Source organism: Tepidisphaeraceae bacterium (assembly GCA_035998445.1).
Classification (GTDB): Bacteria; Planctomycetota; Phycisphaerae; order Tepidisphaerales; family Tepidisphaeraceae; genus DASYHQ01.
Genome location: DASYHQ010000047.1, coordinates 1 through 57,671, shown reverse-complemented (window position 1 = coordinate 57,671; position 57,671 = coordinate 1). Strand labels below are relative to the sequence as shown.

Genomic DNA, 57,671 nt, shown 5'->3' with positions numbered 1-57,671 from the left:
CGTCGTAACGAGCACGAGCGATACCAGACCCGGATCGGCGCTCAGCACCGAACCGCCGTTGAAGCCGAACCAACCGAGGAACAGCATGAACACGCCGGCGGCCACCAGCGGCATGTTGTGGCCGGGGATCGGATTGGTCGAACCGTCGGCGTTGTACTTACCGAGACGGGGCCCAAGGAGGATGATGCCGACCAGCGCGGCCCAGCCACCCACCGAGTGCACCAGCGTCGAACCGGCAAAGTCATAGAACGGGGTGGCCATGTCATGCAGCCAGCCATAGCCCCACTTCCACGCGCCCATGAGCGGATAGGCGAACGCGGTGAACAATGTCGAGAAGATCAGGAACGGGTAGAGCTTGATGCGCTCGGCGACCGCACCCGAAACGATTGTGCAGGCAGTAGCGCAGAACATCGCCTGGAACAGGAAGTCGGTCCAGTACGTGTAGCCGACGTTGTAGCCGCTGGTGACGCCCGCCGCATCCGTGGCAATGCCCGGCGAGAACGCGCCGATCCAGTTGCTGACCGTCCAGCCCTCATCGCCCGGGTACATCAGGTTGAAGCCGATCGCGTAGTACGTGATCACGCCGATCATCGGGATCGCGGCGTTCTTCGTCAGGATGTTGACGGTGTTCTTCGCCCGGCACAAGCCGGTTTCCAGCGTGGCGAAGCCCAGGTGCATCAGGAAGACCAGCCCGGTACAGACCATCATCCACACGTTGTTGACGCGAAACATCTCGTCCGACGTCGCCGGCGCTTCAACCGCGGCTTCCACCACCGCCGCCACTTCGGCGGCGGCCGGGGGAGGCGTCATGGTGTCCTGCGCCATGCAGACGGCAGGCACCACCACGGCCATTGCGAGAACGGCAGGCAAGGCCCACCGACGGAGTAACTGGTTCGACATAGACGGTTTTCCCTGTTCGCGCATCCTGCGCCCTTAAGTTGATGTGCGTCCGCCGGTCCATCGGCGGTCGCGTGGTCGTTCGTTTCCTACTACTGCCCGGTCCCACCCGCTCGGTCACCGCACGCTGGAACGAACGCTTCCGCCCAGCCACCGGCAACACGAGCTCGATCGTGTGATCTGCGCTCGAAGGCCAGCCGGCTCGCACACGTCCGGAACGTGCGCCTCGATCTGGCTTCGACCGCTCGGGGTACATATCAAAACAAATGCCAAGCATGTTTTGATGCCCGCAGACCCCGCCCCTGCTCCAGAATCCCGGTTTTCTTGGAACCGGTGGGCCTTCAGGTCACCCGCCGGTGTTACGGCAACGCGCGCACTTAGTAAGCAGCGTCATGGGTAGCTTCAGCCGCGTGCGCAGAGAACGCGCAGCTGTGCATCGGCGGCAGATTGGGAGGCATCCGGATTTGTTCAACGGCATGCGGGCGAATAAGATTGACCCCCTTACGTAGTCGTTCGCGCCCACAGGACCTTATGCAGATTCGCAACTTTTCGATTATTGCTCACATTGACCACGGCAAGTCCACGCTGTCCGACCGCCTGCTGATGCGCGCCGGCGCCATCACCGAACGCGAGTTCAAGGAACAGATCCTCGACGACATGGACCTCGAGCGCGAGCGCGGCATCACGATCAAGGCGTCGGCCGTCACGGTGTTCCATGAACACAACGGCGAGAAGTACATGCTGAACTTCATCGACACGCCCGGTCACGTCGACTTCCACTACGAGGTGCAGAAGGCACTTCAGGCGTGCGAGGGCGCGATCCTCGTGGTCGACAGCACCCAAGGCGTGCAGGCGCAAACCGTCGCTAACGCCTATGCCGCCGTCGAGGTGGGGCTGGAAATCATCCCGGTCATCAACAAGATCGACCTGCCCGGCGCCGACGCGACACGCGTCGCTGAGGAAATCGAGCAGGTGCTCGGATTCCCCGCTGAAGACGCGATCCTCGTCTCGGCCAAGACGGGCCAGGGCATCGACGACCTGATCGGCAAGCTCTGTGAGCAATTGCCGCCCCCCACCGGCAACCCCGACGCGCCACTGCGCGCCCTGATCTTCGACAGCATCTACGACGACTACCGCGGCGTGATCGTTTACGTGCGCGTGGTCGACGGCAAGTTGACGAAGGGCCAGAAGATCAAGCTGATGGGGACCGATCGCGAGTACTTCGTGACCGACGTCGGCAAGCTCGTTCCCCGCCCGGCGCGCGTGCCCGGCATCGGCACGGGTGAGGTGGGCTTCATCGTCGCCGCCATCAAGGACCTGCACGACGTTCGCATCGGCGACACCGTTACCGACGCCCTTGCGCCGGCCCCCGAAGCGCTGCCCGGTTACAAGCCGATCCAGCAGATGGTCTACTGCGACTTCTACCCCGGCGGCAAGACGCAATACGATGAACTGCGCGACGCGATGGACCGATTGCAGCTGAACGACTCGTCGTTCACCTTCGAGCCCGAAAGCAGCGATGCGCTCGGCTTCGGTTTCCGCTGTGGCTTCCTGGGTTTGCTGCACATGGAGATCATCCAGGAGCGGCTGGAGCGCGAGTTCAACATTGAGGTCATCCAGACGGCCCCCACGGTTACCTATGAGATCCTGCAGACCGACGGCGCCACGATCAAGATCGACAGCCCCAGCGAGCTGCCCAACCCCACCGTGGTCGCCGAGATTCGCGAGCCGTTCATTCAGATGAACCTGATTCTGCCGGCCGAAAGCGTCGGCCTGATGATGACGCTCTGCGAGGACCGCCGCGGCGTGTACCAGAAGACGGAGTACATCGGCGCATCCCGCGTCATCCTCGTCTACGAGATGCCGCTGGCCGAGGTGATCTTCGACTTCTACGACCGCCTGAAGAGCGGCACCAAGGGCTACGGCACGATGGACTACGACGTCATCGGCTTCCGCCAGGGCGACCTCGTGAAGATGGACATCCTCGTCAACGGCGACCGCGTCGACGCGCTCTCCGTCATCGTCCACCGCAACCAGGCCGAAAAGCGTGGCCGCAACCTGCTGGTGCGCCTGAAGGAGGAAATCGACAAGCATTTGTTCGAGATTCCCCTGCAGGCCGCGATCGGTGGCAAGATCATCGCGCGCGAGACGATCAAGTCCGTCGGCAAAAACGTCACCGCCAAGTGCTACGGCGGCGACGTCAGCCGTAAGCGCAAGCTGCTGGAGAAGCAAAAGGAAGGCAAGAAGCGCATGAAGCGCGTCGGCAGTGTCGACATCCCGCAGGAGGCGTTCATGGCCATTCTGGAGAGTGGGGATTAGCCCTCGACCCAGTCCGACTACGCCGGTGCCAGGCGCAATGGATTCCGGCAGATATTTGGGGATGGTATACTTCCGTCATGCCCTCCATCGCGACCCAGATCGTGACCGCCCGCGAGTTGTGGAAGAATCCGCCGCCGGGACGGTGTGAGCTGATTCGGGGAGAGATCGTCATGATGGCACCGTCGGGGTTCGATCACGGGGCGACGATCATCAACCTGTCGTTCTTGTTGGCGGCGCACGTTAAGAAGCACAAACTTGGGGTAGTGGTTGGGGCCGAGACCGGTTTCATCGTCGCGCGCGATCCGGACACGGTTCGCGGGGCGGACATTGCCTTTGTACGGGCGGATCGGCTGCTAGGACCACGGCCGAAATCGTTTTGGATCGGCGCTCCGGACCTCGCGGTCGAAGTGTTGTCCCCCGATGATCGGCCCGGGGAAGTGGCGCGCAAGGTGGACGATTACCTGGCGGCCGGCGCGTTGTTGGTGTGGGTCGTCAGTCCGAAGCGCAAGAGCATTACTGTTCACCAACCAATGGCCGAGCCGCGCACGCTGCGGTCGACCGACACGCTCGATGGCGGCATCGTGCTGAGCGGGTTCCGCTGCAAGGTGGCGCAGGCGTTCGAGTGATGCGTTGAGACGAAGCGGCCCTCTTGGAATTGTGAGGCGCGACACTCGTCACCCCAGACATTCGCCCATCTGCTTGAAATAGACCATTTTTAATCTGCGCGTCGGCACACAAAATCTCTCTTCGCAACAGTTGCACATTGTTGAATTGGGGTCATAATGATGACTGTGTCGTGAAGCCCCTGGCGGTGGTTTCGCGCACAGGCTCCAGTCTCGAATCTGCATTCGTCGTTCAAACGAGCGACACTACTGCACATCCCGGAGAAGCATCAAATGCGCAAGGCACCGTTGGCAATCGTGTCCCGGCGTCCCCTCGTTCAAAGCACGCCCGCGCTCCAACTGCAAACGGATCGCTTTGCGATCGAAACGCTTGAGCCGCGTACCCTGCTTTCGGCCGAGCCGACATTCAGCGAGTTCATGGGGATCAACACGCACTCGTTCAATGGGTTCGACCCGCAGTTGTACATCCCGGTCGCCAGCCACGTGCGCGATTATCACAACATGAACTGGGACGTCGGCAGCGACACCAGTTACACGACCACGTTCCCCTTCGCCCGCAACGGCGTGAACTGGGACCGCGAGTATTCGCCTTGGGTGGCGGGTGGTTTCCGGATCGACGCCTGCATTCAGCTGAAGGGCTTCACCGACTCCTCCTGGACGAACCTCGCCGCCGATGCGTACAAGTACGGGAAGGCGTTCGCCTCTTACTTCGGGCCGACCAACGGAAACGGGCTCGTGCGCTCCGTCGAGATCGGCAACGAGGAAGGCCAGTTCTCCGACGCCGTCTATCGGCAGATCTTCCAGAACATGGCTCAAGGCATTCGCGATGGCGACGCCGCGCTGCCGATCGCCACCATGAACGTCACCGACGGGCCCAGCGGGCAGTACGCGAAGAACATCAACCTCTTCGACGGCCTCGAACACCTCGTTGACGTCTACAACACGCACTCCTACCCATTCCTCACCGGATATCCGACGTGGGAACGCAGCTATCCCGAAGACGCCCGGCTGAGTTACCTCACCGACGTGCAGAAGATCATCGACTGGAAGGACGCCCACGACCCCACCGCCCAAACCTGGATCACCGAGTTCGGCTACGACTCCAGCACCAAGCCCAATCAGACCACCGGCACGTTCAAGGACTTCAAGGACGTCACCGACACGCAGCAGGCGCAGTACCTCGTGCGGTCGTGGCTCGAGTTCTCGCGGATGGACATCGACCGGGCGTACCAGTTCTGGTTCAACGACAGCGACAGCCCCACGCTCTACGGCGGGTCGGGCCTCACGCGCGATTTCCAGCCGAAGGAATCGTACTGGGCCGTGGCGCACCTGCAGAAGACGCTCGGCGACTACAAGTTCAAGGGCGTCGTGCAATCCACGAACAACGGCGTCCACGCGTACGCCTATGAACGGGCCGGCGACCCGTCGGACGTCATCTGGGCGGTTTGGTCGGCCACCGGCAACAACACGTCGACCACGGCCACGCTCTCTGGCCTGCCAGGGTCGGTCGTGAGTGCCGAGCGTATGCCGCTGGCTAGTGGCGCCGCGCCGTCCGTCTCGTACACGAAGCCCGCGGCGGGTCAGGTGCGGTTGACGGTCAACGAAAGCCCGACGTTCATCCGCGTTGCGGTGGACGGGTCGATCAAGGGCAGCGTCTTCAACGATGCAGATGACAATGGATCGCGCGGCAGCAGTGAGGCGGGCGTGTCCGGTCGAACCGTCTACGTCGACGCCAACAACAATGGTTCGCTCAACGCCGGCGAGCGGTCCACGCTTACCGATGGCGCCGGTGACTACGCCTTCACCAAACTGCTGCCCGGCTCGTACGTGGTGCGCGAGGTGGTCCCCAGCGGCTGGACACAAACATCGCCGGCCAACAACGCGGCGCATAGTGTGACCGTGGCCGCCGGCGCCGCGATGAGTGGCAAGAACTTCGGCACGCGCCAGTCGACCGTTACCCCGCCCACCACGGTCACACTGCAGGCGGAAAGCGCAGCACTGTCGGGCGGCACCGTCTCGGCAAAAAATTGGGTGGGATACAACGGCAACGGCTTCGCCGACTTCGCCGGCAATGGGTCGGCGGTGCAGTGGACGGTCGACCGCGCCGCGGCCGGTAGCGCCAAGCTCGAGTTCCGCTACGCCAATGGTTCGACCGGCAATCGGCCGCTAACGGTGATCGTCAACGGCACAAACGTTGGCACGCTGTCGTTCGGTCCCACCGGCAGTTGGGCGACGTGGTCGACGGTCTCGCTGAACACCGCGTTGCAGGCGGGAAACAATACGGTGCGGCTGGTCGCGGGCAGTGCCGGTGGGCCGAACGTCGACCAGTTGATCGTCAGCCCCGCCAGCATCACGCCGAGCGCCGCTGTGTACGAAGCCGAGTCGGCGGCGCTGTCGGGTGGCACCGTCGCGGCGAGCAACTGGGCGGGCTTTGGTGGCAGTGGCTTTGCCGACTTCGCTGGTAACGGGTCAGCGGTGCAGTGGACCGTGAACCGCCCTGCCAGCGGTGCGGTACGGCTCGACTTCCGCTATGCAAATGGATCGACATCAAACCGGCCACTCACGGTGATCGTCAACGGCACGAATGTCGGTACGGTTCAATTTGGACCAACCGGCAATTGGGGCACGTGGGCGATCGCGTCGATCCCGGCCACGCTCAACAGTGGCAACAACACGATTCGCCTGCTTGCCGGCGCCGCCGGTGGACCGAACGTGGATCGGTTGATCGTCAATCTCACGACCGCGATGTCTTCGCCCTTGGTTTACCAAGCCGAGGCCGCAACGTTCGGCAACTCGGCGATCTCCCGCGAGCACGGCGGTTACACCGGTGGTGGCTACGTCGACTACGGGGGCAACGGTTCCTACGTGCAGTTCACCGTCAACCAGGCCAGTGCGGGCAGCGCGTCGCTAGCATTCCGCTACGCCAGCGGCACGACCGCGGGTCGGCCGTTAACCGTGTCCGTGAACGGTGTGGCGGTCACGACGTTGTCGTTTGGTGGCACCGGTGGTTGGAACCAATGGGGCACGACGACGCTGGTCGCGGCGCTTCGGTCCGGCTCGAATACGATCCGGCTGACCGCCGGCGTTGCGGGTGGACCTAATCTGGATCAGTTGGCGGTCGCGCTGGTCTGAAGGCCCATCGCTGGCTGAATTGATCGAGAATCCCCGACTCTAACCTTTGCTCAGCTTGCGGTAGGCTTCCAGGAACGCCCGCCATTGCTCGGCGGGCAGCGCCACGACCTCATCGTGAAACGCCTTGAAATCGCGATCTGCAGCGGCCTGAAGGTCGTCGGCGATCGCATGACAGGCGCTGGCGAGATCAGCGATCCCGCTCTCCCGCTGGATTGCCAGAACCTGCCGTTTCACATCGGCCGGGCTTGCGCCAGCCCGTTCCAGGTACGGCGCCAGAACGCGAAACAGCCCGGGAAGCACGATTTCGGATGAGTCGCTCATAGATCAGCCTTGGATAGTCCGGCAACTATGTACCATATCGGCCCGGTAACGCAGCAACACGCGAACCGGCATAGATCATCCCGCCCGTACAACCAGCCGAATCAGGGTCCGATAGCGATCGTGGGCAGCATATTCAGCGAATAGAGTTTCGATCAGTCGTAATCTGTCGCGGCTCGCGGGCCGATGACACAGCGCCTCCATTTGTGTTTGAGTCCGCGATTGCGATGCACATCTGGCAGTAGAACTTGAACGACGGTCGCCCCCTTCGGCTCTCCCGAGCCCAACGGCGACCACGGCAGACGCTGATGACGGACATGACGACCGACAACCTCGCGACCCCCATCGACGCTCGACTGATCGAGCGCGCCCGGGCCCTGCGCGTGTCGCTCTGGTCGATCGAGCCGAACGGCTTGCGTTGTGTCGCCTGTATGGCGACCGATAATGCACAGCAGGTCCTGCTGCAGATCGTCGCGGGCGCCCTCACAGTGCGCTCGGGCGCGTCCTCGCCTTCATCGCCAACGACAAACGATATTATCGAACTGGTGCCCGGCGGCCTCGCGATGCAATTAGACGAAGCGGCCGGCAAGGGATCGACCGCCCGCCTGCTGGCCGTCGCGATCACACCGGTCTTGCTCGCCGGCGACGCGTTCGACCGCGCCTGCGGTTCGGCCGACCTGAGCACCAGCGCCGCGGTCGCGGCGCTGCACGCCATCTGCAAGCACGACGCCGACCACGCCCGCGAGGCGCTGACCGCCTTCGGCTGGAGTCACGCCGACCTCGCCGGTTGGCGCGAAGATGAATCGACCATCAACGAGTTCGCCGAGCGGCTCGGGCAGGCGTACGAGGAGACGAACCTGTGGTCGCGCATCGGCCGGACGTTCAACAGTTCGTCCGAGCCCCAGGACGTTATGCGGACCGCCTGCCAGCAATTGCACGAGGCACAGACCTTCGGCTGGATCGCGATGGCGTTCGGCGATCGCCCCGGCGTGCTGCGGTCGCTGCGCGAGCAGCTGATCGTCAGTGGCACGCTGCCATGCGAAAGCGCCGCGCTGGCGACGCTCGCTCAGGACTTCCTGCGACAGTGCACCGACGAAGCGAGCAAGCGCATCCTGACGCCCCGCGCCAAGCATCCGCTGGCGCTGCTGACCGGCGCGGAGGTGCTCGCCGAGCCGATCATTCAGAATGGCGAGGTGGTCGGCGTGCTGCTGGCGGGCAACCGCTACGGGCCCGATCCTGACATCAGCAGCTTCGAGACGCAGTTCGGCACGACGGCGGCGAAGTTCGTCGGTGTCTTCCACCAGAATTTGTTCCAGCTCGTCCAGCAGAAGGAACTGTTCTTCGGCACCGTGCGCGCCCTGTCGGCGTCCATCGACGCGAAGGACCCGTACACCTGCGGTCACTCGGAACGCGTCGGCCTGCTCGCCGGCATGGTCGGCACCGCGCTGGGCTTGCCGCCGAATGAGGTCGAGGACTTGCGCGTCGCCGGTCTGCTGCACGACGTGGGCAAGATCGGCGTGCCCGAGGCGGTGCTGACCAAACCGGGCAAGCTGACGGATGAGGAATTTGCGCAGATCAAACGTCACCCAGTGGTCAGTCACGCAATCCTGAAGGGCATCCCCGGCGTCGAGGCCTTATTGCCGGCCGTGCTGCACCATCACGAAAGCTGGAGCGGCACCGGTTACCCGCACAAGCTGGCGGGCGAGCAGATCCCATTGGCGGCGCGCGTGCTGGCGGTCTGCGACACGTTCGACGCGATGAGCTCGACGCGTTCGTACCGCCGGCGACTGGAGCGCGCCCAGGTGCTGGACGAACTGCGCAACCAGGCGGGCCGGCAGTTCTGGCCCGACGCCGTCCACGCCTTCCTGTCGCTCGACCTTGCAGCGTTCGACGCCCTGCTGGCCGACCACGAGCGCTGCCTGCCCCACGCCGCGTAAGCGTCGCCCGCCGATCACTGCGTGGGATTGTGTCGCACGCCGTTTTGACGATCATGCGTCGCTGCGATGACGAAGGTTCTCCTACTCACCGGCCGGCGAAGTGACTACCAAACCGAGCGCACCACCGACGCGATCGTGCGCGGCATGGGCAAGGACTTCACCGTCACCGCAGGCTTTATCGGCGCCGACCTGCGCGACGGGCTGACGGCGGTGCGGTGGGTGCGAAGGCACGCGAAGCAGGTCGACGCCGTTCACGCCTTCGGCACCGACGCCCTCACCGCGGCCGCCATGGGGTTCGACGGGCCCATCATCTTCACACCGACCGAGTTCCCCACACGCCGAGCGCTGCGTTGGACGCGGGCGGTATCGGCGTACCGGAACGTGCAGGCGGTGGCGACGACGTCCACGCAGCACCGCGCGATGATCGTCGGTGGACTGGCCGACGAACGGTACCACCTGATTCGCCCCGGTGTCGACTTCTCGAAGATCCGCAGGCGGCGTGACGACGCGCTGCGCGCGCAGTTGAACTTCGGCCCTGACGACTTCGTCATCCTGCTCAACGGTGAATCAACGCGGGCCGCCGACCACGAGCGGGCGGTCTGGGCGGGCAGCATCCTGCACGTGCTGGACCCGCACGTGCGCCTGCTGATCTGGGGCCAGGGCCCGCGCGGCCAGCGCGTGGCCCGCTACGCCCGCACCATGCCACGCCCCACGTTTGCTTCAGTGGCGGTTGAACGACTGGGGGCCGAGGTGTCGTACGAAGCCTTGCTGCCCGCAACCGATTGCGTGCTGGTGACCGCCGGCGCGCCTGTGCCGACCCTGCCGATTGCCGTCGCGATGGCGGCGGCGCTGCCGATCGTGTCGACGGTTACCTACACGGTCGCCGAATTGCTGGAAGATCGTCACACCGCGCTGATGGCGACCAATCCCACGCCGCGCGAGATCGCAAGGCGAGTTCGCGACCTGCGCGACGATTCCCGCACCCAATGGCACATCGCCGAGACCGCGCGGGGTGAGGCTTACGCGCACTTCTCGCTCAGCCACATGGTCCAGCAGTACCGCACGCTCTACCGGCAACTGGCCGGTGGCGCCCCGGTCGACTTAACCTCGCCGCCACCCGCACCCGTCGCACGATGACGTGATGATCAAGCCGGCCTTTGAGCGAGCATGCGGTCGAGAATCATGATCTTCTGCCACACCTTGCGGGACAGGCCACTCGACAGGTCTTCCAATTCATTCACCGCGGCCAGCGTCGGCGGGTCGCTGGAGCGCTGGGCGCACAACGCCGCCAGCTTGCCGAGGATCGCCAGCATCTCGCTGCAGTAGTCCAGGTACCGCATGAGCTGCGCCGGCGTCATGTCGGGCTTCGGGGACGACGCGGTCGACTTGTAGTTCGGATCGTAGCGGTCGGGGTCCTTGTCCAACTGGTGCATGTCGATCACGTGGGCCAGCGAGCGCAGCTGCGAGATGAATCGCAGCGCCTTCCCCCGCTTACGTCGCGTTTCGATCGAGAACGCGAACCAGATCGCGATGCCGGCGAAGACAATGTCGTTGATCAGCGCCTCGATCCCCTGAACGAGCTGGATCGCGTCGCCGACGTGCAACGACACGCGCAGGTTCAACGCCACCACGATCACCAGGACTAGCAACGCCACCGTCAGCGTGATCGACAGCGCCCGCCACCCGACCATCGGCTGCGCCAACTGACCCGCGAGTTGGCTCGCGTCGCGCGACACGGCCACCAGATCGGTCGCGACCGCGGCGAGGTTCGACTGTGGGAACCGCTCGTGGATGCGCTTGGCGAGCGTCTCGCCGGTCGCCACGATGCGCGGCGCGTCGAGTTGGCGAAACAGGTTCGTGCCCTTCGCCTCCCGCGCCCGGCGAAGGGATGAGCCGGCCTCTAGTTCTTCTGGTCGCATGTGTGATGTTCCCCAGCGTGGTCACGTACAGTTCGAACGAAAGCGCCCCCATTGTCACGCGGTCGAGCCCGGTGGGCAAGCCAGCTTCTGGCGTTTCATTCTTTGGCATTGCCACCCATATAGCCCCGAGCGTGCCCGGGGGAGCTTCGGTCCTCTGGGCAAGCCCGGGTTTATCTGGGTCTACTATCGCACGAACTCATTGAACGCTCCCACCCTTTCGAAACCGTTGCGCTCCAAGAGCGGACGACGCGCACCATCATCCCCCGCCAGCACATGTTTGAACCCACTACGCGCACAAAAGTCGATTGCCCGCGAGAGCAAAATCGACTCGATCCCACGTTCGCGGTGCGCCGGCGAGACGTACAGGTGCGCAACCAACCCCAAGTCCCCCACCGCCAGCACCCCGATGCGTCCAATCGCCCGGCCATCCACCAACGCCAGCAAAGCGTCGAACCGCGGCACATCCAGATGCTGCACCATCGCCCTTGCGGCAGTGGCCTTGTTGTCAGTCGACTCCATCGCCAGTTCCTGCGCATGTCGAAACGCCGACCTGGCGGGAATGATCATTAGGTCGGGAACGTCAGCCAGTTCGATCGCAGCCCGGCCGGTCAGGTGCAGGATATCGGTCTCACGCCGGACGAACCCTCGCTTGCTCAGTTCGCTAATCACCGGCGCCGTCTGCGACATCGGTGCTGACGAATTCATCACCCAACGCAACGGCCGAACGCCCCGCTCGCGAAAAAATGCTTCCACCTTCTCGATCGCGGCACCCGCAGCAACATCGGGTGACAGCGCGGCGTCAAAGACACCGTTCGCTTCCGTCACGTCAGGCAGTTCCGGATTGCAGAACGCCACACCGATGTCAATCTGCTCCGGCTCAGCGAGCGCGGCGGTGAAGTCGTGCACCAACTTGTGGTAGTGCCGCACGAGGTCGCTTGGCGACACGGGTGGCACGAAGTTCAAAATGGGCAGTTCCATAGGCGCTTTCCACGGCACACCTTAGCAGCCCCACGCCCGCGAAGCACCGCTCAGGCCCTCACCCGCGTGAATGGCGACTGTCGACGATGAACGTCGCTGGACCGTCGTTGATGATGTGAACGAGCATCTCCGCCCCGAATCGGCCCGTTTCCACCCGAACGCCTGCATCGCGCAACGTCGACACGACCGAATCGAACAATCTCTGTCCGGCGTCGCCCTTGGCGGCAGCATCGAGGCTGGGGCGGCGGCCCTGGCGCGTCGCGGCGGCTACCGTGAAGTTGCTGATCAGCAAGATTGACCCGCCGGCCTCGGTTACGTCTAGGTGGTAGTGCTTATCCCCCTCGGGGAAAATGCGAAGCGACGCCAGCTTGCTGGCGGTCCACGTAACGTCCGCTGGCGCGTCGTCGGCGTGCACGCTTAGCAGCACGACCAAGCCACGCTCGATTTGGCCGATGACGTCACCATTTACGGTCACGCGAGCCTCGATTACCCGCTGCACGATGCCTATCATCTGGTTGTCTTTCGGGGCAGCTGAAAAAACATCGTGAATCCAAGAACGATGTTGAACTTCAGGTGCCCTTTCGCGTCCAATAATATAAGGCCGTTGTCGGCGCGCGAAGCGTTAGTTGTACGCGCGCCCAAGAACGGTTACACCATAGACTTTCGCACCGGTGGCGGCCGGTCTCACACCTTTCACCCGGGCCGCCCCACGCAACCGAAGTCGTCAGCGGTCTCCGACGCACGCCGGAACCGAATCCTTTCCTGACGGCTCGCGAGGAGACAGCAGAGGAGCATCGAATGGCCACCGCTCGTTTCGCCTGGGGCATTGATGTCGGCAACCGCGCACTGAAGGCGGTCAAGCTCGTTCCCGACGGCGCCGGTTACCGCATCGACGACTTCGAGGTCGTCGAACACGAGACCGTCCTCTCCAGCGCCGGCGACAACCGCGAGTCGCTCATCCAGACCGCGCTGGCCAACTTCGTCCAGCGCCACCCGCAGAAGGGTGGCATCGCGGCGATCGGCGTCAGCGGGCAGCAGAGCTTCGCCCGCTTCATCAAGCTGCCGCCCGTCGAGGAGAAGAAGATCCCCGAGATCGTCCGCTTCGAGGCGATCCAGCAGATCCCCTTCCCGCTCGACGACGTCGAGTGGTCCTACCAGCTCTTCCGCGAGCCCGAGAGCCCCGACGTCGAGGTCGGCATCTTCGCGATGCGCAAGGAGCTGATCGCGCAGCACATCGGGTACTTCACCGACGTCGACCTGAACGTGCAGGTCGTGCAGATGAACCCGCTGGCCGTCTACAACGCGATGTACCACGACGGGCAGATCGACGGCACCACGATGATCATCGACCTCGGCGCCGAGAACGCCGACCTGATCATCGCCGACGGCGAGCGCATCTGGCTGCGGTCGATCCCGATCGGTGGCAACAACTTCACCGAAGCGCTCGTGAAGGCGTTCAAGCTGAACTTCGCCAAGGCCGAAGAGCTGAAGCGCAACGCCGCCACCAGCAAGTACGCCCGGCAGATCATGCAGGCCATGAAGCCGGTCTTCGCCGACCTCGTGGGTGAGATTCAGCGGTCGATCGGGTTCTACTCCTCGGTCAACCGCGACTCGCGCATCACCAAGGTGTTGGCGCTCGGTGGCACGTTCCGCTTGCCGTCGCTGCAGAAGTATTTGTCGCAGAACCTGCAGCTGGACGTGCAGAAGATCGACCGTCTCGCCGCCGCCCCACCCGCCGACTCGCGCATTGCGACGAACTACAGTGAGAACCTGCTGTCGAGCGTTGGGGCCTACGGCCTGGCGCTGCAGGCGATGGGCGAGGGCAAGATCGTCAGTTCGCTGCTGCCCGCTGCCATCCAGCGCGAGAAGATGTGGCGCGACAAGACGAAGTGGTTCGGCGCCGCAGCCGCGCTGTTCGTGCTGGGCGCGGGCATCAAGATGGGCGCGACGCAGTTGGAGGACCTGAAGCTCAGCAACGCCGCCAGCACGCAGAGCCAGATCGCTGCCATTCAGTCGAAGGCGCAGGCCAATGACGGCGCCTGGAACACGATCGAGCAGGAAGGTGGCCCCGACCGCAATCTCGTGCTGAACGTGCGCTCGCTGGAGAAGTACCGCCACACCTGGGCCAGCCTGCTCAGCGACCTGCACGCGGCCCTGATGACGGCCCAGCCGCAACCGGAGCTGATGGGCGACGACGTCGCCAAGATCAAGGTGATCCCGCGCAACGAGCGTCGGCAGATCTTCGTCGAACAGCTGTCGTCGACCTACATCAGCGACCTGAGCGCGATCCTCGCTGCCAACGATTCGGACTTCAAAGGCATGGTTGCCTCGCAGCCCGGTGGTGGAGGCGCAGGGCGCGGCGCCGCTGCCGGTCGGTTTGCCCCCATGGGTGGACCGCCCGACATGATGGGTATGGATATGGGCATGGGCATGGGTGGTGAGACGGGTGCCCCCGCCGAGGGCACGACCGCCGGCCCGCAACGCGGGCTGTTGATCACGCTGAACCTGCGTACGCCCAACGCCCAAGGCTTCACGTTCGTCAACGACACGTTCATCCGCGCGTTGCGCGCGATTACGGTCGATCAGGCGCTGGCCGGCCGCAATTACTACGTCGCCCGCGCCGGCATCCTGACCACCACGCCCGTCAATGCCCGCGCCGGCGCCAACGATCCCCGCAACAACGTCAACGGCGGTGGTGGCGGTGGCTGGGGCGGCCAGCGCCCACCGATGGGTGGCTTCAACCCGGGCGGTCCGGGGTTCAATCCTGGCGGCGGTTTCAACCCCGGTGGCTTCAACCCGGGCCGCACCGTCGGTCGACCGCCGCAGATGGGTGGCAACTTCAACCCCGAAGGGGGAGAGGGCCAGCAGCAGCCGGTCGTCCAACGGCCGCAGATTCCCAACGAGACGAACCAGGTCGAACTAATCGACCCGTTCACCGACCCGTTGACCGGTGAGAACATTCGGAACGATACCGACGTCACCGTCGTGTTCGTCGTCGTGCTCGACCCACCACCCCCGGCGCCCGCAGCGCCGGCCGAGACGGCCCTGGCGGAGTAGGCCCTCGAACTTCGGGCCCGAGCGTGCCGCGACAGCTGCACGCCCGGGCCCGCGACTGACGATACCATTGCGGAGCATCCCCCATGTGGAAAGACATCGCTAAAAAGAACGCGATCAGCATCGCCTGCGGCGTGGTGATCCTGATCGCCCTCATCGCCTCCATCTGGCCCGCCGACGCGTGGGTCGAGGCGCTGCAGTCGCGCATGAACGCGCGTAAGGCAGTCAACACGTCGCTGGAGGGCTTGGCGCGCAAGACGCGTTACCTGCCCAATCTCGACCCCAACAGCACCGAACAGGTGCCGCTTCGACCGTTCCCGAACCAGACGTTGATCAAGCAGGGCACCGAGGCGACCGAGCAGATGAAGTCGGTCAGCCAGCGCCTGTTCACCGCCGCCATCAACGTCAACCAGCGCCCGCTGCTGGTGCCGGGTTCGGTGCCGCGTTCCGGTGACGTGAAGAAGCTCGACTTCCTAAACGCCTACCGCGCCGCGTTCGCGATGCCGTGGGAACTGAACAACCGCCTGGCACCCGAGTTCAACATCCCCGTCGGCATCCTGAAGTCCGCCCAGCCCCCCAGCCCCGAGCAGATCACGCTGGCGCAGGACCAGATGTGGGCAGACAAGTACATCCCCAAGATCGTTACGATCAACGGCCAGCCCGCCAATGCCGAGCAGGTCAGCAACGATTTTGTCACCGAGGCCTCGAAGCTGCCCGAGCAGATGCGCCGGCAGACCGCAGAGCAGGCCAAGATTTACCTGCTGCCCGGCGCGCTCACGCTGAACCCCGCGCTGCAGCCGAACACCCCGCCGCGCGAGGAGGACATCTGGACCTCGCAGGTGAGCCTCTGGATCCAGCAGGACGTCGCCCGCGCGATTGCCGCAACCAACGCGTCGTCACAGAGCGGCATCATCGATGCGCCGGTGAAGCAGCTGATCCAACTGAACGTCCCGCTCACGCCACTGGGCACCACCGGGGCCGCCAGTGCGGCCGGCGCTGGCCGATTTGGAATGGGTGGCCCTCCGGGCATGATGGGCATGGGCGGCATGGGTGGTGGTGAGGAAGCCGCCGGCACGGGTGCCAAGGTCTCCGACCCCACCGAGGCGCTCACCTTCGACTTCACCCGCTCGCCGACCGGTCGTGTGACCAACGGCCTGTACGACGTGCACGAGTTCGTGTTGGTGGCCGACGTCGATGCCGCCCGCCTGCCCGAACTGCTGGCCGAGCTGACACGTGAGAAGTTCGTCGCGGTGCACTCGATCGACATGGAACCGGTTGACCTGAACCAGCAAAAGGCCGCTGGGTTCATTTACGGGTCGGCGCCCGTCGTGCGCGTGACGATGCACTGCGAGATGCTGTTCCTGCGTAAGTGGACTGAACCGCTGATGCCCGCGGCCGTGAAGCGGTCGCTGGGCATCGCCGACCCACCACCGGCCGGAACGGAAGGATAGGGACGCCCGTCGGGGGCACGGTCGATGGCCGCGCGTTCAGTGATGCGGGTGTCGCAAGGACGAGAAGCTGCGATCGGCAACAAGCGGATCGCGGACGTACAACGGAATCAGGTGTAGCATGCAAAAAGTACTCGACCTGCTCGAAAAGCACGTGCAATGGATCGTGCTCGGCCTTGGGGCCGTCTTCGTGCTCTACATGATCTACGGTTACGTGCTGACGCCACCGGCGACGGTGACGATCGGCACGCGCGAGCTGACGGCGTCGGAGGTCGACGACGAGATCCGCGACAAGGTTGCCGCCAACCTGAACTCGGAGATGGAACGCTCGACCGGCCTGGACATGCGGATCGAACCGTTCGACGACAAGTTCCTGGCGACGATTGGGAATAAGGACGTCGAGGTTCAGCGGTTTGCCGGCGCGTTTGCGCCCACGGTGCCCGAGGGATCGATCACCCCCACGCCGGGCCCCGGTCCTGAGGGCGGGGAAGTCAATCGCGACTCGAACGTGAAGCTCGTCAATCTGCCCCCTGCCAAGCCGCTGGGTGCCCAGTCGGTCTCGAAGGGCCGTTCGATGGTGCAGATGCCTGCCCCACCGAACGCCGACCCGAACGGTCAGATGGCCGGCGACCCGAACATGATGAACCCGATGATGATGGACCCCAACGGGCAGCAGGTGCAGCCCGCGCAGGGGCTGGCCGACCGCGATTGGGCCAGCGCCTTCTTCCGCATCTCGATGAAGGACCTGGCGCAGGAGTGGCGCAACGCCGGTCTGGTGCCCCCGAACGTCCCACAGGCTGCGCAGCTGACGCTATTTTTGGATGTGACGGCCGAGCGTGAGGAGCAGACCGGCACCGGCCCGGACGGCAAGCCGACCTGGGGCAACCGCGTGACGCTCAAGTCCCTGCCGACCGTCGCGACGCTGCCCGTGCCTGCCGCCGCGATGCCACCGGGCGTGCAGTTGGCGTTCCAGCAATGGGCCGAGACGCATCAGGGTGACATCCTCCAGCCACCGTTCTACGTGGTGGGTGGCGGTGAACCGTGGCACGAGCCGGGCATGGTCGTCGCGCCGATCGGTGGGAACGACCCGAATAACCCCAACAACATGTTCGGCGACGGAGAGATGATGCCCCCACCGGGCATGGACGACCCGAACCGCAAGGAGACCCCCGCTGAGATCCGCGCCCGCCTCGCCGCGGAACGCGAGCAGAAGGCTGCGGCCGCCAAGGCACGGCGCGAACAGCAAATGCAGGAACAGCAGATGCGCCGCCAGCAGCGCAACCCGGGTGGCCCGGGTGGTCCCGGTGGTCCGCCGCCCGGCGCACCCCGTTTCCAAGCGTACGATCCGAACCGCCCGGGTGGCTATCGTCCCCCGATCGGTGGTGGCTACGACCCACGATTCGGTGGACCGCCCGGTGGTGCACCGCCGTATCCCATGCCCGGCATGATGGGTCAGCCCGGCGCACCCGGCAACCCGGCCCCGCAGGCGGGTCAGGTGCCGCAGGGGCAGTTCGTCCCGGCGCCGCAGATGCAGGACGTGGTGACCTGGGTGCACGACGACACCGTGGAGCCGGGCAAGTCCTACCGCTACCGCATCCGCTATTCGATGAAGAACCCGGTCTACAACACAAACCTGGCCGGCCCGGACGTTGTGAAGGTCTTCGCGATCAAGCAGGACGAAAAGCAGGCCAGCGCCTGGACCGAACCCGTGATGATCGCGACCCGCACGCAGTTCTTCATTGCCAGCGTGCTGCAGAACCGCGCGACAATGCGCGTCTTCCGCTGGCAGGACGGCCGGTTGAACTCGAAGGACTTCACGGTCTACCCCGGCGACACAATCGGCACCCGCGACGGTGACATCGACTACTCGACCGGTCACACGGTGGTCGACATTCGCGACAACGCGTCAGTGCTGGTCATGAACGACCAGAGCGCGCTGGCCGAGCGCAGCTTCGATGCCGACCGCCGCGATCCGGAGTTCCAGAAGCTGCAGCAGACCCTGACGCCCCCGACCGCGCGGGGTGCGGAAACGCCGATCGGCGCCGCGTTCCCGCGATAGCGTGGCAGATCTGGATTGGTCGGTCGGTTCGACTGGCCGACATCTAAATCGAAGAAGGCCGGGCCGCGTGAAGCGGCCCGGCCTTTTCTTTTGAGAACTGTAAGTGCTTGAAGAACTGGCCGCTAAAGCGGCCAGTACGGGTGTACGAGATTCGATGGAGCCTTAAGCGGGAGTGTTCGCATTACTTTACAGGACTGGCCGTTTTAGCGGCCCGTTGCTTCGTTCCCACGCCACCCTACTCCCCGCTGGCTGACTGCTGCGTCACGGGGCGCGTGGTCGGCAGCGCCGCCAGGCGAACCTTGGCGTCCCGGAAGTTCGGGTCGATCTTCAGCGCCGCGCTGTAAGCGACGCGGGCGGCGTCGATGTCGCCCTGCTGCTCGTGGAACGACGCCAGGTTGTACTGCACGGCCGCCGGTGGCAGCACAGCGGCGAAGTGGCTCGTGGCGGCGTCGATCTGACCCGCCTTGGCGAGCATCAGGCCATAGTTCACGCGCGTCGCCTTGTGCATTGGGTCGATCGCGATCGCCTGTTTGTAGGCCGCCTCAGCGTCGCTGAATCGGTCGGCCAAGTCGTAGGTGAAACCCATGTTCGCATACGCAGCGGCGTCGTTCCCGACGAGCTTCAGGTAGCGCTGCCACGCCGTGATCGACGCGTCGTACTGCCCCATGCGCGCCCGCAGGGCCGCCAGCAGGTACCAGGCGCGCGGCTGTTTGGGGTCGATCGCCAGCGTCTTCTCGTACTGTTCCACCGCAGCGGCCAGGTCACCCTGATTCTCGGACATCTGCCCCGCCGCCAAGTGCGTGGAGGCCGCGATCTCCGGATCCTTCTTCGTACCGAAGTCGTCGACGGGATCGCCGACGATGTTGGTCTTGGCGCGCACCTTGGCGCTGTTGGGGTCCTTCGGCGCGCAGGCGCCAACCCCCACCATCGTCGCGGCTGCCAGGATCGCGGTTATCGTACGCTTTGCCATCGTGTGCGGACTCCAAAGGATGCTGTATCGGGTTTATCGGTCGACGGGTGCTCACGGGGATAGCTTTCGTTCAGCAGTTTTGACATTGGACGTATGTGGCGACGCTACTGCGCATGCCTAAACTTGAGATGGGCATGGATGCGAATGGGTTCTCCAGTAACCTTTGGAATATCGGGCCACGAAAGCGGCCAGTCTAGACGGGTGGAGAAGCGGTCTCTTCCATGAATGGACCTTGCGTCATGTTGCATGCGGCAATGGTTACCGCCACCTGGTGGTTGCCGCCCGACCATTCGCGCAATGGACGTGCGATTGACGACCTTTTTACGCTAATTTTCTGTATTTCGGTCGCAGTTTTGGTTGGCGTTCACGCGGCACTGGCGTTTTTCCTGGTGCGATACCGTCACCGCAAAGGCCAGCGGACGGCCAAGTTCATCCACGGTTACACACGGCTCGAGATCGGCTGGACCCTGTTCACCGCGGGCGTGTTGACCGGATTGGCGGTGCTCAGCACGCGCGTTTGGGACAAGTATCAGCGAACCGACACACCCCGCACCGTGGCGGACGCGCTTCCGCTAGTCCGGGCGATGGTGATCGGACAGCAGTTCAAGTGGAACGTCATCTATCCCGGTCCCGATGGTGTGCTAGGCCGCTACCTGACCTACCCGAAGCCAACCGACACCCGCTGGCCGGACGGCGAGCGCTTCCGTGGCGTCAGTGGGCCGGCGGCGTTGCCGCGCGAGACCGCGGTCGAGGCGATCAACGCATACGTCGAGCAGATCAACCCGCTGGGGAAAGACTTCACCGACCCCGCTGGTGCCGACGATGATTGGGAGAACGCACTAGCGCGCGACCTCGTGCTGCCGGTCGATCGGCCGATCGAGTTGCAGATCGGTAGCCGTGATGTGATCCACAACGTGTCGATCCCGCTGCTGCGCGTGAAGATGGACGCGGTGCCAGGGCTGATCGGCACGATCAACTTCACTGCGACGCAGACGAGCGACGTCAGTCCGACCGGCTACTTCGACCTTGTCTGCCAAGAACTGTGCGGCAGCGGTCACTACAAGATGAACGCCCGGCTCCGCATCGTGTCGGCGGCGGAATGGGCAAACGGGGGAAGAAAATGACCAATGACCAAACCCGAATGACCAATCAAATCCCAATGACGAATGCCCAACCCGAAGCACCTCTTCATTGGACATTGGTGCTTGGACATTCATTGGTCATTCGGATTTGGACATTGGTCATTCAAGAACGCCCTTACCTTGCCTTCGCGACGCAGGCAGGAGCGGGACCGGAATGACCCTCCGCCTTCGCGACATCTTCAGCACCGACCACAAGGTGATCGGCCTGCAGTTCCTGTTCATGGGGCTGGGGTTCTTCGCGCTCGGTGGGCTGCTGGCGATGGCGATGCGGTGGCAACTGGCCTGGCCCGGCGCGACCGACGGCATGCCGATGCCACTGGCCGAGTTGATCTTCGGTTGGCCCAACGGGCAGATGCCGCCGGACGTGTACAACGCGACGTTCAGCCTGCACGCGACGGTGATGATCTTCCTCGTGATCATCCCACTGCTCGTCGGCGCGTTCGGCAACTACCTCATCCCGCTGAAGATCGGCGCGCCGCGCATGGCGTTCCCGGTGCTGGGGGGGCTTTCGGTCTGGACGACGCTGCTCGCGGGCGCGGTGCTGTTCACCGGCCCGTTCCTGCCGGGCGGCGCGGTGGAGACGGGTTGGACGGGTTACCCGCCGCTGAGCGCCATCTGGGGCGCGGGCAGTGCGCCGCAATCGGGTTGGCCGGTGATTCCGCTAGTAATGGTGTCGACAGCGGCGCTATTTCTCTGGGGTTTCGTCGCCACGAATGTGCTTCGATCGAGATGGGCCGCAGTCCCGTTTGCTGTGATCGCCGCGGTCGTGACGGTTCTGGTCATGCAGGGGGTGGCGTTCGACGGGCAGGCCTGCTGGTTCGTCAGCCTGCTGCTGGTGGGCATCGCGACGCTTCTGGGCGCCATCAATTACCTTGCGACGATCGTGCTGTTCCGCTGTCCGGGGATGACGCCGTCGCGCCTGCCGCTGAGCGTCTGGAGCCTGCTGTTCACCGCCGTGCTCGTGTTGCTGGCGACGCCGGTGCTCACGGGAGCGCTGGTGATGAACCTTCTAGATCATCATCGGCTCACGTCGTTCTTCCTGCCGGGCGACTGGTTAGCGGAAAGCCGCGTCCACCCCGCCGTCGCCGGTGGGGGTTCGCCGTTGCTGCATCAGCATTTGTTCTGGTTCTACAGTCACCCGGCCGTCTACATCATGATTCTGCCGGCGTTTGGGATGGTCAGCGACATCCTTAGCGTGTTTGCGCGGAAGCCCGTCTTCGGCTATCGGCCGATGATCTATGCGCTGGCCGCCATCACGTTCCTAGGCTTTTTCGTCTGGGCCCACCACATGTTTCAAAGCGGTATGAACCCGGCGCTGGGAACCGCGTTCGCGCTCAGCACGATGTTCATCGCCGTGCCCAGCGGCATCAAGGTCTTCAACTGGCTCGGCACGCTGTGGGGCGGCAACATCCACTTCACCACCGCCATGTGGAACGCGGTCGCGTTCGTCAGCCTCTTCGTCATCGGTGGCCTCTCGGGCCTCTTCCTGGCGAGCACGGCGGTCAACGTGCATCTGCACGACACCTACTTCGTCGTCGCCCACATTCACTACGTGCTGTTCGGTGGCAGCACGTTTGGGCTGTTCGCGGCGATCTACTACTGGTACCCGAAGTTCTTCGGCCGAATGATGAACGAGACGCTCGGCAAGGTCCACTTCTTCGGCAGTTACGTCGCGTTCAACTGCGTCTTCTTCCCCATGCACATCCTCGGCATTCGCGGTGTGCCGCGGCGGTACTTTGACATCTCGCACCTGGAAAGCTTTAAGGACCTTCAGCCGTTGAACGTCTTCATCACGATCAGCGCCTTCGCGCTCGGCGTCGCCCAACTGCCGTTGGTGGTAAATTTCTTCGGCAGCCTCATCTGGGGCAAAGCGGCGCCGGCGAACCCGTGGAACGCGACGACGCTGGAATGGACGGACGCTGCGAGCCCACCGATTCGCGAAAATTTTGAAAGCCGGCCGAGTGTCTATCATGGAGCGTACGAGTACAACAACCCGTTGTCCGGCGACGACGACTTCCTGCCGCAATCGCGGCCCGTGTCATGAGCCATTCGATCGACCATCGCCTGCCCTTCCGTAGCGAGCCCGAGTTCGTCGAGCCACGCGCCCCGTACAACCCGTGGTTGCACCGCGCGGCGTGGGTGACGGCGCTCTCGACCTTCCCGCTCATCTTCATGGGCGGCCTGGTGACCTCGCACGGCGCCGGCATGAGCGTGCCCGACTGGCCTAACAGCTACGGCTACAACATGTTTGCCTTCCCCTTCAGCCAATGGCTGGGGCCGGACAAGGGCGGCATCTTCTACGAACATTCGCACCGCTTGCTGGCGTCGTTCGTCGGATTCCTGGCGATCGTCGTGACGATCATCGCCTGGCGAACCGAGGGCCGGCGATGGGTGCGATGGCTGGCGACGGGCGTGCTGGCGCTGGTGATCTTTCAGGGCGTGCTGGGGGGCCTGCGGGTGGTATGGGTCGACCTGAAGCTGGCGGTGGTGCATGCCTGCGTGGCGCAGGCGTTCTTCTGCCTGGCGACGCTGCTGGTGATCGTGACCAGTTCCTGGTGGCTACGGCAGACGCCGCCGCTCATCACGCTCAGCCGAGGGCGGTTCCTCATCATCGCTGCGCTGGCGGCGACGGGGATGATTTACCTGCAGCTCATCATCGGCGCCCTGATGCGTCACTACGACGCGGGGCTAGCCATTCCCGACCTGCCGTTCGCATACGGTCGATTGCTACCGCCCGTCTCGGAAGAGGGTTTGCTGGCGGTGAACAAGATTCGCGCCTGGGAACTGCACATCCAGCCGGTCGAATCGCTCACCCAAATCTGGCTGCACTTCGGGCATCGCGTGGGCGCGATCTTCGTGACGTCGGCCATCCTGACGCTGGTGGGCGCGATCTTCGTGCGGCACCGGGCCGACCGCGTGCTGCTTCCCTGGGCAACGGTGTTGCTGTTGCTGCTGGTAACGCAGGTAACGCTCGGCGTTTACACCGTTCTGAAGGGCAAACCCGCCGACATCGCCACGCTGCACGTGGCGTGCGGGGCCCTGGTGCTGGCGACGTCGTTCGTGCTGACAATCATGGCGATTCGGCTATATTGGGCCCGGCCGACCCCGCAGAATCAGGCGTTGGACAAGTTCGTTGATACCGAAGCCCAGTACGCCACCGTTTAGCCGCGAGCTTGCTCGCCCTGGTCGGCGTTCGCGTAAAGACCGAGAAGCGGGCGACACGCGTGTCGCCTCTACGAGCAGATATACATGAAACCAGTTGCCGACATGCCCGACATACTGAACGCATCGCCCCTGCTCGACGACGTGGCCGAGGCGGTCGTCTCGCAGCGCGTGCGATCGCGCGCGGTCGACTTTTACGAACTGACCAAGCCGCGCATGAACCTGCTGGTCGTCATCACGACGATGGTTGGTTTCTACATGGCGTCGTTCGAGGGCGTGAACTGGCTGCTGCTGGTGAACGCGCTGTTCGGCACTACGCTGTGCGCCGCCAGCGCCAGCGTCTTCAACCAGTACATCGAGCGCGAGTACGACGCCCTCATGCCCCGCACGCGCAACCGCCCCCTGGCCGCCGGCCGGTTGGGATTGGGTGAGGCGATGTGGTTCGGCCTGGCGTTGGGCATCGTCGGCGTGCTGCACCTGGCGCTATTCGTGAACGTGCTGACGGCGTTCCTGGGCGCGTTCACGATGCTGTCGTACATCTTCATCTACACCCCGATGAAGCGCTACAGCACCCTTAACACGGTCGTTGGCGCCGTGCCGGGCGCGATTCCCCCAATGATGGGCTGGACGGCCGTCACCAACGACATCTCGATCGAGGCGGCGGCGCTGTTTGGCATCTTGTTCCTGTGGCAGATGCCGCACTTCCTCGCGATCGCGATCATGTACCGCAAGGACTACGAGGCGGGCGGATTCATGATGCTGCCGTCGGTCGACCCGAAACTGTCGATGACCAGCCGGATGATCATCCTGTACACGATTGCGCTGATCGCGGTCAGCGTCTTGCCGGCCGTGCTGAACCCGGTGTTGTTCGGCCGGCTGTACGCGGTGTCGGCGGCGGTGCTGGGGTTCGGTTTCCTGTGGTTTGGCGTCGTATGCGCGGTGCACAAGACGCGGCTCGACGCCCGGCGGTTGTTCTTCGCTTCCATCATCTACCTGCCGTTGATCCTGGGCGCGATGATGCTCGACAAGAGGTGATTTCCGTGATGCCTGCTGCGTGGTGCGTGACTTCCGTTCGCTGTTCGGCTTTGCTGCTGTCCTTTGGCCTCGCGACGCTCATCGGTGGATGCGGCGAGTCGACTTCCAGCCAATCCGAAAGCGCGGCATCCGCCCTGCCGAAGGTAGCCGCCGGTACAGCCACGGTGCGCGGCGCGGTGAAGTTCACCGGCACCCCGCCGGTGATGAAGGAGATCGCCAACCAGCCCTGCCACGGGACGGCCAAGCCGATGAAGGAAGAGTCGGTCGTCCTGAACGACAACGGCACGCTGGCGAACGTCATCGTCTCGCTGAGCGGCGTTAGCGCCGACCCGCTGCCGCGCAGCACGCCACCGGCGCTGGACCAGGTGGGTTGCCAGTACGTGCCGCACGTGGTCGCGGTGCAGGCGGGGCAGCCGTTGACCGTGCGATCGAGCGACCCGACGATTCACAACGTCCACTTCACGCCGTCGAAGAACAAGTCGCGCAACCTGAATATGCCGGGCCCCGACGAGCAGCAGGTGACGTTCGAGCACCCCGAGTTCGTGCGCTTCAAGTGCGACATTCACCCGTGGATGAACGCCTATGTGGGCGTCTTCCCGCACCCGTTCTTCCACGTCACCGGCAACGACGGCAGCTTCGAGCTGACGAACCTGCCGGTCGGCACGTATACGCTGACGGCGTGGCACGAACGCTACGGCGAGTTGCAGGAAACGATCACGATTACCGACGGCACGCCGACTCCTGAGGTTACGTTCACCTACGCTCCATGATCACCCCACTCGCCGATCGCCTTGAGTCGACGACGGTGGCGGCCTCGCCCACGTGGGCCGACCTTCCCTCGCCCACCCGCCTCGGCATGCTGCTGCTGCTGGCCGCCGACCTGATGCTCTTCAGCGGCCTGATCGCGGCGTACCTCGTGCTGCGCGGTGGCAATGGCGAGTTGTTCCGCGACAGCAGTGCAATCTTGAACGGGACGGCCGCGGTGATCGCGGTGGGCGTGATGCTGGTTGGATGTGCCGCGGTGACGTTGGCCGCTCGCCGGTTCCGCACAAGCGCCGGACGACGCACTCCTGCCCCTCTCCCGGTACTCCGGGGGAGGTTGGGAGGGGGCCATTCGAACGACGAGCATCACCAGCAGTCGAAATCACCCCCTCCCAACCTCCCCCGTGAGTACACGAGAGAGGGGCCGGAAAGGCTATCGCTCGTACTGCCAGCGATCGCCAGCACAACGGCGATCACGTTTCTCGCCATTCTGGCTTGGCAGTGGACGACGCTCCTCAACACCCCGGCGGCCGAGACTACGACGACATCCGGCCCATGGGCGAACGTCTACCTCAGCTGCTATTACCTGCTGGCCGGCACGCTCGCGCTGCACGTGCTGGCCCTAGCGCTCCTGAGCATCCTCTTGATCCTGCGAACGATTCGACGGTCGCTATCGACCGACGCGTTCGGCGCGATCGCGTTGTACTGGCAGTTCGTCACCGCGGCCGTCGTCGTCGTCCTCTGGCTGCTTTACTGGACCTGATCTCATGCATGCGATCGCCCCATCCATCCCGGCCGCCCCCACAACCGCCACCGTCGGCACGACGGCCGTCTCCATCGAGGATCTCTCGTACGCGTATGGCGACCGAACCGCGATCGACAACCTGTCGCTCCAGGTGCCGACGGGCGAGATCTTCGGCCTGCTTGGCCCCAACGGCAGTGGCAAGACGACGCTGTTCCGCGTGCTGTCGACCCTCATCCCGCCGCAGTCGGGGAAGGTGACGGTCCTCGGTCACAATCTCGCGACCGACCGCGATTGCGTGCGGCGGGACATCGGTGTCGTCTTCCAATCGCCAGCGCTCGACAAGCAACTCACCGCCTACGAGAACCTCGCCTGCCAGGCCGCGCTGTACGGCTTAAGCGGCCCGGTAATGAAGGAACGCATCGAGACGCTGCTGGCGGCAGTCAATTTGCTGGACCGCGCCCACGAGCGCACGGACCGCTTCAGCGGTGGCATGCGACGGCGCGTCGAGATCGCCAAGGGCCTGCTGCATCGCCCGAAGCTGCTCATCCTCGATGAGCCCAGCACCGGACTCGATCCCGGGGCGCGGCTCGACCTGTGGCAACTCCTGAACGACATCCGCGCGCAGCAGGACGTGACGATCCTGCTCACCACGCATCTGATGGAGGAGGCCGACCTGTGCGACCGCCTGGCGATCCTAATGGACGGCCGCCTGCTGGCGTGCGATAGCCCGGCGGCGCTGAAGGGGCGCATTCGTGGCGAGGTGATTACGCTGACGTCGGCTCAGCCGGATGCGCTGCGCGATCGCCTGCGGGAAAAACTGGGAATCGAAATGGAACGCGTGGGCGACGCGTTGCGCCTTCAGCGGCCGCGCGGGCACGAGTTCGTGCCCGCGCTGATCGAGGCCGCGCCGGGGCTGGTGGATTCGGTGTCGGTCGGCCGCCCGTCACTCGCCGACGTGTTCGTCGAACTGACGGGGCGGAACTATCGGTCTGAAGTCGCGACACCAAACCGCGGCGCCGAACCGCAGCGCGGGCACCGATAACGCGATTGGCGCGCTTCGGCATGTCGCGATGGACCCACCGGCACGTTGGCGGCTATGTGCGGAGAACCGGAACGCGGTTGGGCGCTTCGCTCTACGCAACCTTCTCGATAATCTTCAGATCAAACAACTCGAGCGCGACGAGCAACGTGTTGCCGTCCGACGAGTTGACGGAATTGTTCAACCCGTAGAAGACCTGCTTCCCATCGCGGCGATTGGCGATCAGGTTGTTCATCCGCAAGAGCCCGAGATGATGGCTGACCGTGGGCTGTGGAAGACCAAGCTCGTTACATAGGCTCGTGACGTTCCGCTCCCCGCTGGCCAGCAGCAGGAGGATGTTCAAACGGGTTTTGTCAGACAGCAGGCGAAACAGGCTAGTCAACGGTTCCAATTCAAGTTCCGTCATTCCCGGACCACGCTTACGCATTACAGGAGCTCCATTCATTGCGTCGCGGTTTGGTTATTTCCACTATACGGGCGGCGTGATTTTCCCGTCAAAGATAAACGTAACATTATTATTCGATGTAAGGGTCGGACCGTCCGCGCGAGGTGTTGGATGGCCAATCTCAGACGTGGCGAAGGGTTCGCCGCGCCCGCCAGACGTGCGAAAGCCACCTGCAGGGCGGACGACAGCGGCCCCAGCACCGAGTGACAAAGCCGCTTGACCGTTTTCGTACTCACGTTACAATTGCCCCCCACAGTACCCGGGGCCATGGTCTAACGGGATGACGGCTGAATCGCATTCAGCAAATCGGAGTTCGATTCTCCGTGGCTCCACTTAAGAAACCCCTGCTTTGCAGGGGTTTCTTCATTTCCCAGTGCCCCGCGTTCCGTTGAAGTCGACTCTGCTGCAAGAGGCTGCCAGCCGACTTACCGTGAAGGCGTAGGTTGCGGTTCGACCCACTTCGGGTGGACAATCCCACCATGAACGCCGACGAAGCACGCGCAATTACGTTGGAGGCCCTTCACGCTGCCAACCCTTGGCTGGAGCCCATGATGCGGCCGGCACATGCTGCGATCAAGGCGGCGGCGGCGCGGGCGCAGCAGCGGGCGGTGCGCGATCCGACGCCGGCGGACGTGCCGGATGACCGCCGGATGACCGTTCACATCGCGCTGCGCCTGGAGGGCTACAGCGTGCTGGCCGACGTGCTGGAAGGCGACGAGATCGGCATGGCCGACACGTTCACGATCAGCTGGTGATCCAAGGCATGCGCTCGTGGTGGGCCATGGCCTGGTCCGAAGCAATCAGTCAGCCCGAAACGCCTGCACGCTGGCGACGAAGTCGTCGGGAATGCCGAAGTCGTAGCGCTTGGCGGTCAGCATCTCCAATGCGAGGTACCCTTCGCGCGACCGTTGGATTTCCTGGGCGCGGGTAAGCTGAAATTCACGGTTGTCGCGGACGTCGTTCTTGATCATCTCTTCGAGGATGTCGTAGATCGACGGCGCCAGCAGGTGCATGCCGAACCAGCCGAGAAACTCGTCGTCCGGTACGCCGTCAACGCGCAGCTTCTGGCGGGCGGTTTCCACGTCGGGCTTTTCGATGATGAGTGAAACGTCGATCAGCTTCGGGTCGCCAGCACGCCGTCGGCCGGCGATTGTGCCGAAGCCCTTCAGCTCGGCCGGTCCGATGCGGTTGACCGCAGACACGCTCTTACCACCGGATCGCGCCGCCATCTCCGCCAGTTCGCGATACGGTGACACCGGCTTGCCGCGGAACAGGTGGTCGCCCAGGCAGAGCAGCACCGGTTCGCCGGCGGCAAACGCGCGGCTTTGAAAGACGGCGTGGCCGTAGCCTTCCTGCTGGTGCTGCACGGCGAACGTCACGCGCTGTCCCAGCTGCCGCATGTGCCGGGCCTCGGCCGCCAGCTGCGGGTACTTATCGAGGCGCTTCAGGTAGGTGTCGTCCGGCCCGTTCAGGTAAGCGCGGATCACCGCCTCGTCGCCCGGCTGCACAATGATGCAGATCTCTTCGATGCCGGCCTGCTCCATCTCCAGCAGGTGATAGTGGAACAGCGCCCGGGCGATGCCGTCCTCACCCACGACCGGAAACATCTCCTTCTTCACGGCGTGCGACGCCGGGAAATGCCGAGTCCCCAAGCCTGCCACCGGTACCACTGCCTTGCGAACCTTCGCCATCGTGCTGTTCCTTCAACAATGCGCTCGAGCTACCGCGATCAACATCGTACGGCGGCGCCATCGCGCGCGATGGGACTATATCGCATGGTGGCACCGTCGCCTATCGCGTTGAAATCGCCCTTCTCCAGCCCGCCGACCGGAAGCGAAACCACTCGCGATAGTGGGCGGCGGGCCTTTGGATCGGTTGCGTCTGATAATCCTTCAGTTGGCGATGCTCCCGCACAGGTCGGCAATTTGTGCGCACCGCACCTAAAGGCAGAGCCGTTGCGGTCGATATAGACAGTGTTGGCGACGGTGTCGGTCGCTACGCGAGACGCAAGGGAACTCGGGAGAGAACGCAATGAACGCAACGAAAGTCAAAGACGTGCTGACGACCGGCGAAGTCGCAAAGATCTGTAATGTCGCCCCACGGACCGTTTCCAAATGGTTCGACAGTGGCGCGTTGCACGGCTACCGCATTCCGGGCAGCAAGGACCGCCGGATCCCGCTGAACCAGCTGATCCGCTTCATGAAGCACCACGGCATGCCGCTCAACGGCCTGATGACCGGCAGCAGCCGCATCATGATCGTCGACGACGAGCAGGACATCGTCGAGGTGCTCGAGAAGATCCTCGAAGGTGAAGCCAAGTACGAGGTCGAGGTCGCCAAGGGTGGCTTCGCCGCCGGCATCAGCGCCGAGAAGTACCGCCCACACGTGATCCTGCTGGACATGCACCTGCGCGACTTGGACGGCCGCGAGCTGGCCAAGCACGTGAAGGCCAACCCGGACCTGCAGCTGACCAAGGTGATCGCGATGAGCGGCAAGATGAGCGAGGACGAGCTCAAGGCCCTCACCACCCAAGGCTTCGACGGCTACCTGAAGAAGCCGTTCCACGTACGCCAGGTCATCGAGGCCATCGAGGACGCGATGGCCGTGGTGTACTAAGGCGACGCCAGTACAGACAATCGAAACACGCAAGGATGCGTGGAGGGAGGTCGCTTCGGAGGGAGGCGACCTTCTTCTGTTTTGCTGCCCTCGATCGTACATTTCAAACACGCCTCAATTTTTCGCTCCCGCGCGTCCGGCGTTGCGCGCGTGTCGAACGCGAAGCGACGCGAAGGCGCGAAGTCACGAAGAAAGACGCGGAGCAGTGGATGAGCAGGCGCGTTCGCGGCGGTTTGGGTAAGCGAACACGCGAACTTGTGCACCATTATGCACCAATGCGCACCATCCGAGGTTGGCGACAGGTGTCTCGCTGCCACGGTGTCGGCTATTCGGTTGTCAAAGAACGCACTATCCATTTCTACGCTGGCGCTGCGCATTTAAGGTGGATGCGGCGCAACACCCGTCGCATTTCTTCGTGTCCTGCTTCGTGCCTTTTCACCGTGGCTCTCTGATATTGAAACGTGGCTTGGCCGCGAGACAGGCACGAACGGGTCTATCACTCTAGAAAGCAGCACATTGCCTAGCCGTCATCCTGGGGGACTCCGAAGGATCTCCCCCCGTGTTTGCCATGGGCGGGCAGAGATCCTTCGGAGTACGTCAGGATGAGGAGTTCGTTAAGGGTTGCGTCAAGTCGATACGCACCGACGAGGATGTCCGCCCCACCAAAGACAGAAGGCAGAAGAGACACAGGCAAGAATGCCTGTGCCACAGAAGAGAGGCAGAGAATACGGGGGGAGAGACAGGCAGGAATGCCTGTCCTACAGAAGAGAAAAACTAGAACCGGTGCCGGCTGCCGGTGCGATCAGGGTTGGCCGGGCGGGGGACCGTCGGGACCGGGGGGTGGGCCGCGGAGATCGCCGCGGTCGCCTTTTTCGCCGCGTTCACCTCGTTCGCCACGTTTGCCGTCCTTGTCGTGGTGGCGGTGGGAGGGGCGGTCGGGAAGCAGGCTGCGCACGCCGTCGCGCTCGATCTCGGCCATCTTCTCTTCGGTCAGTTCTTCCTCGCGTCCCTTGTCCTCCAGCAGCTTCAGCCGTTGCGCTTCGAGGAACTCGGCCATACGGTTGATGCGTTCCTCGCGTTCCTCGAGGTTCATCGTGACCAGCAACCGCACGTCTTCCCGCAGCGCCTGCTTCTGATCGGGCGACGCGTCGGCGGCGCCGGCGCCATCCTCCACGGCGCCGAAGACTTTATCCTCCACCTTCAGCCCCTCCAGCCGGCGGGCGTACAGGTCGGGGTCGTGCTGCTTCATCGCCTGCAACGCGCGATAACGGGTGACGAGGAAGTTCTGCACGGCCCGCAACGCCGGGTCCTGCGTCTCGCGCATCTGCTGCAATCGCGTCAGGCGCCGTGGAGAATTCTCGGCGGCGAAGGCCTCGATCTGCTGCCATTCCTCGTCGGTCGGTGGTGAGAACCGCCCTAGGCCCGGTCGCTCACCGCCCGGTCCCCCACCGCCGTCACGCTTAGGGCCGCGCTGCTCGCTCGGCGGTGGCCCGTCGTCGGCTGCCATCGCAAGGTGCGCGTGCGAACAGAGCAAGACCGATGCGACGGCGATGATGAGAAGCTTCCCACGATTCATGTTCGGTCCTTCTTCGTCCACTCGGCGTGCACCACCGCAAAAGCGACTGCCCGGCGCTGCCCCTTCGGCATGTCGTCCTGCATTTCGATCTCGACTTCTACTACAGTCCCTCGGCCAAATCGTGAATGCTGCGCAATTCGAGGTACGCCTGGTCGAGCGGATCGACGGAGACGAACGCATCGCGCTCGTCGGGCCCTTCGACAAAGACCGGCACGGTTTGCGACGTCAACGATGGCATCGGTAGATGCGACATCCGCAGGTCTGGCGCATCGGGGCGAATGCCCCACCATGCCAGCGCCGCCAGCAGCACCATGGCCGCCGCCGAGGTGGGATAGGCCCACCAGGGATACGGCAACCCGGCCTTGACCACCGGTTGCGGTGGCTTCTCCGGGTGGGTCAACCGCCATTGCCGCATCGCGCGCACCGTGTTGCGTACCGCGACGTCCGCGGCGATCGGTAGCCGCGCATTGCCATCGCTCGACGCGATCAACGCGTCACTGTCGGCCAGCGCCGCCCGCAGGCGCGTCAGCTCGGCGGCCATCTGCGCGTCCGTCGACAGCATCTGCTTGACCTCGTCCCGGTCCTCGTCCGGCAGTTCGCCCGACAGGTACATCAGCAGGACGGCCTCGTTGTTCTCAAGTTGTTCGAGAAGGCTTGGCATTTTGTTTTGCAGCGGGTAGTGGCCAGTGGCTAGTTGAAGAAAGTCCAACTGCCCACGAACCACGGCCCACCGTCCACTTTTCCTATTCCATCATCTGCTTCAACTTCTGCATCGCCTTGTGCATGCGCCCAAGGGCGGTGTTCAGCGGACATCCCAGCATCTCGGCGATCTCAACGAACTTCAGTTCGCTGTAGTACCGCAAAAGCAGTACCTGCCGTTGCGGTTCGGGCAGCTGGGCCAGGGCTCGCTTGAGCTTTTGTTCCTGTTCCGACCCGGCCATGCGGTGGCTGGCGTCGGGGAACGATTCATCTGTGACGAGCTTCAGCCCGGCCTTGGCGTTCTTCTCCCGCCCGCGCGACCGCCAGAGATCGTTGGCCTTGTTGGTCGCGATGCGGTACAGCCACGCCCGGAAACCACCCCCCGCCGACGGATTAAACCGGTCGACGTGTTCCAGCACGCTGAGCCACGTCTGCTGGAACAGTTCCTCGGCCGCGTGTTCACTGCCACTGAGGCGATGCAGGTATCGCAACAGAGGCTGGGCGTATCGCCGGACGAGCTCTTCGGACGCCGCGTCGTCCCCGTCCTTCAGACGGAGCGCCAGCGACTCGTCATCGGTCTCCGACAGCGGCACGTCTGCCGGCGCGGCCACTATTCGCATTGAAGTCGCTGTCATAGGCCGTCACCCTTCCAACGCTCGTCGGGCCACATTATTGCGAATCCTGTTGCAAATGGATAGCCAACCCGATGTACCGCCTGGGGTCTGATAAGCCATGCCGATTGCCCAGAATGATGGCTTGAACCCTACCGAACTCGTCAACGCGTTCGCCTAGCTGCCGCCGCGATGCTAAAATTCCGTCATGGTCCATCAGCCCTCCACTCCTTCAGTCGAACCGGGCGGAAAACCGCTAAAAAGCCGAGAAATCAACGTTGCGGTCTGCGGGGGCATTGCGGCTTACAAGATGGCCGACGTGGTCTCGAAGCTGGTGCAGGCGGGGGCGGGCGTGACCGTCATCATGACGGCCGAGGCCCAGAAGTTCATCGCCCCGCTGACGTTCGAGGCGTTATCGGGTCGGCCGGTACGGACGGACACGTTTCACCTGGTCGAAACGAGCGACCCGCAGCACATCGGACTGACGGAACGGGCGAACCTGATGCTAATCGGGCCCGCGACCAACAACATCATCGCGAAGGTCGCCCATGGGCTGTGCGATGATCTGGTCAGCCTGATGATCTGCGCTGCAGCCTGCCCGGTCGTTTTCGCGCCGGCGATGAACAACCGCATGTGGGATCATCCGATCGCGCAGGAAAACGTCGCGAAGCTGCGGTCGGTGGGTTACCAGTTCATCGGTCCTGATAGTGGCTGGCTGGCCTGCCGCAATGTGGGCGCGGGTCGACTGAGCGACCCCGCGGTGATCGTTGAGGAAGTGACTCGAATGCTGACGGTTCCCGGCGCCCTGCCCGCGCCCGTGGGGCCGCAGGTGACGACGCGACAGGAATCATCCGCAACCATATAGCCCCCGGTTTGCCGGTGGTCGTTTTGCATGACGGAAGAGAAGACCACCGGCAAGCCGGCGGCTATGTAAGGAGAACACCCATTCCCGCCCCCCTGCGATTCCTGATCACCGCCGGGCCGACGCGCGAGCCGATCGACCCGGTGCGCTACATCGGCAACCGCAGCAGTGGGAAGATGGGTGCGGCGCTCGCGACCGCGGCGATCGCCCAGGGCCACGCCGTCACGCTCATTTTAGGTCCCGTGTCACTACCCATGCCCGCGGACGTGGAACGGGTGGACGTTGAGACGTCGCAGCAGATGCACGACGCGGTGATGGCGCACCTGCCGAGTTGCGACGTGCTGATCATGGCCGCCGCGGTGGCGGACTATCGGCCGAAGAACGTGTCGCCTTCCAAGCTCGGCCGGCTGGGGAACCTGACGCTGGAACTGGAGCCGACCACCGACATCGTCGCAGCGGCGGCGCAAATTAAGTCGCCGCACCAGCGCATCGTTGGCTTCAGCCTCGAACATCGTGGCGACCTAGACCGGGCGCGCGAGAAGATGCTCCGCAAACGGCTCGACCTGATGGTGTTCAACCCCACCGAGACCATGGACGCCGACGCGATTGAGGCGACGCTGCTCACGCCGGATGGACAGGCGGAAGCACTGGCCGCGAGTTCTAAGACGGCATTTGCGCAACGATTGATCGACCGCGCCGTGGCGCTGGTAGGCCGGCAGTAGGCTCTGCAAAACGACGTGCCACCGGCGGCTCGCCCGCCCGTGGTACGGCGGAGTGAGGCCGCTTACCGCGCAAGTAAGGTTGGCGGGCTCGCGGGCGGTCGTTGCTCGACCACGTAAACCACGCCACAAGCGAACGCGATCCCCATCAGAGCCAGCAGGAGCGCGGCGATCAGCATGGGCTTGCGCGTCGATGACTCCAGTGGCGCAACATCGGCTTCAGCCATGGCGGTGTTCCTCGGCCGTTCTTCGATCAGCCCGGCGAGTTCTCCTCGTGCCCAGCGAAGCGGTTGCGCCTGCCCACGGGCGCTCGATGCCAGATCGGCCAATCGTTCGAACGGTGGCGCCGCGATGCGCTCGAACAGGTCCAGCAGCGCAACGGCGTCGTCGGCCGGATCGGTGTAGAGCAGCGGGCTGACGTGCGTCAGCCGGACCTGCCGCGAGCGTTCGACGATCACGTTGCGCTCTTGGATCGCGCCGTGCACGATGCCCCGCGCATGCAGCGACTCGACCGCCAGAATTAGTTCCCGCGCCACCACCCACACGTCCCGCTGCGACGGCTCGCTCGACATGAGATCGGCCAGCGTCGGCGCATCGGCGTGTTCCCACACCAGCCAGACGGCGCCATCGTCGCGCTCGACGCTATAGAGGTTCGTCACGCCCGCGTGTGCCAACTCGCGCACGCGCGCAAGGCGTTCCTTCACGCTGGGGTGCAACTGGCCCTTGATGATGCAATCCGGGTCCAACCCCTTCAGCACGACATGACGATCGCCAGGCGCAAGGCAGAGGTAGGACGACTCACCCAGCCGGCGCACCACCCGATACCCGGCGATCTCGTCGGGCGTGGTCGCGAGATTGGACGGTAGTGAAGGCATCGCGATGAAATCGATCACTCCGGCTACGGACCAGCACTCGAGAAGCCCTACAACAACCGCTCGCCCTTGCCGCGCGGCACGAGGGTCAGGATTTTCTCGATGATCTGCTCGACGCTGACCCCCTCGGCCTCGGCGTTGAAGTTCGGCACGATGCGGTGCCGCAAGACCGGGGCGGCGACCGCCTCGATGTCCTCGATCGTGACGAACAAACGCCCGCGGATGAGCGCCCGCGCCTTGCCCGCGAGAATCAGGTACTGCCCCGCACGCGGGCCGGCGCCCCACGACAGCCAATGGCGGACGAAATCGCTGGCGGTGGGCTCGTTGGGCCGCGTGGCGCGGACGATGTCGAGCGCGAAGTGATAGACCGGATCGCCCACTGGCACCCGCCGGACGATCGACTGCAGTTGCAGCACGTGGGCGGCGTCGATCACCTTCGCCACGCTCGTGCGCACGTCGCCGGTCGTGCGCTTCAGCACCTCCAGCTCGTCCTCGCGCGTCGGGTAGGTCACGGTGACCATGAACATGAAACGGTCCAGCTGCGCCTCGGGCAGCGGGTACGTACCCTCCTGCTCGATCGGGTTCTGCGTCGCCAGCACGAAGAACGGATCGGGAAGTGAGAACGTGTGACTGCCGGCCGTCACCTGACGCTCCTGCATCGCCTGCAACAGCGCCGCCTGCGTCTTGGGGGGCGTGCGGTTGATCTCGTCGGCCAGCAGCAGGTTCGCGAAGATCGGCCCCTTCTGAAACTCGAACCGCCGGCGGCCGGTGTCGGCATCCTCCTGCAGGATGTCGGTGCCGGTGATGTCCGACGGCATGAGGTCGGGCGTGAACTGAATGCGCTGGAACGACAAATCCATCGTCTGCGACAGCGTCGAGATCAACAGGGTCTTGGCGAGCCCCGGCACGCCCTGCATCAGGCAGTGGCCGCGCGCGAAGATGGCGATCAGCAACTCCTCGATCACGCGCTGCTGGCCCACGATGACCTTCGACAGTTCCGCTTCAACGCGGTGATAGGCTTCACCGAGGTACTTGGCGGCGGCCAGGTCGTTCTCACCGGCTGCGGTGGCGGAATCGACATCGCTGGAGTTGAAGATGGAGGAAGACATCAACGGCAGATGGTACCGCTAGATGGCTGGAAGAACACAGCGAAGACGCGGCACGGGCAGGTTATGGCTTTAACACCCGGGCCGACAGGATCGCGCCGTCATCTTTGCCGGGACCGCCGCGGGTCAGGAAGCGCACGCCGAACCGCCGGTTGGCATCGTCCGACAAGCCGTGCTCGGCGGCGAACAGTTCGCGATCGCCCACCGAGATGATGGCGCTGCGCGGCCCGACGACGAGGCGCACCAGCGTGCCAACGGGCGTCGTGGGGAACGTGCTGGCACCACCGGACAGGCGGCCGCTGGGCAGCGCGACGCGACCGTCGCCACCCTGCAGCACCCAGAGGAGCCCGGGAGGCATTTGCCCGGATTCCGCGGCGCCGGCCGAGTCGGTGACGAAGATCTGCACGATCGTGTTGGGGTCGGTCGGCGGTCGCAGCAGCACCTCGAACGCGGCCGAACCATCGGCGGCGATGACCGGGTCGGCCAGCACCTGCATGCTGAGGTTCGCCGCCGGCCGGGTGGCCGCCGGTCGCAGGCCGGCGCTGGCGTCGAACATCGCGCGGTCCCCGGTCCAGCCAATCGGAATTTCACCATCGAACGACGCCGACGAAATGGTTTGCGTAAACGCGCTGTTGCGCAGCCCCGCCAGTTCCGCCGTCGCGTCCCCTCCACCCCCGCGCAGCATAAGGACGAACAGCCCGACGAAGAACAACGCGAGCGTTGCCGCCCCCACTGCTGCCATCAGCGTGGCCAACGGCAGCGTGCGGCGCTGGCCGACCGGTTCCTCATCCAACCGCTCCATCAACCGTCGCGTGAACCCGGGCCCGGCGCGAACGGTCCGGTAGTCCTTGCCGCTGGCCAGGTGCTCGCGCACCGCGATCAGCATCGCGTGCTCGTTGTTGCCCTCGATGCCGTCGCGACGGAGCTTCGTCGTCGCCTGATGCCATTCCGGACTGCCCGGCCCAGCGCGCAGCGCGTCGGTCAGCAATTGCAGGAACGGGTCGGCGGTGGTGTCGAGGTCTTCGGCCATTTTATTCGGTTCAAGGATCGCTGGAGTTCAAGGACGTTGGAACGGCCGGGACGCCAAGGAGATTGATCCTTTTCCTACTTCGCGTTCGTGGCGTTCTTGGCGTCCTTGGCGGTTCAATCTCGATATCGTAGCAAGCAGACAATCTGGCCAGTCATCGCACGGCCTTGGACGTTGGCACTCGGTCATTTGTTTGGCATTGGGGCTTGGTCATTCCCCTCCCCACCCGCCATCTTCGCCAGCCGTTTCAGGCCGTGGAACATGCGCGAGCGAAGCGTGACGGCCTTGGTGCCGGTGATCTCTTCCATCTCGGCGTAGCTCAGATCCTGGAAGACGCCCATGACGATCACCTCTTTCTGATCGCTGGGCAGATCGTCGAGGGCCGTCAGGACGCGCACGATTTCTTCCTGTTTTTCGACATCATCCGTGGCCCGCGTCGCGACCTGATATGGGTCGCCCGACGCATCGTGACCCTCTAAGTTTAGCTCGGTCACGTTTCGCACCGGGCTGCGCTTGCGCCTGCGGGCGTGGTTAATCGCGAGATTGCGCGTGATGGTGAACAGCCAGGTCGAGAGCTTAGCCGGGTACTTGTACGTGGGGGCAAAGCGGAACGCGCGAAGGAAGACTTCCTGGCCGATCGACTCGACGTCTTCCGCGTTGCCGAGCATGCGGTAAAGGTACGACAGCACGGACGCGTTGTACCGCTCGTAGAGCAGGCTGTAGGCCTGGCGATCGCCCATCTGCGTGCGGCGCATCAGGTCTTCATCACTGGCGCGACCGAGCGCGATCGGCTGGAGGTCGCCCGGCTCGTCGATGGCGGGCAACGGTGGCTTGGCCGGCTTGCCGGGCGTGGGTAAGGCGGACGGCGTGGACCGTGCGCCCGCTTTGGCCTCGTCCGCATGCTGTGTCCGCCGAACCGCCATGAAGCTCCGTTGCGAGACGGACCACGATACCGCCGTTGGGCCACGGTGCAAATCGATTGGTGGTTGGGATGAAGAAGGATGAACCGCCAAGGACGCCGAGAAAGCCAAGGAAGAATGAGGGGTAGATCGTTCTGATTCCCATATAGCCGCCGGCTTGCCGGTGGTCTTCCTCCGGATTTAAAACACCGACTCTCCACTTCAGATCAACTCAACCCGCCGCGCCCCGTCGCCCCCAATCTGATACAATCCGCTCGTTGCGGCTGTGGTGGCGATCGCGCCGGGCCTTGCGCCCGGTGAGGAAAGTCCGAACTGCACAAGGCACGATGCTTGGTAACGCCAAGGCGGAGCAATCCGACGGAAAGTGCAACAGAAAGATACCGCCGATGACGGAAGTTGCGCCTGAGGTTTACGCCTCAGAAGGCTACCGCACAGGCAAGGGTGAAATGGTGCGGTAAGAGCGCACCGCGCCGATGGTGACATCGGTGGCATGGCAAACCCCATCGGCAGCAAGACCAAATATGCGGACAGGCCCCGCCTGGGCCGGCAAGCCCGATGAGCGAAAGTTCATCGGGACGATCCGCGGGTAGGTTGCTTGAGGCGCCCGGTGACGGGCGTCCCAGAGAAATGATGGCCCCCACCTTCACTGGTGGGAACAAAACTCGGCTTACAAGCGGCCGCAACAAATACAATCGGCGGCGGACCCCACCGGGCCCGCCGCCGTTTTTATTGATTCAGACGCAGCATTGTGACCGCTACGCGTCCTGCCCCACCGCTAGACCCATATACCTTCAAGCATAACGTCGTCTAGCCGCAAGCTTGCTCGCGATGACTTTCGTGCCCCACCGCGAGCAAGCTCGCGGCTGAACGTGAGGACGCTATCCAGTGGTTTAACCGTCCTAACCTCTCGGCACGTCGCCTTTACGCGTACGCGTCGATCGTGCCACCGAGTCCCGTCGCCGCCGCCACCAGCGCGTCGCCCGCGGCGGCAGGACCAGTCGTGGCGGCCTGCAGCATTTGGAGCACGTTCGCCCCCGCCTGCTTCTGCACGTCCAGCATCTTCTTCGCCACGGCGATGTTGATCTGGCTGTTGACCTTTGAGGTCTGAATGCCCGACATGACGGCTGTGAGATCCATGTGCTCTATTCATCGGCGAACAGCCCCACCCGACTTTTGTCACCAGGCGTGCCCGATAATCTCACCCGCCAAAGGAAACTTGCTACAGCGAATTCAACATTCGCGCTTGACCCCGCCCCACTGTTAGGGTAGTGTTCAAGCAAACAGCCGCCAAACGGGTTCGCTGAGCCCGGTGGATTGGTCGAAAAGGATATCGAACCATGAATCTCACTCCTCGCCAGCTCGACGTCGTTGTCGCGATCCGGAATTATCGCCACATTCACGGTTACGCCCCCACCATGCAGGAATTGGCCGACCAGTTGGGCACGAGCAAGGTGACCATCTTTGAGCACGTCGGCGCCTTGGAGAAGAAGCGCGTCCTTCGGCGAGACAAGCACAAGGCCCGCTCGCTGGAGCTGGTCTCCGATGAACGCCTGCCCGACGAGAATCGCAGCACGAAGCTGCCCCTTTTGGGCAACATCGCTGCCGGTTCCCCAATCGAAGCCGTGGAAAACCGGGAAGAGCTGGACCTGGAAGAGATGTTCAGCGCCAAGGCGGGCGTGTACGTCCTGCGCGTGCGTGGCGAGAGCATGATCGAAGATCACCTGTGCGACGGCGACTACGTCGTCATCGAACGCCGTGAGTCCGCCCGCAACGGCGAGCAGGTCGTGGCGCTGCTGGATTCCGGTGAGGCCACGCTGAAGCGCTGGTACAAGGAGCCGGGCAACCGCGTGCGCCTGCAACCTGCCAACCACACGATGGAGCCCCGCGTGCTGCCGGCTGACCAGGTCCGCGTGCAGGGCGTGGTCATCGGCGTGCTGCGTAGCTACATGAACTAAAGCACCCGCGTGGTGACGTAGCATTCGTTGGCAGGGTTGCCCAAGCGACTTGGCCGGCTCAAGGAAGCCTACGTCATCACATCACGGAGATTTCGTTGCGTGACCCGTTGTACCGAGGTTCGGTCCACAGGGGGGGCCGGACTTCAATCGTCGTTCGCCTTAAGAGCGTGTGTTCGCACTTTCGGGGTCAGTAACGCAGGCATGAGGGCGCTGGATGCCACGGTTTGGTACTCCAAGCCGTGTCCTGCGTTTTCAGCACGGCTTGGAGTACCAAACGGTAACACCCAATCCAGTTTCTGAACTGGAAAGTGCATAGCACGCTCTAAGAGCACCTTCCGTGATATCTCGAGGCGCTGCTTCACGACACGCTTCAGCATCTACGCCGCTGCACTCGCGGACGGGCGCAGCCCATTCACCGTCAGCTCAACCGGTGCGACAGCGCGCTTGCGGCGTGGCAACAGGTCGCCGAGGTCGGCGTCGGTAATGTAGTTCAACGGGATGCCAAGCGCCTTCTGTTGCTGCACGTATTCGCATGGCCGGCCGGTGCAGTCGTTGAAGACCTTGCCGCTGAACAGCAGCTCCTTCACCTTATTGTACTTCGCGTTCTCCTGCAGCGGCCCATCGTTCACCGAACCCATGTCGGCGACGTCGTGCACCATGCAGCAGGGGCTGATCGACGCGTCACCATTCACGTAAAGCCCCTCGGCCCACGAGCAGCTCTGCAGTTCCTGCGCCGCTGGGTCGGCAACGCTGGTGGCGACCGGCACGGTCGAACCTGCGGTTGCCGCGACCCGCTGCGACGCTTCCATCACCCGGCGAAGGCCTTCGGGCACGAAGATCTTCACCTTCAGTTGCGCCGCCAGTTCCACCGACTCGCGCAGCAGGTCGGCGCAGGCCGGGTTGTCGGTGGCATGGCGGTTGTCGCTCTTGCGATCTTCCCAGCCGATCAGATCCTCGATGTTCACGCGACCCGCCCCCAACTCAGCGGCCATGCGCACGAACGCCGGCAGCTCGTGGATGTTGTCGGCCATCGCGACGATCGACAGCGACAACCACGGCAGCCCCGCGCCGGCGGCGCTCTTCAGTTGCTGCAGGCGCTCGACGTTCTTCAGCACGCGCCCGAGGTCCGCCCCGCGAATCTTTCGATACATCTCGGGCGTGGCGGCGTCCAGCGAGACGTTCAGCATCTGCACCGCGCCGGTCTCGACGAACAGCTTGGCGCGCGCCTCGGTCAGCGGGTGCCCGTTCGTGTAGATGTCCAGCCGGACATCGTGCTCCTTGCTGAACCGCACCACCCGCTCGATGTGCGGGTGCAGCAGCGGGTCGCTGTTGCCGGAACTGAGCGTGATGCCACTGATGGTCGGGGCGGCCAGCAGGATGCTCTCGAACGCCTCAACGGGCATCGCCTCAAACTTGTTCGGGTACTTCTCGTCCTGCACGCCGACGCACATGCGGCAATGCAGGTTGCACTTGCCCGACACGAACTCGAGGTTCAGAAATCGCGGCAGGAACAACAGCGGGCGGTAGTCGGCCGCCCAGGTGGTCTGTGGCAGCAGATCGATCAGCCGATGCTTGAGCGTCGTCAACTCGCCGTCGCGCAGCAGCTTGCCGCCGCTCAAAGTGGCCAGCAGGTTGTGGAAAACCAGCTGCTCGTGCGGCGCCAGGTCGCCCGCCTGACGCAGGATGCGCAGCGCCTCGTCGCGGCGACCCGCCATGATGTGCGTGACGGCCATGTCGCTCAGCGCCAGCCCCAGTTGCCCGCGCGCGCGCCGGTCGGCCGCGTCGCGCTGGCCTGAACAGGCGAGCGATTTGAACGACTCATCGTTGATTCCCACATCGTCCAGCGAAGGCATTGCCATAGTGTGTGCTCGCGCGTTGTACGTTCGCCTTGCACCCTGCGCGCGCAAACGCGCATTGATGCTTGTCCATGTCATCGGCTGAGAGGTCCGATTTACGTTAGTTTGCCCCGCGGGTATTCCCGCGGCGACCGCTACAGAAGGTCTATCGCGAGGCAGATCGAGCCATGACCTTGCCCGTAGGCATCGGGCCCCGTGAGCAGGCTGACGGATCAATAGACGCGGTCGTGGGAATGCTTCTAGTTCGGCTTGCCGCTGAGCATTTCCAGCAGCACGTCGAGGTTGAAGGGCTTGGCGAGAAACGAGACGGGTTGGCCGTGCAGGGCGCCGGCGCCGTACTCGCCGGAGATCGCGATCACGCGCTTGGGGCGGTGGCTTTCGGGGAGTTTCATCGCGTGGTGCAGCAGCTCGAAGCCGTCCATGACGGGCATGCGCAGGTCGGTCAGCAGCACGTCGAACCGCTGGGTGAGCAGGAACCCCAGCGCCTCTTCACCGTCGCGGGCGCTCTGCACGTCGGCGCCGGCCTGCCGGATGAGGCGAGTCATCGCGAGTCGGGTCGGGGCGTGATCTTCAACAACTAAGATCTTCAACTTCTTTACCGTAGAGTTAACGGCGTCCTGTGTCATGCTGATCCGCCGCCGATTGATCCCCGGAATGCGTAGCGGTCGTGACGAATCGCCGAAACGCGGCAACAACTTCGTTCGGACATCCGTAGGGAAAATAAGTAACCGCAACCGCGGTCAGGATCAACCTCAAGCCCGTCCCGGCGCCGCGTCACGCCACCGTCCATCTGCGCCCAGCAACTCCGCCGGCGCGTATGACATTTTGTAGTGCATTGTAGTGCATCCTGCAACCCAGTAGCCGAGGTAATAGTGTTGCACGTTGCGCTCGGCGGCCCACGCCAATTCGTACAGCGCGCCGTACGTGCCGAGCCCGCGGGCCGCGTGGCGCGGGTCGAAGTAGAAGTAGACGCTGCTGAGCGAGGCGTCGCTCACGTCGCAGATGCCGACTGCCATCAGCTGCCCCGCGGCGTCGCGGTAGGTGAACTCGCGCGTCTCGGTGCAGGGTTCGTACAGGAAGCGTTCGAGGTCCTCGCCCGTCGGTTCCTCGGTGGGTTGGCCGTGCCAGTCGAGCACGTACCGGCGGTACAAATCGAACTTCTCGTCGGTCAATTTTGGCACCGCCACCTCAACGCGCAGATCGGCGTTCCGCCGCCCGCAGCGCCGCTGCGACTTGCTGGGTTGGAAGCGCGCCACCGGCACGCGCAGCTGAATGCACAACCGGCACCCACGGCACACCGGCTGGTACAGCACCGTGCCGCTGCGACGGAAATTGGCATCCATGAACCGCCGGTATAGCTCCGGCGGCAACAAGTCGGCCCGGCAGCCGCGGTACTGCGCCATCCGGTCCGGCAGGTACGGACATTGGTGCTCCGGCAACAACGTCAGGCTCACGCGCACCGGCGGTGGAATGGAGGGATAGTCGCAGTACGAGATGGGCACGTCGGCGGACATTTTGTTTACGGTGACGTGGGGTGGGCGCATTGGGAATGACCAATACCCAAATCCGAATGACCAATGAATGCCCAATCACCAATGACCAAAGGGATGCAAGGTCATTGGTCATTGGTCATTCGTCATTGGGATTTGATTGGTCATTCGGGTTTGGGCATTGGTCATTGCGGACACCCGACTAATACGCCGTCGCGAACAGTACCTGCACGTTGGTCTCTTCACCGGTGAAGATGCACTTGCCGGTCTCGCCTGTCTGCTCGAGCGGCACGCAGCGGACGGTCGCCTTCGTTTCTTCCTTGATCTTCTGCTCCGCCTCGCGGCCGGGCTTGAAGAAGCAGCGGACGAAGCCACCCTTGCCCGCGATGATCGACTTCAGCTCGTCGTACGTGGTGGCCGTGTGCGTGTTGGCATCGCGGAACGCCTTGGCGCGGCCGAACAACTTCGTGTGCATGTCGGCCAGCAAACCGCGCAGCCAGTCGGGCGAGACATCGGTGAGATTCGTGATGGCTTTCGAGCGGTCCAGCCGATGCTTCAGCACGAACACGCCCCCCGCCACGTCGCGCGGGCCAACCTCCATGCGGAACGGCACGCCGCGCTGTTCCCAGTGGTACTGCTTGTCGCCGGGCCGTGCATCGCGCCAGTCGACGACGATCTTCTGGCCGGTCACCTTGTCGAAGAAGTAGCTGGCGATGTCCGAACTGGCCCGCTTCTTCGCGGCCTCCACCTCGGTCTGGCCGACGAGTTCGACCAGGATCTTGTCGATAAAGCCGGCCACGGTCTCGCGTTCTTCCGGCGTCTTGAAGATCGGCACGATCGCCGCCACGTTCGGCGCGGCATGCGGCGGGATGATGAGGCCCTCGTCGTCGCTGTGCGCCATGATCATCGCGCCGATCAAACGCGTGCTAACGCCCCAACTGGTCGTGTGGCAGTGCGCCTGCTGCTGATCGCGCCCGAGGTACTTGATGTCGAACGCCTTGGCGAAGTTCTGACCAAGGTTATGGCTGGTGCCGGCCTGCAGGGCCTTGCCGTCCTGCATGAGGGCTTCGATGGCGTACGTCGTGTCGGCGCCGGGGAACTTCTCGCTCTCGGTCTTGTAGCCCTTGATGACCGGGATGGCCAAAAAGTCTTCGGCGAAGCGCTCGTACACGTCGAGCATGCGCAGCGTCTCCTCCTGCGCCTGCTCGCCGGTCTCGTGGGCGGTGTGCCCTTCCTGCCACAAAAACTCGGCCGTGCGCAGGAACAGGCGCGTGCGCAGTTCCCACCGCATCACGTTGCACCACTGGTTGATCAGCACGGGCAGGTCGCGGTAGCTCTGGATCCACTGCGCGTACATGTGGCCGATGATCGTCTCGCTCGTCGGCCGCACGACCAATGGTTCTTCCAACTCGCCGGCCGGGCGCAACGTGCCGGGCTTGTCCGGGTCCTTTTCAAGCTTCGAGTGCGTGACGACCGCGCACTCCATCGCGAACCCCTCGACGTGCTGCGCCTCCTTGGCCAGGAACGACTGCGGTATCAGCAGCGGGAAGTACGCGTTGACGTGGCCGGTCTCCTTGAACCGCCGATCGAGGTCGCGCTGAATGGCCTCCCAGACGGCGAACCCTTCCGGCCGAATGACCATGCACCCACGCACCGGCGAATAATCCGCCAGCTGCGCGGCCTTGATCACGTCGAGGTACCACTGCGCGTAGTCTTCACTGCGAGGCTTGATGTTCTTGGCCATAAGGCGAGGGATGATACACGCAGCGGGCGATTCACGCAGCAGGTCAGCTGTTGGCCTCTCAGTGAGCCGCGCGGCGTGCGGGCACAAGCATGGCCTGCGCAAGCACAATCGGTCATCCTGAGGTACTCCGAAGGATCTCCCCCCGCAATTGCCTTGAGAAGAAAGAGATCCTTCGGAGTACCTCAGGATGAAGGGTGTCGCCTTTGGAAACGCTGGACGACCCGGGGGATCTCGCAAGGCCGAGAATCGCTCGGACGTTCGAGATCCCTCAGGTCGGCAAGCCTCCCATCGGGATGACACGGGTGCGCCGCGCCAGCGTTGCGCATTACGCCGCGTGCTCACCGCAGCACTTCTTGTACTTCTTGCCACTACCGCACGGGCAGGGATCGTTGCGGCCGACCTTGGGCTCGTCGCGGACGATGGTTTTTACCACGGTCGCGCCACCGCTGGCGCTGCCTTCCGCGTACTCGCCACTGCCCTCGGCCAGCACCGCGGGCGCTTCTGCCGTCGCGGTGGCGGCGAGGGATTCGGTCACGCCGTAGTTATCGCCTTCCTGGTGCACGGCGGCGGTCTCGCGGTACGCATTGCGCGGTTGGGCCTGCTCGGCTGGTGAACCACCGACACGGGCGCGGAAGATCAGGTCGGTGACCTTGTCGCGGATGCTCGCCATCATCTCTTCGAAGTAACGGAAGCCTTCCTTCTTGAAGAGCACGCGCGGGTCCTTCTCGGCGAACGCGTGCAGGCCGATGCCGCTCTTGAGCGTGTCCATCGCGTACAGGTGGTCCTTCCACATCTGGTCGAAGATCTGGATGAGGACGAACTGTTCCAGCCGCGTCAGCTCGCCGCGCAGGAAGCCGCGCGCCTTCGACATCAAGATCTCGCGCGGGCTGATCTGCCCGTCGTGGTCCGTGTCCTTCGGCAAATCGCCGCGACGCCCCTTGGCGGTGCTCATGGCCACCTTCGGGTCCAGGTCCTTCTCGGTCAAACCCAGGCCGAAGCGGTCGTTGAACGCGTGGATGAGCGCGGCCTTCTCCGGGTGCACCTTCACCATCGCGTCGATCTCCGCCTCCAGCTTACCGTCATGCAGGTACTGCTCCTGATAGCCGATCAGCTCGTCGCGCAGCTGGCGGATCGGCGCGGTGCGCAGGTACTCCTGGTCCAGCAGTTGGCCGAACTTGGCACGGATCCAGCCGCGCAGGAAGTCGGCGGCGTAGGGATTGTCGATCGTGGCGACGTTCTGGCCCTGCGTGACGTAGGTCAGGATCTCGTCAACCGGATATTCCACCTCGCGGCGGGTGTAGGCGGCGCGGGCGCGTCCCTCGATCAGTTCGACGATCGTGTCTGCGTCCTTCGGGCGGTTATCGCGCGTGTCGGCGATCAGCTCGTCGGCGGTCAGTTCGATCGCGAACTTCTCGCGGGCCCACTCGGCCAGCTCGTTCTCGGCGAACTTCGGTTCCAGGTAGCGCGACAGGCCCTCCATCTCGCGTTTGTCGATCTGCGCGATCGCCGCGTCGCGCACGGTGTCCTCCAGCTCGCGCAGCGTCATCTTGCGGATGTTCGCCTGCGTCATGGTGATGCCGTAGCCGACGTTGATCGCCTGCTGCAGGCCCTTCAGGTCCCAGGTGCCCGCGTCGTTCGCATCTTCACCCGTGTACTCGCCGAGCAGCACGGGGATGTTCGTCTCCGCCTCGCTGCGGGCCTTATCGCGAATGAATTCCTCGATGTCGGCCAGGTTGCGGTTGCCGCGCAGGTCTTCCACGTCGACGACCACGTCGACGTTCACGCGGGCCCACTCAGAGATCTGGCCAGCCACGTAGTCGCGGGTGATGTACTTGTCGACCGCGTCGCGAATGGCGTCACCGATCATGCCCCAGATGACGCCGTCGACGTCGCGCCCTTCCAGCACGCGCTGCCGCATGCCGTAGAAGCTGTTGCGCTGGTGGTCGTTCACCTCGTCGTACTCCAGCAGGTTCTTCCGGCCGAGGTAGTTGCGCTCCTCGACCTTCTTCTGCGCGCGGATGATGCCGTTCGTGATCGACTTGTGCTCGATCGCGACGTTCTCCTCCATGCCGACCCAGCCGAGCATCTTCATGGTCCAGTCGCCCATGAACATCTTCATCAGGTCGTCCTGCAGCGACACGTAGAACCGGCTGGAACCGGGGTCGCCCTGGCGGCCCGACCGGCCGCGCAGCTGGTTGTCGATGCGGCGGCTGGTGTGGCGCTCGGTGCCGATTACATGCAAGCCACCGGCGGTGTGCGACTGCGGTAACAGCTTGATGTCCGTGCCACGACCGGCCATGTTCGTGGCGATCGTCACGCGGCCCACCGTCTCGCCGTGCGCGTTGACGATCTGCTGGCCGGCTTCTGCGATGATCTGCGCCTCGCGCTCGTGGTACTTGGCGTTGAGCACGTTGTGGTCGATGCCGTGCTTGCGCTTCAACATCACCGAGAGCATCTCGCTCTTCTCCACGCTCGTCGTGCCCACCAGCACCGGCCGGCCCTTCTGCGACTCCTCGCGGATTTCGTCGATGATCGCGTTCCACTTCTCCGCCTCGGTGCGGTAGACGCGGTCCTCTTCGTCAAGGCGCACGCGCGGGCGGTTCGTGGGGATGGTGACCACTTCCAGCTTGTAGATCTTCTGGAACTCCTCGGCCTCGGTCTGGGCAGTGCCGGTCATGCCGGCCAGGCTCTTGTAGAGCTTGAAGAAGTTCTGCAGCGTGATCGTCGCCAGCGTCTGCGTCTCCTGCTTGATCGTGACGCGCTCCTTGGCCTCCACCGCCTGGTGCAGCCCGTCCGACCACTGCCGCCCGACCATCTTGCGGCCGGTGTACTCGTCGACGATCACCACTTCCATGTCGCCCGTGCGCGGGTTGCGCTCGACGACGTAATCCTTGTCCTTCTCGTACACCACGTGGGCGCGCAGCGCCTGCTCCATGAGGTGCGGCCACTCCATGTTGTTGCCGACGTAGAACGACCCCACGCCCGCGGCCTCCTGGGCGGCGGCGATGCCGTCGTGGGTGAGGTGGACGCTCTTGCGGTCCAACTCGACCTCGTAGTACTGCGTCAGGCCGACCTTCTTCTCCTCGGCCTCTTCCAATTGCTTCTCGGCGGTAGCCTTTCGCTGGCGCGCGGCCTCCTTGGCGGCCTTGTCCTTGGCCTTCTCCTCGTCACCCTCGGCGGCCTTGATCCCGCGCTTGGCGGCGTCCACCTGACGATCGATCGCGACCCACGGCTTGGCCAGTTCGAGGATCTGCCGCGCCACGGCGTCGGCGGCGCGGTACTTCGGGGCGTCGTCGTGGGCGGCGCCGCTGATGATCAACGGCGTCTTCGCCTCGTCGATCAGCGCGCTGTCGACCTCGTCGACGATCGCGTAGTCCAACGGGCCCTGCACCTGGGCCTGCACGCTCTCCTTCATGTTGTCGCGCAGGTAATCGAAGCCGAACTCGCTGTTCGTGCCGTACGTGACGTCCGCCTCGTACATCTGCCGACGGTTGGGGCCACCCGGTTCCATGTCGCTCTGGATGAAGCCGACCGTAAAGCCGAGGTTCTCAAACGCCGGCCGAACCCAGGTCGCGTCGCGGCGGACGAGGTAATCGTTCACCGTCACCACGTGCGCGTGGTTGCCCTCCATCACCCGCATGAAGCAGGCCAGCGGCGCGACGAACGTCTTACCTTCACCCGTCGCCATTTCGGCGATCTTGCCCTCGTACAGCACGAGCCCACCGATCAACTGCACGTCAAAGCACCGCGCACGGAAAGGCGGGCGGCTGTCGGGGTACATCTTCCGCACGCCCTCGTACACCTCGACCGGAATCGTCACCCGCTGCCACGGTTCGCCGGTGGCAATCATGTGCCGCTGAACGCTGTCGTAGGCCTCGAGCGTCTTGTCGTCGAACTTATCGGGGTCGAAATTCAGGTCGGGGTTGAAGATCTCGCGAATGCCGATGTGGCGGTCCATCGACTCGCGCATGATCGCCAAGCACTCAGGCAGCACGCCGTACGACTCCAGCTTGCCGGCGACCAGGCCGGCGCGAATCTCATGGGCCCGGGCGCGCAGCTGCGCGTCGGTCATCACCTGCATCTGCGGTTCGAGCGCGTTGATCTGGGCGACGATCTTGCGGTAACGCTTCAGCAAACGGTCGTTGCGGCTGCCGAACACTTTGGTCAGGACCTTCTGAACGCTGGACATGGGAACTCCGGGAATGGCGGATGGCGGACTTCAAATCTGCGGAATGGAAAGGCGATGTTGCGCGCAAGCAACTGCGCCCGCGCAACGATCAGATTACGGAGACTGGGATTCAGCAGGTGGGCGGTGGCAGGCGATACTGAAACGGTGAACTTGGCCGGCGAACCGGCTCGACCGCGGTTGGGACGGTCGGCTTAAACGCGGCAACCGCGCTCGTCGGCGCGTCCTGCGTCCGGTAGACGATCGCGACGGGAACCACCCGGCGAACGCGGGCGGTCAACCGATCGATGATCCGCGCGGCCGTCTGCTCCATCACCGCCGGCCTGAGCGACGGCGCAGCAACGGCGGCGCGATCGGCGAACAGCGCCGTCACGAGCACGAGGGCCGCAATCAGGTGGCGTGGATTGGACATCGGACCTTAATCAGTATGACATTCGGGGTGGCAGGGTCAAGCAAAGGCGAGGGATTCCTGGGAACACCCTGACGGGCCACAGACAGACTCCACCAACGCGAATCATGTCATCCCGAGGGGAGCGGTAGCGACCCGAGGGATCTCAAATGTCAGGCAATTTTACGGTAGTGGGAGATCCCTCAGGTCGCTACCGCTCCCATTCGGGATGACAACGGTGTGCGCTGGAACGTCACAAAGAAAAAACACCGTTCGTACGCTCGGCGATGATCTGCGCTTCGCACTTCTACCTGCCCACTTTCCCTAACGCCCGATAACTGGTGTAAACTACCCATATGGATCTATCCGCCGACACCGTAGCTGAGACGTTTGCTTGCGCGACCGAGGAGAACCAGATCGACGCGCTGCGGGTCGAGCAGGTCGTCCACCTTCCGGCCGAGGGGGAGGTCTGGATGACCGGGGACATCCACGATCATCGCCGAAACTGGGAAAAGCTGATCAAGTACGCCGACCTGGCCAACAACCCCCAGCGGCACCTCGTGCTGCACGAGCTGATCCACGGCGACCACTACGACGCCGCCGGCGCCGAGGACAGCTGGCAGATGGTCTACGAGGCCGCCAAGCTCAAGTGTGACTTCCCGTCGCAGATCCACTTCCTGCTCGCCAACCACGACCTGGCGCAGATCTATGGTGAAGGCATCATGAAGTCGGGAATCAGCGTCTGCGAGGCGTTCAACGCCGGCGTCATCCGCGACTTCCCGCAGGGTGGCATGTCGGTCACGGTGGCGATCACCGAATTCCTGCTGTCGCTCCCGCTGGCGATCAAGACGGCCAATGGCCTGCTGTTCACGCACAGCCTGCCGACCGATGAACAGATCGCCAAGTATGACTACACCGTCTTCAACCGCCCCTTGAGCGGCCCGGATTACAAGCGGCGCGTCGGTCCGGTTTATCAACTGATCTGGGGCCGTCACATGACGCCCGCCGGTGTAGATATATTCGCGGAGCAAATGGGGGCGAAGCTGATCGTTACCGGGCACCAACCGCAGGAGATGGGGTACGCGGTGAACGGCGACAAGCACCTGATCATCGCGTCCGACCACAACCACGGCGTCTATTTGCCGTTGAATTTGGCGGCGGAGTACACGATGGATGACTTGGTCGAACGGCTGGTGAAGTTCGTGGGGCTGGAGCTGTGAAGCGGACGCAAGGTCGCGGGAAGCCGCGGAAAGAACGAGCGATCTCCCCCTCTCCCTCCGGGAGAGGGCAGGGGTGAGGGCCCGACGGTGCGGATCGCCCATCCCTCGCAGCAAGCATCATCTTTCGCTTGCGGTTTCGCAGCCGGAGATTCTCCGGACTACAAAAATGCAAGCGATTTCCTTGAATCGATGGGAACCCTTAGCTCGTCCGTGTACCGCGCCCTCACCCGAGCCACTGTCTGACGGATCAACGTGGGTGCCCTTGCGCCTGATTGTCATCCCGAAGGGAGCCTAAGGCGACCTGCGGGATCTCGAAGGACGAGCGATTCACGCCAGTGGGAGATCCCTCAGGTCGCCTTAGGCTCCCTTCGGGATGACATGGGTTCGCCAGCGCGCGATCCGCCAGACGGTGCCTAACCCTCTCCCGGCGAAAGAGGGGAGCGGAGCGTCCTAGCGAATTCGGATTTCGGGAAGCCTAAGTCGTCCCCGCCGCCGCAGCGCGAAGCCTCTTGATCCGCGACTGCACATCGCGGAAGTTGAAGTTCCACTGGGCGACCTGGCTGAACGCCTTGATCGCGCCGGCGGTGTCCTTACGGGCTTCCAGCGCTCGGCCGTACCAGTAGTGCATGTCAATCGAGCGGGCGTCGCCCTTCAGCTGGTACTCGCCGATGACCGACGACAGCGTGTCGACCGCCTCATCGACGAACTGGGCATCCAGGAATGCACGGCCAAGCAGAATGCCGGCTTCCGTGCGGAACTTCGGATCGTTACGCACCTGCTGGAAGACGGGAATCGCCTCGTCGAACTGGCCGAGCAGGAACATGCGTTTGGCGACGTCGAAGCGGATTCCGCTGTCGGTGGGGTAGTTTTCCGCCCACAGCTGGTACTCCTTCAGCTCCTCGATCGTCTTCTCGCGGAAGAACTCCTCGTAGCGCTTGCGGGCGGCGGGGTCGGTTTTGGCCTTCTCGTACTCGGCCCGCTCGCTGCGATCCATGCGCGCCCACTGCGCCAGGCGGATGCGGCCGATGTTCTGGCGGAAGCGGAACTGCCCGGTGCGGGCATGCGCGTCCTCCAGCAATTCGACGGCGCGGTTCTCGTGCTGCGGGTCCTCGGTCTTCACCAGGATGTCGACCAGCTTCATCAGCTTGCCGACCTCTTCCGGCTCGGCGGCGAGCTCGCGCTCGGCACCGGCGATCATGCGGCCGACGGCGTCCAGATCCTGCACGCCCTTGTCGGCGTCCAGGTGCGACTGTTGCGCGTTCATGTCGCGCACGCTGTCGCGGAAGCTGCGCGACGAGCCATACTTGCCCTCGTCCATCGTCAGCATGGCCGCCAGGTGCTTCACCTCGGTGTGCAGGTCCATGTCGTCGGGCTTCATCAGGGCGGCATAATGGGCGGCGTCGACCGCGTGCTTCCACTGGTGCAGGCCCTTGTAGACGTCCTTCAGGATGATGAACTTGTTGAAGTCCGGCTTCTTGCTGTCGGCGTTGGCCTTCTGCAGGATGGGGCCCAGCCACATGACGGTGTCGTAGAACCCGCCCCGCTGCGCGTTCTGCAGCATGAGGATCATGTCGTCGGTGTTGCCGGGGTCGTACGCCAGCAGCTTCTCGGCGTTCAGCATGTTCGCCTTGTCGTCGCTGGTCGGACGAGCCAGCTTCCACCGTTCCGTCATCCCCAAGCCCTTGCCGCCCGAGGCCTTGCGCTTCAGCGAGAAGTCGCGCAGCGTCCCGTGTGCCTCGACCGCGTCGGGGTCGATCGCCAGCCCCTGCAGGTACATCTCAATGGCGTACTCGTAGTTGCCCGTGCCGGCAACGGTGTTGCCGCGGTCGAAGAAGACCTTGGCCTTCTTACGATCCTCTTCGGGAATTTCCTTGTACCCTTCGGGAAGCTGAGCCACCGTTCACATCCTGACTAACAAGCACTTGCGACCACGATATGCCGAACGCCACCAAACGACGGCGTTCGCGTCTTCACCTAAATAGTAGGTTCCCCGTAAGACAGTTTTCTAATCGACGCGACGACGCACTGTCAAATCGTAATGGTATAACTAAAATCATTTCTGACGCCCATACCTAACCTATGTACGACCACCTGACGATCATCAAGTACCCCGACCCCCGCCTGAAGCGCATCGCCAAGCCGGTGCAGCAGTTCGACGACGACTTGCGAGCGCTTGTCGACCGCATGTTCACCTTGATGCGCGCCGCCAAGGGCGTGGGACTGGCCGCCCCGCAGGTGGGCGTGGACCTTCGGTTATTCGTCATGAACGCTACAGGCGAACCGGATGGCGACCGGGTCTACATCAACCCCGTGCTTTCGGAAGCCAGTGGCGCCGAAGAGGACGAGGAGGGCTGCCTGAGCCTGCCGACGATCTACATCCAGGTCGTGCGCGACGTCACGCTGCATATGGCCGCCCAGGATGCCGAAGGCAAACCCTTCGAGGAAGACGCCACCGGCTTCGTCGCCCGCGTCTGGCAACACGAAACCGACCACCTCAACGGCGTCATGCTCACCGACCGTATGGGTCCGGTTGCCAAACTCACATTTCGCAAGAAGCTGAAGGACATGGAGCAGGATTACGCGGAATTGACGAAGCAGACGCGGAAATAAACGGCCATACGGCGGCCGAGAACTCGTCATCCTGAGGTACGCTGAAGGATCTCCCCCGTACTTACGTTGGGAAGTAGGAGATCCTTCGGCGAACCTCAGGATGACGATCTGCAAATTTGTTCCGGCCCCTCTTAAGGACGCATGCCCCCACTGAAACTTATTTTCGCCGGCAGTGGTGAGTTCGGCCTGCCGACGCTGCAGCGGTTGACCGCCGACGGTCACGAGATCGTGCGCGTCTTCACTCAACCCGACCGCCCCGCCGGTCGGGGTCGCAAGCTGACGCCGACGCCCATCGGCGCCTTCGCGGCCGGCGCGGGCCTGCCGGTCGTCGCTACGCCGAACATCAACGCCGAGCAACCGGTTGAGTCCGACGCCATGGTCGTGATCGCGTTCGGCCAAAAGATCGGCGACCCCGTCATCCATCGCCCCCACCTGGGCAGCATGAATTTGCACGCCTCGCTATTGCCGAAGTACCGCGGCGCGGCTCCCATCCATTGGGCAATCCTGCGCGGCGAGACGATCACGGGCAACTCCGTCATCCGCCTGGCCCAGAAGATGGACGCCGGCGCCGTCCTCGGCCAATCGCACGTCACCATCGGCGACCTGGAGACCACCGGTGAACTGCACGACCGCCTGGCGATCGACGGCGCCCCGCTCGTCGCGCAAGTGTTAGCCGACCTTGCCACTGGCCGCACGACCGAGCAGGCCCAAGACGAGTCACTGGCCACGCTGGCGCCAAAGCTGTCTCGAGAATTGGCAAAGGTCGACTTCACCCAGCCCGCGGGTGAAGTCGCCCGCGCGATCCGCGGGCTCTATCCATGGCCAGGCTGTCGCGTGCAGTTGACCACTCGTGACGGCCAGCCCGGCGCCACAGTGACGCTCGTTCGCGCCCTGCCCCACGCCAGTGCGACCACGTCCGCCCCCGGCAACATCGACGGCCGCGGGCACATCACGACTGCCGACGGAACGATTGAGATCGTCGAACTGCAACCGCAAGGCAAGCGCCCGATGAAGCTGGCCGAGTTCCGCAACGGCTACGCTTGGGAAGCCGGCATGACGGTGACGGCCACCATCTAGCGGTCTGCGGTTCCTAACGAAAGTTCTGCAGTACGGGATGATCGCCAATCGCGGCGATCTAAGGCGGGAAAATCAATGTGCCCGACAGGGGTCGAACCTGTAACCTTCGGCTTCGGAGGCCAAAAAATCCGCTTGACAGCATCTCGATTCAGACCGGAAAAACAGCGTAATTCTAGATATGCATGTCACATCGCGGATACAGATAACCGCGATTAGCGGATACAAAAGCGGATACAGCCCGCCCGCCATCATAACGACAGGGTGTAATCTGAGCTGAGCACGCCGCGGATACAATAGCATCCGACTTTGGCTGAGTAATTCCTGCGGTCCTAGAGGTTGTTGTGCACTTTGATTCCAGTTGGCGAGTTGCGCCAGCATAACAATGGTGAAGGCGATCGGGTGTATGCCTTTCAGCGTCGACACCAGCCGCTCGCAGACTCTTGCCGGTCGACGGAACCGAGCGAGCAACGCGAGGCCGCGTTCCGCGACCCACCGACCCAGCAGTAGGATGAACCCAAGCTTGGCCTCCGGTAGTATCACGACCGACAACTCGATCCCCCGCTTGGCCGCCCGTTCCGAGCGGGCGTTGCGGTGCGGGCTCGATCCGCACGACGATCAGGCGCTTCGAGGGAAGCGTGAGCTTCACCTGTTCGCCCGAGCCAAGCTGCACGGTTTGCTCGTCGGAACGCGACCCTTCACCGAAATGGTATAGCTCGGCTTTGAAGGTGGTCGCGGAGTACCCGGCAACGAGGGCGGCGATGTCCTGCATGTCGACGAAGAGCAGCAGGCCGGCGTCATCCCAACCGACGCGCAGCTCTGCAGGACGCCGAACGGCACGAGCCGGGCGCGATTCACCGCGGCGACTCAATCGAGTTGTTTGTCGCGCCGCGCGTCGGCACGACCGAATACCTGCAGGTCCTGATCGCCCCCGGCATCGCCGGTTCCAAGGACGAGAAGCCACGGTCGCTGGTGGTGGGTCATGGCGGGTGGAAGGACAAGAAGGTCCAGCCCGCGATCTCCGGTGGCCCCGTCAAGGGGGGCTACCGCTTGGAGATCCGCATCCCCGTCGCAGAACTCGGCCTGAGGCTGGCGGACGGGACGGACTTGGCCTTCCAGTTCTTCACCAACGACCGTGACGTCCCCTTCACCCAAACCGGCGACTACGCTGAAAAGCGGCAAGTACCGCGTCCGCACGCTCGCCGGCGCCGATGCGGCTGAAACGCTCGGTGTTCGCCGATGGCCGGCCAGCCCGGCTTCGGTGGCACAGCGATGTCCTCTGGCATTGCACGATGGATGTGACCGGCCGGTACGTCGCGGTTGATACGACCCGCCCCTTTCGCGAGGAGCCGTACTCGGATGCGGAGTATCAGCGTCACACCGACCATTTTCGGCGACACGAACTACAAAGGAGCATGTATGGGCCGCGCGACCTGGCACCCAGGTGCGTCACGCCGTGATCTCGGCCTCGCGGGCCGTCCCGCGGCGGGGACAACGCACTCGCTATAGCGACGCGCTCGTGGTCAAGCTTTACCTCTGGTGCGTCTGGCACGACCGGCCGCTCGCCTGGGCTTACGATCCGCTGCACTGCAAACGCCCGGTTCCGCCCGACCACGCGGCAGAGCTACTCCCAGTTCTGCGTTCCGTATCGCGATGATGACGCACATCGGACACGTCGGCATTTCCATGCAACCCTCCGCTGAAGCCTGCGGGGCTCAAAGCGTACGCAACCGCGTAGGCAGAAGCGTCATGGAAAGACGCATGTATGGGCGGGACATCTTGTTGGCGCGAGCAGAATCCGCCGTCGCGCTAAATCCTCCACGGCAAGCTAGGGACACTAACTGCGCATGACGGGGCCGGCGTCACCGGTCTGCTCGCTGTCACGCGTGAGCTGCCCACCGCTGGTCTGCCAGCGTCGATGGGCCAGACGTTTCAGGTCACTTCTTCAGCTGGTCGTTGCGATCGCCCCACCACGAATAGAGAGATCCCGGCGGCCAGCGTAGTCTCGGGGAATAGCTTAGAGCCTGTTTCACAACCCGCTTCGGTAGTGGCGGAGGCGGGTGTAACAGAGCATCGCGGCGGTCAGGTCGTGGAACGCCTGGAAGTGCGCGTGGCACTTCTCGTAGCACAGTTTGATGCGCCGGCTGTGGCCGAAG

48 protein-coding genes, 1 tRNA gene and 1 other RNA gene (1 of these 50 running past the window's edge) are annotated in these 57,671 nt (G+C 63.9%); 27 read left to right on the top strand and 23 right to left on the bottom strand.

Going from position 1 to position 57,671, the window contains the following annotated elements; genetic code table 11:
• Positions 1-900: the 5' portion of an ammonium transporter gene (locus VGN72_17825; protein ID HEV7301229.1), read on the bottom strand. 555 nt of this gene lie to the left of the window's left edge; the window shows 900 of its 1,455 coding nt (coding positions 1-900); its start codon is at positions 898-900; its stop codon lies beyond the left edge, outside the window.
• Between the two features lie 528 nt (positions 901-1,428).
• Here VGN72_17825 and lepA point away from each other — a divergent pair.
• From lepA to VGN72_17810, 3 genes are all read left to right on the top strand, one after another.
• The gene (gene lepA, locus VGN72_17820; protein ID HEV7301228.1) at positions 1,429-3,216 is read left to right on the top strand and encodes a translation elongation factor 4; all 1,788 of its coding nucleotides are present in this window, start codon (positions 1,429-1,431) and stop codon (positions 3,214-3,216) included.
• 77 nt (positions 3,217-3,293) lie between these two features.
• Complete coding sequence (locus tag VGN72_17815) at positions 3,294-3,842, top strand: Uma2 family endonuclease (protein ID HEV7301227.1); 549 nt, start codon at positions 3,294-3,296, stop codon at positions 3,840-3,842.
• A gap of 270 nt (positions 3,843-4,112) precedes the next feature.
• Positions 4,113-6,971 (top strand): carbohydrate-binding protein, encoded by a 2,859-nt coding sequence (locus VGN72_17810; GenBank protein HEV7301226.1) that lies wholly within the window; start codon positions 4,113-4,115, stop codon positions 6,969-6,971.
• Positions 6,972-7,010: 39 nt separating this feature from the next.
• Here VGN72_17810 and VGN72_17805 read toward each other — a convergent pair whose 3' ends face one another.
• Positions 7,011-7,292, bottom strand: a complete 282-nt coding sequence (locus tag VGN72_17805; GenBank protein HEV7301225.1) for a hypothetical protein — start codon at positions 7,290-7,292, stop codon at positions 7,011-7,013.
• Between the two features lie 314 nt (positions 7,293-7,606).
• Here VGN72_17805 and VGN72_17800 point away from each other — a divergent pair, with 314 nt between their 5' ends.
• Both VGN72_17800 and VGN72_17795 read left to right on the top strand, forming a co-directional pair.
• Positions 7,607-9,226, top strand: a complete 1,620-nt coding sequence (locus tag VGN72_17800) for an HD-GYP domain-containing protein (GenBank protein ID HEV7301224.1) — start codon at positions 7,607-7,609, stop codon at positions 9,224-9,226.
• A gap of 66 nt (positions 9,227-9,292) precedes the next feature.
• The gene (locus VGN72_17795) at positions 9,293-10,363 is read left to right on the top strand and encodes a glycosyltransferase (GenBank protein HEV7301223.1); all 1,071 of its coding nucleotides are present in this window, start codon (positions 9,293-9,295) and stop codon (positions 10,361-10,363) included.
• Between the two features lie 8 nt (positions 10,364-10,371).
• Here VGN72_17795 and VGN72_17790 read toward each other — a convergent pair whose 3' ends face one another.
• From VGN72_17790 to dtd, 3 genes are all read right to left on the bottom strand, one after another.
• Positions 10,372-11,145: a hypothetical protein gene (locus VGN72_17790; GenBank protein HEV7301222.1), complete on the bottom strand. Its 774-nt coding sequence runs from the start codon at positions 11,143-11,145 to the stop codon at positions 10,372-10,374.
• Positions 11,146-11,328: 183 nt separating this feature from the next.
• Positions 11,329-12,123, bottom strand: a complete 795-nt coding sequence (locus tag VGN72_17785; GenBank protein ID HEV7301221.1) for a GNAT family N-acetyltransferase — start codon at positions 12,121-12,123, stop codon at positions 11,329-11,331.
• Positions 12,124-12,181: 58 nt separating this feature from the next.
• Complete coding sequence (dtd, locus tag VGN72_17780) at positions 12,182-12,634, bottom strand: D-aminoacyl-tRNA deacylase (protein ID HEV7301220.1); 453 nt, start codon at positions 12,632-12,634, stop codon at positions 12,182-12,184.
• A 287-nt stretch (positions 12,635-12,921) separates the two neighbouring features.
• Here dtd and pilM point away from each other — a divergent pair, with 287 nt between their 5' ends.
• The 3 genes from pilM (at position 12,922) to VGN72_17765 (ending at position 18,684) form a co-directional block, all read left to right on the top strand.
• Positions 12,922-15,180: a type IV pilus assembly protein PilM gene (gene pilM, locus VGN72_17775; protein ID HEV7301219.1), complete on the top strand. Its 2,259-nt coding sequence runs from the start codon at positions 12,922-12,924 to the stop codon at positions 15,178-15,180.
• A gap of 83 nt (positions 15,181-15,263) precedes the next feature.
• Positions 15,264-16,628, top strand: a complete 1,365-nt coding sequence (locus tag VGN72_17770; GenBank protein ID HEV7301218.1) for a hypothetical protein — start codon at positions 15,264-15,266, stop codon at positions 16,626-16,628.
• A 118-nt stretch (positions 16,629-16,746) separates the two neighbouring features.
• A complete protein-coding gene (locus tag VGN72_17765) occupies positions 16,747-18,684 on the top strand; it encodes a hypothetical protein (GenBank protein HEV7301217.1) in 1,938 nt (645 codons plus the stop codon).
• Between the two features lie 235 nt (positions 18,685-18,919).
• Here the strand turns inward: VGN72_17765 and VGN72_17760 are convergent, their stop codons facing one another.
• On the bottom strand, positions 18,920-19,654 hold the full coding sequence (locus VGN72_17760; GenBank protein HEV7301216.1) for a tetratricopeptide repeat protein: 735 nt from the start codon (positions 19,652-19,654) through the stop codon (positions 18,920-18,922).
• Positions 19,655-19,875: 221 nt separating this feature from the next.
• Here VGN72_17760 and VGN72_17755 point away from each other — a divergent pair, with 221 nt between their 5' ends.
• From VGN72_17755 to VGN72_17725, 7 genes are all read left to right on the top strand, one after another.
• Positions 19,876-20,778, top strand: a complete 903-nt coding sequence (locus tag VGN72_17755) for a cytochrome c oxidase subunit II (protein HEV7301215.1) — start codon at positions 19,876-19,878, stop codon at positions 20,776-20,778.
• Positions 20,779-20,950: 172 nt separating this feature from the next.
• Complete coding sequence (locus VGN72_17750; protein ID HEV7301214.1) at positions 20,951-22,840, top strand: cbb3-type cytochrome c oxidase subunit I; 1,890 nt, start codon at positions 20,951-20,953, stop codon at positions 22,838-22,840.
• A complete protein-coding gene (locus VGN72_17745; protein ID HEV7301213.1) occupies positions 22,837-23,961 on the top strand; it encodes a COX15/CtaA family protein in 1,125 nt (374 codons plus the stop codon). The genes VGN72_17750 and VGN72_17745 overlap by 4 nt, the downstream gene beginning before the upstream one ends.
• 84 nt (positions 23,962-24,045) lie before the next feature.
• Complete coding sequence (cyoE, locus tag VGN72_17740) at positions 24,046-24,993, top strand: heme o synthase (protein ID HEV7301212.1); 948 nt, start codon at positions 24,046-24,048, stop codon at positions 24,991-24,993.
• 50 nt (positions 24,994-25,043) lie between these two features.
• Positions 25,044-25,763, top strand: coding sequence for a carboxypeptidase regulatory-like domain-containing protein (locus VGN72_17735; protein HEV7301211.1), 720 nt, complete (start codon positions 25,044-25,046; stop codon positions 25,761-25,763).
• The gene (locus tag VGN72_17730) at positions 25,760-26,518 is read left to right on the top strand and encodes a hypothetical protein (GenBank protein ID HEV7301210.1); all 759 of its coding nucleotides are present in this window, start codon (positions 25,760-25,762) and stop codon (positions 26,516-26,518) included. Before VGN72_17735 ends, VGN72_17730 begins: the two co-directional genes overlap by 4 nt.
• Before the next feature lie 4 nt (positions 26,519-26,522).
• A complete protein-coding gene (locus VGN72_17725) occupies positions 26,523-27,542 on the top strand; it encodes an ABC transporter ATP-binding protein (GenBank protein HEV7301209.1) in 1,020 nt (339 codons plus the stop codon).
• A 91-nt stretch (positions 27,543-27,633) separates the two neighbouring features.
• Here the strand turns inward: VGN72_17725 and VGN72_17720 are convergent, their stop codons facing one another.
• Positions 27,634-27,966, bottom strand: coding sequence for a metalloregulator ArsR/SmtB family transcription factor (locus VGN72_17720; protein HEV7301208.1), 333 nt, complete (start codon positions 27,964-27,966; stop codon positions 27,634-27,636).
• A gap of 279 nt (positions 27,967-28,245) precedes the next feature.
• Between VGN72_17720 and VGN72_17715 the strand changes: the two genes are divergently transcribed.
• Positions 28,246-28,316, top strand: a tRNA-Ala gene (locus VGN72_17715).
• Positions 28,317-28,463: 147 nt separating this feature from the next.
• Positions 28,464-28,739: a hypothetical protein gene (locus VGN72_17710; GenBank protein HEV7301207.1), complete on the top strand. Its 276-nt coding sequence runs from the start codon at positions 28,464-28,466 to the stop codon at positions 28,737-28,739.
• A gap of 45 nt (positions 28,740-28,784) precedes the next feature.
• Here VGN72_17710 and VGN72_17705 read toward each other — a convergent pair whose 3' ends face one another.
• Positions 28,785-29,675, bottom strand: coding sequence for a sugar phosphate nucleotidyltransferase (locus VGN72_17705; protein ID HEV7301206.1), 891 nt, complete (start codon positions 29,673-29,675; stop codon positions 28,785-28,787).
• 340 nt (positions 29,676-30,015) lie between these two features.
• On the opposite strand from VGN72_17705, the gene VGN72_17700 reads away from it, so the two are divergent.
• The gene (locus tag VGN72_17700; GenBank protein HEV7301205.1) at positions 30,016-30,600 is read left to right on the top strand and encodes a response regulator; all 585 of its coding nucleotides are present in this window, start codon (positions 30,016-30,018) and stop codon (positions 30,598-30,600) included.
• Between the two features lie 802 nt (positions 30,601-31,402).
• Here the strand turns inward: VGN72_17700 and VGN72_17695 are convergent.
• The 3 genes from VGN72_17695 to VGN72_17685 all read right to left on the bottom strand — a co-directional run bounded on the left by VGN72_17695 (position 31,403) and on the right by VGN72_17685 (position 33,510).
• Complete coding sequence (locus VGN72_17695; protein ID HEV7301204.1) at positions 31,403-32,176, bottom strand: hypothetical protein; 774 nt, start codon at positions 32,174-32,176, stop codon at positions 31,403-31,405.
• A 100-nt stretch (positions 32,177-32,276) separates the two neighbouring features.
• A complete protein-coding gene (locus tag VGN72_17690) occupies positions 32,277-32,837 on the bottom strand; it encodes a hypothetical protein (GenBank protein HEV7301203.1) in 561 nt (186 codons plus the stop codon).
• A gap of 82 nt (positions 32,838-32,919) precedes the next feature.
• Positions 32,920-33,510 (bottom strand): sigma-70 family RNA polymerase sigma factor, encoded by a 591-nt coding sequence (locus VGN72_17685; GenBank protein ID HEV7301202.1) that lies wholly within the window; start codon positions 33,508-33,510, stop codon positions 32,920-32,922.
• A 184-nt stretch (positions 33,511-33,694) separates the two neighbouring features.
• On the opposite strand from VGN72_17685, the gene VGN72_17680 reads away from it, so the two are divergent.
• Together VGN72_17680 and VGN72_17675 are read left to right on the top strand one after the other, a co-directional pair.
• Complete coding sequence (locus VGN72_17680) at positions 33,695-34,351, top strand: flavoprotein (protein ID HEV7301201.1); 657 nt, start codon at positions 33,695-33,697, stop codon at positions 34,349-34,351.
• A gap of 23 nt (positions 34,352-34,374) precedes the next feature.
• Positions 34,375-35,070 (top strand): phosphopantothenoylcysteine decarboxylase, encoded by a 696-nt coding sequence (locus VGN72_17675; GenBank protein ID HEV7301200.1) that lies wholly within the window; start codon positions 34,375-34,377, stop codon positions 35,068-35,070.
• Between the two features lie 62 nt (positions 35,071-35,132).
• Here the strand turns inward: VGN72_17675 and VGN72_17670 are convergent, their stop codons facing one another.
• The 4 genes from VGN72_17670 to VGN72_17655 form a co-directional block, all read right to left on the bottom strand.
• A complete protein-coding gene (locus VGN72_17670) occupies positions 35,133-35,942 on the bottom strand; it encodes a protein kinase (protein HEV7301199.1) in 810 nt (269 codons plus the stop codon).
• Between the two features lie 47 nt (positions 35,943-35,989).
• Complete coding sequence (locus VGN72_17665) at positions 35,990-37,048, bottom strand: MoxR family ATPase (GenBank protein HEV7301198.1); 1,059 nt, start codon at positions 37,046-37,048, stop codon at positions 35,990-35,992.
• A 61-nt stretch (positions 37,049-37,109) separates the two neighbouring features.
• Positions 37,110-38,075 (bottom strand): hypothetical protein, encoded by a 966-nt coding sequence (locus tag VGN72_17660; protein HEV7301197.1) that lies wholly within the window; start codon positions 38,073-38,075, stop codon positions 37,110-37,112.
• Positions 38,076-38,257: 182 nt separating this feature from the next.
• A complete protein-coding gene (locus VGN72_17655) occupies positions 38,258-38,995 on the bottom strand; it encodes a sigma-70 family RNA polymerase sigma factor (protein HEV7301196.1) in 738 nt (245 codons plus the stop codon).
• 255 nt (positions 38,996-39,250) lie between these two features.
• Between VGN72_17655 and rnpB the strand changes: the two genes are divergently transcribed.
• Positions 39,251-39,678, top strand: an RNA gene (gene rnpB, locus VGN72_17650) — RNase P RNA component class A.
• 235 nt (positions 39,679-39,913) lie between these two features.
• Here the strand turns inward: rnpB and VGN72_17645 are convergent.
• Positions 39,914-40,129 (bottom strand): putative motility protein, encoded by a 216-nt coding sequence (locus tag VGN72_17645; protein HEV7301195.1) that lies wholly within the window; start codon positions 40,127-40,129, stop codon positions 39,914-39,916.
• 200 nt (positions 40,130-40,329) lie between these two features.
• Here VGN72_17645 and lexA point away from each other — a divergent pair, with 200 nt between their 5' ends.
• Positions 40,330-40,947: a transcriptional repressor LexA gene (gene lexA / locus VGN72_17640; GenBank protein HEV7301194.1), complete on the top strand. Its 618-nt coding sequence runs from the start codon at positions 40,330-40,332 to the stop codon at positions 40,945-40,947.
• Between the two features lie 377 nt (positions 40,948-41,324).
• Here the strand turns inward: lexA and VGN72_17635 are convergent, their stop codons facing one another.
• The 6 genes from VGN72_17635 to VGN72_17610 all read right to left on the bottom strand — a co-directional run bounded on the left by VGN72_17635 (position 41,325) and on the right by VGN72_17610 (position 50,635).
• Positions 41,325-42,806 (bottom strand): radical SAM protein, encoded by a 1,482-nt coding sequence (locus tag VGN72_17635; protein ID HEV7301193.1) that lies wholly within the window; start codon positions 42,804-42,806, stop codon positions 41,325-41,327.
• Positions 42,807-43,042: 236 nt separating this feature from the next.
• Entirely contained in the window at positions 43,043-43,429 is a 387-nt protein-coding gene (locus VGN72_17630; GenBank protein HEV7301192.1) for a response regulator, read from the bottom strand.
• Between the two features lie 126 nt (positions 43,430-43,555).
• Positions 43,556-44,317 (bottom strand): arginyltransferase, encoded by a 762-nt coding sequence (locus VGN72_17625; GenBank protein HEV7301191.1) that lies wholly within the window; start codon positions 44,315-44,317, stop codon positions 43,556-43,558.
• Positions 44,318-44,495: 178 nt separating this feature from the next.
• Entirely contained in the window at positions 44,496-46,037 is a 1,542-nt protein-coding gene (gene proS, locus VGN72_17620; GenBank protein HEV7301190.1) for a proline--tRNA ligase, read from the bottom strand.
• A 325-nt stretch (positions 46,038-46,362) separates the two neighbouring features.
• Positions 46,363-50,226 (bottom strand): SEC-C metal-binding domain-containing protein, encoded by a 3,864-nt coding sequence (locus VGN72_17615; GenBank protein ID HEV7301189.1) that lies wholly within the window; start codon positions 50,224-50,226, stop codon positions 46,363-46,365.
• 109 nt (positions 50,227-50,335) lie between these two features.
• The gene (locus VGN72_17610) at positions 50,336-50,635 is read right to left on the bottom strand and encodes a hypothetical protein (GenBank protein HEV7301188.1); all 300 of its coding nucleotides are present in this window, start codon (positions 50,633-50,635) and stop codon (positions 50,336-50,338) included.
• Positions 50,636-50,967: 332 nt separating this feature from the next.
• Here VGN72_17610 and VGN72_17605 point away from each other — a divergent pair, with 332 nt between their 5' ends.
• Positions 50,968-51,831 (top strand): metallophosphoesterase, encoded by an 864-nt coding sequence (locus VGN72_17605; GenBank protein ID HEV7301187.1) that lies wholly within the window; start codon positions 50,968-50,970, stop codon positions 51,829-51,831.
• A 475-nt stretch (positions 51,832-52,306) separates the two neighbouring features.
• Here the strand turns inward: VGN72_17605 and VGN72_17600 are convergent, their stop codons facing one another.
• Positions 52,307-53,728, bottom strand: a complete 1,422-nt coding sequence (locus VGN72_17600) for a tetratricopeptide repeat protein (protein ID HEV7301186.1) — start codon at positions 53,726-53,728, stop codon at positions 52,307-52,309.
• 182 nt (positions 53,729-53,910) lie between these two features.
• Between VGN72_17600 and def the strand changes: the two genes are divergently transcribed.
• The 4 genes from def (at position 53,911) to VGN72_17580 (ending at position 56,736) form a co-directional block, all read left to right on the top strand.
• Positions 53,911-54,441, top strand: coding sequence for a peptide deformylase (gene def / locus VGN72_17595; protein HEV7301185.1), 531 nt, complete (start codon positions 53,911-53,913; stop codon positions 54,439-54,441).
• A gap of 141 nt (positions 54,442-54,582) precedes the next feature.
• Entirely contained in the window at positions 54,583-55,518 is a 936-nt protein-coding gene (gene fmt, locus VGN72_17590) for a methionyl-tRNA formyltransferase (protein ID HEV7301184.1), read from the top strand.
• Between the two features lie 520 nt (positions 55,519-56,038).
• Positions 56,039-56,230 (top strand): hypothetical protein, encoded by a 192-nt coding sequence (locus tag VGN72_17585; GenBank protein HEV7301183.1) that lies wholly within the window; start codon positions 56,039-56,041, stop codon positions 56,228-56,230.
• A gap of 161 nt (positions 56,231-56,391) precedes the next feature.
• Entirely contained in the window at positions 56,392-56,736 is a 345-nt protein-coding gene (locus VGN72_17580) for a hypothetical protein (protein ID HEV7301182.1), read from the top strand.
• The last annotated feature ends 935 nt before the right edge of the window (positions 56,737-57,671 follow it).

What these genes read in the sequence shown, in the direction of transcription:
- lepA (HEV7301228.1), top strand. Translation starts at nt 1,429, where the DNA reads ATGCAGATTCGCAACTTTTCGATTATTGCTCACATTGACCACGGCAAG.
- VGN72_17815 (HEV7301227.1), top strand. Translation starts at nt 3,294, where the DNA reads ATGCCCTCCATCGCGACCCAGATCGTGACCGCCCGCGAGTTGTGGAAG.
- VGN72_17810 (HEV7301226.1), top strand. Translation starts at nt 4,113, where the DNA reads ATGCGCAAGGCACCGTTGGCAATCGTGTCCCGGCGTCCCCTCGTTCAA.
- VGN72_17805 (HEV7301225.1), bottom strand. Translation starts at nt 7,292, where the DNA reads ATGAGCGACTCATCCGAAATCGTGCTTCCCGGGCTGTTTCGCGTTCTG.
- VGN72_17800 (HEV7301224.1), top strand. Translation starts at nt 7,607, where the DNA reads ATGACGACCGACAACCTCGCGACCCCCATCGACGCTCGACTGATCGAG.
- VGN72_17795 (HEV7301223.1), top strand. Translation starts at nt 9,293, where the DNA reads ATGACGAAGGTTCTCCTACTCACCGGCCGGCGAAGTGACTACCAAACC.
- VGN72_17790 (HEV7301222.1), bottom strand. Translation starts at nt 11,145, where the DNA reads ATGCGACCAGAAGAACTAGAGGCCGGCTCATCCCTTCGCCGGGCGCGG.
- VGN72_17785 (HEV7301221.1), bottom strand. Translation starts at nt 12,123, where the DNA reads ATGGAACTGCCCATTTTGAACTTCGTGCCACCCGTGTCGCCAAGCGAC.
- dtd (HEV7301220.1), bottom strand. Translation starts at nt 12,634, where the DNA reads ATGATAGGCATCGTGCAGCGGGTAATCGAGGCTCGCGTGACCGTAAAT.
- pilM (HEV7301219.1), top strand. Translation starts at nt 12,922, where the DNA reads ATGGCCACCGCTCGTTTCGCCTGGGGCATTGATGTCGGCAACCGCGCA.
- VGN72_17770 (HEV7301218.1), top strand. Translation starts at nt 15,264, where the DNA reads ATGTGGAAAGACATCGCTAAAAAGAACGCGATCAGCATCGCCTGCGGC.
- VGN72_17765 (HEV7301217.1), top strand. Translation starts at nt 16,747, where the DNA reads ATGCAAAAAGTACTCGACCTGCTCGAAAAGCACGTGCAATGGATCGTG.
- VGN72_17760 (HEV7301216.1), bottom strand. Translation starts at nt 19,654, where the DNA reads ATGGCAAAGCGTACGATAACCGCGATCCTGGCAGCCGCGACGATGGTG.
- VGN72_17755 (HEV7301215.1), top strand. Translation starts at nt 19,876, where the DNA reads ATGAATGGACCTTGCGTCATGTTGCATGCGGCAATGGTTACCGCCACC.
- VGN72_17750 (HEV7301214.1), top strand. Translation starts at nt 20,951, where the DNA reads ATGACCCTCCGCCTTCGCGACATCTTCAGCACCGACCACAAGGTGATC.
- VGN72_17745 (HEV7301213.1), top strand. Translation starts at nt 22,837, where the DNA reads ATGAGCCATTCGATCGACCATCGCCTGCCCTTCCGTAGCGAGCCCGAG.
- cyoE (HEV7301212.1), top strand. Translation starts at nt 24,046, where the DNA reads ATGAAACCAGTTGCCGACATGCCCGACATACTGAACGCATCGCCCCTG.
- VGN72_17730 (HEV7301210.1), top strand. Translation starts at nt 25,760, where the DNA reads ATGATCACCCCACTCGCCGATCGCCTTGAGTCGACGACGGTGGCGGCC.
- VGN72_17725 (HEV7301209.1), top strand. Translation starts at nt 26,523, where the DNA reads ATGCATGCGATCGCCCCATCCATCCCGGCCGCCCCCACAACCGCCACC.
- VGN72_17720 (HEV7301208.1), bottom strand. Translation starts at nt 27,966, where the DNA reads ATGCGTAAGCGTGGTCCGGGAATGACGGAACTTGAATTGGAACCGTTG.
- VGN72_17710 (HEV7301207.1), top strand. Translation starts at nt 28,464, where the DNA reads ATGAACGCCGACGAAGCACGCGCAATTACGTTGGAGGCCCTTCACGCT.
- VGN72_17705 (HEV7301206.1), bottom strand. Translation starts at nt 29,675, where the DNA reads ATGGCGAAGGTTCGCAAGGCAGTGGTACCGGTGGCAGGCTTGGGGACT.
- VGN72_17700 (HEV7301205.1), top strand. Translation starts at nt 30,016, where the DNA reads ATGAACGCAACGAAAGTCAAAGACGTGCTGACGACCGGCGAAGTCGCA.
- VGN72_17695 (HEV7301204.1), bottom strand. Translation starts at nt 32,176, where the DNA reads ATGAATCGTGGGAAGCTTCTCATCATCGCCGTCGCATCGGTCTTGCTC.
- VGN72_17690 (HEV7301203.1), bottom strand. Translation starts at nt 32,837, where the DNA reads ATGCCAAGCCTTCTCGAACAACTTGAGAACAACGAGGCCGTCCTGCTG.
- VGN72_17685 (HEV7301202.1), bottom strand. Translation starts at nt 33,510, where the DNA reads ATGACAGCGACTTCAATGCGAATAGTGGCCGCGCCGGCAGACGTGCCG.
- VGN72_17680 (HEV7301201.1), top strand. Translation starts at nt 33,695, where the DNA reads ATGGTCCATCAGCCCTCCACTCCTTCAGTCGAACCGGGCGGAAAACCG.
- VGN72_17670 (HEV7301199.1), bottom strand. Translation starts at nt 35,942, where the DNA reads ATGCCTTCACTACCGTCCAATCTCGCGACCACGCCCGACGAGATCGCC.
- VGN72_17665 (HEV7301198.1), bottom strand. Translation starts at nt 37,048, where the DNA reads ATGTCTTCCTCCATCTTCAACTCCAGCGATGTCGATTCCGCCACCGCA.
- VGN72_17660 (HEV7301197.1), bottom strand. Translation starts at nt 38,075, where the DNA reads ATGGCCGAAGACCTCGACACCACCGCCGACCCGTTCCTGCAATTGCTG.
- VGN72_17655 (HEV7301196.1), bottom strand. Translation starts at nt 38,995, where the DNA reads ATGGCGGTTCGGCGGACACAGCATGCGGACGAGGCCAAAGCGGGCGCA.
- VGN72_17645 (HEV7301195.1), bottom strand. Translation starts at nt 40,129, where the DNA reads ATGGATCTCACAGCCGTCATGTCGGGCATTCAGACCTCAAAGGTCAAC.
- lexA (HEV7301194.1), top strand. Translation starts at nt 40,330, where the DNA reads ATGAATCTCACTCCTCGCCAGCTCGACGTCGTTGTCGCGATCCGGAAT.
- VGN72_17635 (HEV7301193.1), bottom strand. Translation starts at nt 42,806, where the DNA reads ATGGCAATGCCTTCGCTGGACGATGTGGGAATCAACGATGAGTCGTTC.
- VGN72_17630 (HEV7301192.1), bottom strand. Translation starts at nt 43,429, where the DNA reads ATGACACAGGACGCCGTTAACTCTACGGTAAAGAAGTTGAAGATCTTA.
- VGN72_17625 (HEV7301191.1), bottom strand. Translation starts at nt 44,317, where the DNA reads ATGTCCGCCGACGTGCCCATCTCGTACTGCGACTATCCCTCCATTCCA.
- proS (HEV7301190.1), bottom strand. Translation starts at nt 46,037, where the DNA reads ATGGCCAAGAACATCAAGCCTCGCAGTGAAGACTACGCGCAGTGGTAC.
- VGN72_17615 (HEV7301189.1), bottom strand. Translation starts at nt 50,226, where the DNA reads ATGTCCAGCGTTCAGAAGGTCCTGACCAAAGTGTTCGGCAGCCGCAAC.
- VGN72_17610 (HEV7301188.1), bottom strand. Translation starts at nt 50,635, where the DNA reads ATGTCCAATCCACGCCACCTGATTGCGGCCCTCGTGCTCGTGACGGCG.
- VGN72_17605 (HEV7301187.1), top strand. Translation starts at nt 50,968, where the DNA reads ATGGATCTATCCGCCGACACCGTAGCTGAGACGTTTGCTTGCGCGACC.
- def (HEV7301185.1), top strand. Translation starts at nt 53,911, where the DNA reads ATGTACGACCACCTGACGATCATCAAGTACCCCGACCCCCGCCTGAAG.
- fmt (HEV7301184.1), top strand. Translation starts at nt 54,583, where the DNA reads ATGCCCCCACTGAAACTTATTTTCGCCGGCAGTGGTGAGTTCGGCCTG.